The organism is Acinetobacter sp. YH12136, assembly GCF_013418545.1.
Classification (GTDB): domain Bacteria; phylum Pseudomonadota; class Gammaproteobacteria; order Pseudomonadales; family Moraxellaceae; genus Acinetobacter; species Acinetobacter towneri.
Genome location: NZ_VPBV01000013.1, coordinates 1 through 57,671, shown reverse-complemented (window position 1 = coordinate 57,671; position 57,671 = coordinate 1). Strand labels below are relative to the sequence as shown.

At 42.5% G+C, this 57,671-nt stretch carries 51 protein-coding genes, 1 rRNA gene and 1 pseudogene (1 of these 53 running past the window's edge); 38 read left to right on the top strand and 15 right to left on the bottom strand.

Annotated elements, in window-relative coordinates:
- From rlmN to der, 8 genes are all read left to right on the top strand, one after another.
- Positions 1 to 1,179 carry the 3' portion of a 23S rRNA (adenine(2503)-C(2))-methyltransferase RlmN gene (rlmN, locus tag FTU71_RS07725; RefSeq protein ID WP_136144803.1) on the top strand. 54 nt of this gene lie to the left of the window's left edge, so 1,179 of the gene's 1,233 nt are visible here — the last part of the coding sequence; its start codon lies off the left edge, out of view; the stop codon is at positions 1,177 to 1,179.
- 75 nt (positions 1,180 to 1,254) lie between these two features.
- Positions 1,255 to 2,043, top strand: a complete 789-nt coding sequence (gene pilW / locus FTU71_RS07720) for a type IV pilus biogenesis/stability protein PilW (RefSeq protein WP_371971077.1) — start codon at positions 1,255 to 1,257, stop codon at positions 2,041 to 2,043.
- Positions 2,034 to 2,843, top strand: coding sequence for a RodZ domain-containing protein (locus tag FTU71_RS07715; protein WP_004975098.1), 810 nt, complete (start codon positions 2,034 to 2,036; stop codon positions 2,841 to 2,843). The genes pilW and FTU71_RS07715 overlap by 10 nt, the downstream gene beginning before the upstream one ends.
- Positions 2,844 to 2,865: 22 nt before the next feature.
- Positions 2,866 to 3,987, top strand: coding sequence for a flavodoxin-dependent (E)-4-hydroxy-3-methylbut-2-enyl-diphosphate synthase (gene ispG / locus FTU71_RS07710; protein ID WP_004975100.1), 1,122 nt, complete (start codon positions 2,866 to 2,868; stop codon positions 3,985 to 3,987).
- Positions 3,988 to 3,990: 3 nt separating this feature from the next.
- On the top strand, positions 3,991 to 5,286 hold the full coding sequence (gene hisS, locus FTU71_RS07705) for a histidine--tRNA ligase (RefSeq protein ID WP_004975101.1): 1,296 nt from the start codon (positions 3,991 to 3,993) through the stop codon (positions 5,284 to 5,286).
- 30 nt (positions 5,287 to 5,316) lie between these two features.
- Entirely contained in the window at positions 5,317 to 6,018 is a 702-nt protein-coding gene (locus FTU71_RS07700) for a tetratricopeptide repeat protein (protein WP_178318747.1), read from the top strand.
- Positions 6,018 to 7,166, top strand: coding sequence for an outer membrane protein assembly factor BamB (bamB, locus tag FTU71_RS07695; protein WP_096901518.1), 1,149 nt, complete (start codon positions 6,018 to 6,020; stop codon positions 7,164 to 7,166). The genes FTU71_RS07700 and bamB overlap by 1 nt, the downstream gene beginning before the upstream one ends.
- Positions 7,167 to 7,384: 218 nt before the next feature.
- The gene (der, locus tag FTU71_RS07690) at positions 7,385 to 8,797 is read left to right on the top strand and encodes a ribosome biogenesis GTPase Der (RefSeq protein WP_004975107.1); all 1,413 of its coding nucleotides are present in this window, start codon (positions 7,385 to 7,387) and stop codon (positions 8,795 to 8,797) included.
- A gap of 92 nt (positions 8,798 to 8,889) precedes the next feature.
- Here the strand turns inward: der and FTU71_RS07685 are convergent, their stop codons facing one another.
- Positions 8,890 to 9,663, bottom strand: a complete 774-nt coding sequence (locus FTU71_RS07685; protein WP_004975109.1) for an SDR family oxidoreductase — start codon at positions 9,661 to 9,663, stop codon at positions 8,890 to 8,892.
- A 107-nt stretch (positions 9,664 to 9,770) separates the two neighbouring features.
- On the opposite strand from FTU71_RS07685, the gene mazG reads away from it, so the two are divergent.
- The 9 genes from mazG to yjgA all read left to right on the top strand — a co-directional run bounded on the left by mazG (position 9,771) and on the right by yjgA (position 16,478).
- Complete coding sequence (gene mazG / locus FTU71_RS07680) at positions 9,771 to 10,532, top strand: nucleoside triphosphate pyrophosphohydrolase (RefSeq protein WP_179993927.1); 762 nt, start codon at positions 9,771 to 9,773, stop codon at positions 10,530 to 10,532.
- Positions 10,533 to 10,548: 16 nt separating this feature from the next.
- Positions 10,549 to 11,016: a ComEA family DNA-binding protein gene (locus FTU71_RS07675; protein ID WP_179993928.1), complete on the top strand. Its 468-nt coding sequence runs from the start codon at positions 10,549 to 10,551 to the stop codon at positions 11,014 to 11,016.
- Positions 11,017 to 11,145: 129 nt separating this feature from the next.
- Positions 11,146 to 12,609 (top strand): polynucleotide adenylyltransferase PcnB, encoded by a 1,464-nt coding sequence (gene pcnB, locus FTU71_RS07670; RefSeq protein ID WP_180037454.1) that lies wholly within the window; start codon positions 11,146 to 11,148, stop codon positions 12,607 to 12,609.
- A complete protein-coding gene (gene folK / locus FTU71_RS07665) occupies positions 12,606 to 13,094 on the top strand; it encodes a 2-amino-4-hydroxy-6-hydroxymethyldihydropteridine diphosphokinase (protein WP_180037456.1) in 489 nt (162 codons plus the stop codon). Before pcnB ends, folK begins: the two co-directional genes overlap by 4 nt.
- A 49-nt stretch (positions 13,095 to 13,143) precedes the next feature.
- The gene (gene panB / locus FTU71_RS07660) at positions 13,144 to 13,953 is read left to right on the top strand and encodes a 3-methyl-2-oxobutanoate hydroxymethyltransferase (RefSeq protein ID WP_019836307.1); all 810 of its coding nucleotides are present in this window, start codon (positions 13,144 to 13,146) and stop codon (positions 13,951 to 13,953) included.
- A 1-nt stretch (position 13,954) separates the two neighbouring features.
- Entirely contained in the window at positions 13,955 to 14,800 is an 846-nt protein-coding gene (gene panC / locus FTU71_RS07655; RefSeq protein ID WP_004975122.1) for a pantoate--beta-alanine ligase, read from the top strand.
- 24 nt (positions 14,801 to 14,824) lie between these two features.
- Complete coding sequence (gene rapZ / locus FTU71_RS07650) at positions 14,825 to 15,676, top strand: RNase adapter RapZ (protein ID WP_180111768.1); 852 nt, start codon at positions 14,825 to 14,827, stop codon at positions 15,674 to 15,676.
- Positions 15,673 to 15,942: an HPr family phosphocarrier protein gene (locus FTU71_RS07645; RefSeq protein WP_026438354.1), complete on the top strand. Its 270-nt coding sequence runs from the start codon at positions 15,673 to 15,675 to the stop codon at positions 15,940 to 15,942. Before rapZ ends, FTU71_RS07645 begins: the two co-directional genes overlap by 4 nt.
- Positions 15,943 to 15,944: 2 nt before the next feature.
- Positions 15,945 to 16,478, top strand: a complete 534-nt coding sequence (gene yjgA / locus FTU71_RS07640; RefSeq protein WP_004975130.1) for a ribosome biogenesis factor YjgA — start codon at positions 15,945 to 15,947, stop codon at positions 16,476 to 16,478.
- Positions 16,479 to 16,587: 109 nt separating this feature from the next.
- Here yjgA and FTU71_RS07635 read toward each other — a convergent pair whose 3' ends face one another.
- Together FTU71_RS07635 and FTU71_RS07630 are read right to left on the bottom strand one after the other, a co-directional pair.
- Positions 16,588 to 18,234 (bottom strand): acyl-CoA synthetase, encoded by a 1,647-nt coding sequence (locus tag FTU71_RS07635; protein WP_179993929.1) that lies wholly within the window; start codon positions 18,232 to 18,234, stop codon positions 16,588 to 16,590.
- 202 nt (positions 18,235 to 18,436) lie between these two features.
- Positions 18,437 to 19,465 carry an AraC family transcriptional regulator gene (locus FTU71_RS07630; RefSeq protein ID WP_180037461.1) on the bottom strand — a complete coding sequence of 343 codons (1,029 nt, stop codon included), beginning with the start codon at positions 19,463 to 19,465 and terminating at the stop codon, positions 18,437 to 18,439.
- Between the two features lie 121 nt (positions 19,466 to 19,586).
- On the opposite strand from FTU71_RS07630, the pseudogene FTU71_RS07625 reads away from it, so the two are divergent.
- From FTU71_RS07625 to FTU71_RS07590, 8 genes and pseudogenes are all read left to right on the top strand, one after another.
- A pseudogene (locus FTU71_RS07625) lies at positions 19,587 to 21,304 on the top strand (neutral/alkaline non-lysosomal ceramidase N-terminal domain-containing protein).
- A 191-nt stretch (positions 21,305 to 21,495) separates the two neighbouring features.
- The gene (locus FTU71_RS07620) at positions 21,496 to 22,779 is read left to right on the top strand and encodes a D-arabinono-1,4-lactone oxidase (protein ID WP_180111766.1); all 1,284 of its coding nucleotides are present in this window, start codon (positions 21,496 to 21,498) and stop codon (positions 22,777 to 22,779) included.
- Positions 22,780 to 22,837: 58 nt separating this feature from the next.
- Positions 22,838 to 24,007 (top strand): alanine racemase, encoded by a 1,170-nt coding sequence (locus tag FTU71_RS07615; RefSeq protein ID WP_180111764.1) that lies wholly within the window; start codon positions 22,838 to 22,840, stop codon positions 24,005 to 24,007.
- Between the two features lie 188 nt (positions 24,008 to 24,195).
- Complete coding sequence (thrS, locus tag FTU71_RS07610) at positions 24,196 to 26,118, top strand: threonine--tRNA ligase (protein ID WP_004975142.1); 1,923 nt, start codon at positions 24,196 to 24,198, stop codon at positions 26,116 to 26,118.
- Between the two features lie 5 nt (positions 26,119 to 26,123).
- Positions 26,124 to 26,672, top strand: a complete 549-nt coding sequence (infC, locus tag FTU71_RS07605; RefSeq protein ID WP_096902435.1) for a translation initiation factor IF-3 — start codon at positions 26,124 to 26,126, stop codon at positions 26,670 to 26,672.
- Positions 26,673 to 26,883: 211 nt separating this feature from the next.
- Positions 26,884 to 27,501 carry a glutathione S-transferase N-terminal domain-containing protein gene (locus FTU71_RS07600; protein WP_019836320.1) on the top strand — a complete coding sequence of 206 codons (618 nt, stop codon included), beginning with the start codon at positions 26,884 to 26,886 and terminating at the stop codon, positions 27,499 to 27,501.
- 72 nt (positions 27,502 to 27,573) lie between these two features.
- Positions 27,574 to 27,858, top strand: coding sequence for a hypothetical protein (locus tag FTU71_RS07595; protein ID WP_019836321.1), 285 nt, complete (start codon positions 27,574 to 27,576; stop codon positions 27,856 to 27,858).
- A gap of 8 nt (positions 27,859 to 27,866) precedes the next feature.
- Positions 27,867 to 28,295 (top strand): YqaA family protein, encoded by a 429-nt coding sequence (locus FTU71_RS07590; protein WP_004975149.1) that lies wholly within the window; start codon positions 27,867 to 27,869, stop codon positions 28,293 to 28,295.
- A gap of 32 nt (positions 28,296 to 28,327) precedes the next feature.
- Here the strand turns inward: FTU71_RS07590 and FTU71_RS07585 are convergent, their stop codons facing one another.
- Complete coding sequence (locus tag FTU71_RS07585; RefSeq protein WP_180111774.1) at positions 28,328 to 29,086, bottom strand: energy transducer TonB; 759 nt, start codon at positions 29,084 to 29,086, stop codon at positions 28,328 to 28,330.
- A gap of 340 nt (positions 29,087 to 29,426) precedes the next feature.
- On the opposite strand from FTU71_RS07585, the gene rpmI reads away from it, so the two are divergent.
- Positions 29,427 to 29,621 (top strand): 50S ribosomal protein L35, encoded by a 195-nt coding sequence (gene rpmI / locus FTU71_RS07580; protein WP_004975152.1) that lies wholly within the window; start codon positions 29,427 to 29,429, stop codon positions 29,619 to 29,621.
- Between the two features lie 11 nt (positions 29,622 to 29,632).
- Positions 29,633 to 29,992: a 50S ribosomal protein L20 gene (gene rplT / locus FTU71_RS07575; RefSeq protein WP_004975153.1), complete on the top strand. Its 360-nt coding sequence runs from the start codon at positions 29,633 to 29,635 to the stop codon at positions 29,990 to 29,992.
- A 292-nt stretch (positions 29,993 to 30,284) separates the two neighbouring features.
- On the opposite strand, the gene FTU71_RS07570 is transcribed toward rplT, so the two are convergent.
- The gene (locus FTU71_RS07570; protein ID WP_179993934.1) at positions 30,285 to 31,313 is read right to left on the bottom strand and encodes a hypothetical protein; all 1,029 of its coding nucleotides are present in this window, start codon (positions 31,311 to 31,313) and stop codon (positions 30,285 to 30,287) included.
- A gap of 159 nt (positions 31,314 to 31,472) precedes the next feature.
- Here FTU71_RS07570 and pheS point away from each other — a divergent pair, with 159 nt between their 5' ends.
- The 3 genes from pheS to FTU71_RS07555 all read left to right on the top strand — a co-directional run bounded on the left by pheS (position 31,473) and on the right by FTU71_RS07555 (position 35,302).
- On the top strand, positions 31,473 to 32,453 hold the full coding sequence (gene pheS / locus FTU71_RS07565; RefSeq protein ID WP_004975156.1) for a phenylalanine--tRNA ligase subunit alpha: 981 nt from the start codon (positions 31,473 to 31,475) through the stop codon (positions 32,451 to 32,453).
- 174 nt (positions 32,454 to 32,627) lie between these two features.
- Positions 32,628 to 35,009 (top strand): phenylalanine--tRNA ligase subunit beta, encoded by a 2,382-nt coding sequence (gene pheT, locus FTU71_RS07560; RefSeq protein ID WP_104852457.1) that lies wholly within the window; start codon positions 32,628 to 32,630, stop codon positions 35,007 to 35,009.
- Entirely contained in the window at positions 35,006 to 35,302 is a 297-nt protein-coding gene (locus tag FTU71_RS07555; protein WP_004649746.1) for an integration host factor subunit alpha, read from the top strand. The genes pheT and FTU71_RS07555 overlap by 4 nt, the downstream gene beginning before the upstream one ends.
- A gap of 370 nt (positions 35,303 to 35,672) precedes the next feature.
- On the opposite strand, the gene FTU71_RS07550 is transcribed toward FTU71_RS07555, so the two are convergent.
- The 3 genes from FTU71_RS07550 to trxA form a co-directional block, all read right to left on the bottom strand.
- The gene (locus tag FTU71_RS07550; protein WP_131260745.1) at positions 35,673 to 35,972 is read right to left on the bottom strand and encodes a hypothetical protein; all 300 of its coding nucleotides are present in this window, start codon (positions 35,970 to 35,972) and stop codon (positions 35,673 to 35,675) included.
- A gap of 421 nt (positions 35,973 to 36,393) precedes the next feature.
- Positions 36,394 to 37,662 (bottom strand): transcription termination factor Rho, encoded by a 1,269-nt coding sequence (rho, locus tag FTU71_RS07545; protein ID WP_004975162.1) that lies wholly within the window; start codon positions 37,660 to 37,662, stop codon positions 36,394 to 36,396.
- Positions 37,663 to 37,997: 335 nt separating this feature from the next.
- Positions 37,998 to 38,324, bottom strand: a complete 327-nt coding sequence (gene trxA, locus FTU71_RS07540; RefSeq protein WP_004975164.1) for a thioredoxin — start codon at positions 38,322 to 38,324, stop codon at positions 37,998 to 38,000.
- 271 nt (positions 38,325 to 38,595) lie between these two features.
- Between trxA and ppx the strand changes: the two genes are divergently transcribed.
- Genes ppx through FTU71_RS07515 form a run of 5 tightly spaced genes read left to right on the top strand, consistent with a single transcriptional unit; the run spans position 38,596 to position 43,723 of the window.
- A complete protein-coding gene (gene ppx, locus FTU71_RS07535; RefSeq protein ID WP_179993935.1) occupies positions 38,596 to 40,116 on the top strand; it encodes an exopolyphosphatase in 1,521 nt (506 codons plus the stop codon).
- Positions 40,117 to 40,148: 32 nt separating this feature from the next.
- A complete protein-coding gene (locus FTU71_RS07530; protein ID WP_180111763.1) occupies positions 40,149 to 40,970 on the top strand; it encodes an acetyl-CoA carboxylase carboxyltransferase subunit alpha in 822 nt (273 codons plus the stop codon).
- Entirely contained in the window at positions 40,907 to 42,253 is a 1,347-nt protein-coding gene (gene tilS, locus FTU71_RS07525) for a tRNA lysidine(34) synthetase TilS (protein ID WP_104852453.1), read from the top strand. The genes FTU71_RS07530 and tilS overlap by 64 nt, the downstream gene beginning before the upstream one ends.
- Before the next feature lie 30 nt (positions 42,254 to 42,283).
- Positions 42,284 to 43,111, top strand: coding sequence for a pyrroline-5-carboxylate reductase (gene proC, locus FTU71_RS07520; protein ID WP_096902428.1), 828 nt, complete (start codon positions 42,284 to 42,286; stop codon positions 43,109 to 43,111).
- A 42-nt stretch (positions 43,112 to 43,153) separates the two neighbouring features.
- Positions 43,154 to 43,723: a YggT family protein gene (locus FTU71_RS07515; RefSeq protein ID WP_004975174.1), complete on the top strand. Its 570-nt coding sequence runs from the start codon at positions 43,154 to 43,156 to the stop codon at positions 43,721 to 43,723.
- 162 nt (positions 43,724 to 43,885) lie between these two features.
- On the opposite strand, the gene polA is transcribed toward FTU71_RS07515, so the two are convergent.
- Positions 43,886 to 46,645: a DNA polymerase I gene (polA, locus tag FTU71_RS07510; RefSeq protein ID WP_180111761.1), complete on the bottom strand. Its 2,760-nt coding sequence runs from the start codon at positions 46,643 to 46,645 to the stop codon at positions 43,886 to 43,888.
- A 182-nt stretch (positions 46,646 to 46,827) separates the two neighbouring features.
- Here polA and FTU71_RS07505 point away from each other — a divergent pair, with 182 nt between their 5' ends.
- Positions 46,828 to 49,839, top strand: coding sequence for a DUF2339 domain-containing protein (locus tag FTU71_RS07505; protein ID WP_179993938.1), 3,012 nt, complete (start codon positions 46,828 to 46,830; stop codon positions 49,837 to 49,839).
- Positions 49,840 to 49,887: 48 nt separating this feature from the next.
- On the opposite strand, the gene FTU71_RS07500 is transcribed toward FTU71_RS07505, so the two are convergent.
- Positions 49,888 to 50,811, bottom strand: a complete 924-nt coding sequence (locus tag FTU71_RS07500; protein WP_096902425.1) for a mechanosensitive ion channel family protein — start codon at positions 50,809 to 50,811, stop codon at positions 49,888 to 49,890.
- A gap of 9 nt (positions 50,812 to 50,820) precedes the next feature.
- Entirely contained in the window at positions 50,821 to 51,642 is an 822-nt protein-coding gene (locus FTU71_RS07495; protein ID WP_004975182.1) for a hypothetical protein, read from the bottom strand.
- Positions 51,643 to 51,744: 102 nt separating this feature from the next.
- Here FTU71_RS07495 and gspE point away from each other — a divergent pair, with 102 nt between their 5' ends.
- The gene (gspE, locus tag FTU71_RS07490) at positions 51,745 to 53,232 is read left to right on the top strand and encodes a type II secretion system ATPase GspE (protein WP_004975184.1); all 1,488 of its coding nucleotides are present in this window, start codon (positions 51,745 to 51,747) and stop codon (positions 53,230 to 53,232) included.
- A gap of 80 nt (positions 53,233 to 53,312) precedes the next feature.
- On the opposite strand, the gene FTU71_RS07485 is transcribed toward gspE, so the two are convergent.
- From FTU71_RS07485 to FTU71_RS07470, 4 genes are all read right to left on the bottom strand, one after another.
- Positions 53,313 to 54,137, bottom strand: a complete 825-nt coding sequence (locus tag FTU71_RS07485; RefSeq protein WP_004975186.1) for a carbon-nitrogen hydrolase family protein — start codon at positions 54,135 to 54,137, stop codon at positions 53,313 to 53,315.
- Positions 54,138 to 54,158: 21 nt separating this feature from the next.
- The gene (gene gigB / locus FTU71_RS07480; protein WP_004975187.1) at positions 54,159 to 54,686 is read right to left on the bottom strand and encodes an anti-anti-sigma factor GigB; all 528 of its coding nucleotides are present in this window, start codon (positions 54,684 to 54,686) and stop codon (positions 54,159 to 54,161) included.
- A 113-nt stretch (positions 54,687 to 54,799) separates the two neighbouring features.
- Positions 54,800 to 55,768 carry an RsbU family protein phosphatase GigA gene (gene gigA / locus FTU71_RS07475; RefSeq protein WP_096902424.1) on the bottom strand — a complete coding sequence of 323 codons (969 nt, stop codon included), beginning with the start codon at positions 55,766 to 55,768 and terminating at the stop codon, positions 54,800 to 54,802.
- Between the two features lie 101 nt (positions 55,769 to 55,869).
- Positions 55,870 to 56,793 carry a VacJ family lipoprotein gene (locus tag FTU71_RS07470; protein ID WP_180111759.1) on the bottom strand — a complete coding sequence of 308 codons (924 nt, stop codon included), beginning with the start codon at positions 56,791 to 56,793 and terminating at the stop codon, positions 55,870 to 55,872.
- A gap of 546 nt (positions 56,794 to 57,339) precedes the next feature.
- Here FTU71_RS07470 and FTU71_RS07465 point away from each other — a divergent pair.
- A 16S ribosomal RNA gene (locus FTU71_RS07465) occupies positions 57,340 to 57,671 on the top strand; the annotation flags it as partial.

The following is a 57,671-nucleotide window of genomic DNA, read 5'->3' as shown; positions in this document are numbered from 1 at the left end:
TCCGCTCCTGCACAGTCTGCGCCTGCAGAGAAAGTGAATCTCCTTGGCATGTCACGTCCACAAATGGAAAAATTTTTTGAAGATTTAGGCGAGAAGAAATTCCGTGCAGGGCAGGTGATGAAATGGATTCACCAGTTTTTTGTCACAGATTTTGCCGAAATGACCAATATTTCAGGCAAGTTACGTGAAAAACTGGAAAAGATTTGTGAAATTAAAGCGCCTGAAGTGGTGCATAAAAATTATTCTAAAGACGGTACCCGTAAGTGGGTATTCCGTGTCGGTGATGGTGAAGGCTCATTGGTCGAAACCGTTCTGATTCCTGCCGAAGATAAAACTGGCTCACGTAAAACCCTGTGTATTTCATCGCAAGTAGGTTGTGCACTGGACTGTTCATTTTGTTCTACGGGTAAACAAGGTTTTCAGCGTGACCTAACCCAAGCCGAAATTATTGGTCAGTTGTGGATGGCAAACTATTCCTATATGGAAGATGTGCCTGTGATTGAACGTGAGCGTTCTGTGACCAACGTGGTGATGATGGGTATGGGCGAACCGTTGTTGAATTACGATGCCGTCTTGAACGCCATGCGCATTATGCTAGATGACTTTGCTTATGGCATGTCTAAGCGTCGTGTGACTTTATCGACTTCGGGTGTTGTACCTAAAATTGACCAATTGGCACAAGATATTGATGTGGCTTTGGCAATTTCTTTGCACGCCACCAATAACGAACTGCGTGATGAACTTGTTCCAATCAATAAAAAATATCCATTGGAACAATTAATCGCAGCTTGTCAGCGTTATATTGGCAAAGATGGCAACGAAAGTGCGCGTAAACACGTGACCATTGAATATGTCATGTTAGATGGTGTAAATGACCATCCTGAACATGCGCAGCAAATGATTAAGCTACTCAAGAACCTGCCAAGCAAGATTAATTTGATTCCATTTAACCCATTTCCGCACGCGCCGTATGGACGTTCAAGCCGAAATCGAATTATTTCTTTCCAAAAAACTTTGTCTGATGCAGGTTTTGTGTGTACGATTCGTCAGACACGTGGTGATGATATTGATGCTGCGTGTGGGCAATTGGTCGGACAAGTGGCAGACCGCACCCGCCGTGCCGAACAGTGGAAAAAGAAAGTTGCAGCGCAAAATGAAATCATACGCTCGCAAGGATAATGACTTGTATAGATAACTAACTTGCATCGAACGAAGACGCAAAGGGGATGTCCATTGAATAAGCCTGTATTTAAAATCGCACAAATTACAACTGTTTGTATTTCGGCAATTTTTGCTGCAGCTTGTCAAACCACAGCTCCAACCTTAGGGCAAAAAGACCCTGAAAAAGCGGTGCAAGTACGTACGCAGTTGGCAGCAGAATACTTAAAAAATGGCGATTTAGACTCAGCCAAACGCGCACTTGATCAAGCTTTGGAAAGCGATTCACGTGATTCCACCGCTAATATGATGATGGGCGTGTTGCTGCAACAAGAAGGCAGCAAGCTGAATTTAGAAAAAGCCGATGCGTATTTTAAGCGTGCCATTGCCGCTGACCCAAAAAATGCACAAGCGCGTAACAACTATGGTACGTATTTATATCAAGTAGAACGCTATAATGATGCGATTGAGCAGCTCAGTATTGCAGGTGCAACACTGGGTTATGATCAACGCTTTAGAGCATTGGAAAATGTAGGTCGTATTTACTTGAAATTAGGCGATATAGAGAATGCCGAAAAGTCATTCAAACAAGCCTTGCAAGCCAATCGCGATTCTTATGTTTCAATGTTAGAGTTGTCGGAAATTTTATATTTAAGACAACAATTTGCACCCGCGCGACAATTGTATGAACAATTTGTACGTGCTGTGGGGCAAAAAAATCAGGGTGCGCGTGCCTTATGGATTGGGATTCGTTTAGCACGTGCCAATGGCGATCAATTGGGAACTCAGGTTTTAGTGAACCAGCTGCGTGCATTATTTCCCAATAGCCAAGAATACCAACGTTATTTGCAATTACAGTACAGTACTGAGGCCGTATGGAAGTAAATCCTAATTCACCGCAACCCACACAGGGGACAACGCCTGTACCCCATGCATTAGGAAATGTTCAACGTCCAGGTGAGTACCTTCGTCAAATTCGCGTCAATCAAAAACGCGAACTGGATGATGTTTCAAAAGATTTGAAAATTCCATTAAAAACGCTGATGGCGCTAGAGCAAGACGAATATACCGCTTTGCCTGAAGCGACCTTTATTAAAGGTTATTATCGTACCTATGCCAAATATTTACAGGTCGATGCTTCAGCCATTATTCAGCGTTTTGATGAAATTTATGCCAACGATACAGGGTTGTTGCCAAATCACGCCTTGAACAATTCACCCATCAAAATTATGGGAAAACTGCCAGGCTCTAACCGCGATCGCAATAAAAAGTGGCTCACACGTATCGCTGTGATTGTGGCGGTATTGCTGTTGTTGTGGGCATTGGTCGCGCTAATTCAAAACTGGATGTCGTCTGGTCAAGAGGGTGCAGAACCTGAAATTGCAGTACTGCAATCCGATGTGCAAATCATTTCTGACAATGCGACAGGCAGCACGCCTGCACTTGCTTCGGGCGATCAGCTGAATTTGCAATTTGCTCGTCCAACTTCAGTGCATATTGTTGACTCTGCTGGCAATGTTTTAGCGACAGGACGTCAAGCCTCTACTTTAAATTTACAAGGCGAAGCCCCATTTCAAATTCGCTTAGATGATGCGACTGCTGTGTCATTAAGTTTGAACAATGAGTCGATTTCATTATCGCCATATACTGTGAACGGAAAAGCAGAATTCCGTTTATCTCGATAATGCAGCAAGGTAGAGCGATATCATGATTGTAAATCCAATTCAACGCCGTCCGACCCGTAAAATTCGTGTGGGTTCTGTCTATGTGGGTGGTGATGCGCCCATTAGCATCCAAAGTATGACCAATACGGAAACCTGCGATGTTGCTGCAACCGTGGCGCAAATTCAGCGTTGTGTAGATGCGGGCGTAGACATCATGCGTGTTTCTGTACCAACCATGGAAGCCGCAGCTGCATTTGGTGAAATTCGAAAGCAAGTATCTGTGCCGTTGGTGGCAGACATTCACTTTGACTATAAAATTGCGTTGGCAGTTGCTGATGCGGGTGCAGACTGTTTGCGGATTAACCCGGGTAATATTGGTTCGGAAGCTAAAATTCGTGAAGTGGTGGCTGCTGCCAAACATCATGATATTTCTATGCGGATTGGTGTGAATGCGGGATCGCTAGAAAAAGATATTCAGAAAAAATATGGCGAGCCGACAGGCGCAGCATTGCTAGAATCTGCCATGCGTCATATTGATATTTTAGACCGTCTAGATTTTCAGGAATTTAAAGTTTCAGTCAAAGCATCGAATGTGTTTTTAACCATGGATGCTTATCGTTTGTTATCACAACAAATTGATAATCCATTACATTTGGGCGTAACTGAAGCAGGTATTTACCGTACAGGTACCGTAAAATCTGCAATTGCTTTGGGCGGTCTGCTCATGGAAGGCATTGGCGATACCATGCGTATTTCACTTGCGGCAGAACCTGAAGATGAAGTTAAAATCGGTTTTGATATTCTAAAATCTTTAGGTTTACGCTCTAACGGGATTAACTTTATTGCCTGCCCAAGCTGTTCACGTCAGGAATTTAACGTCATTTCTGTAATGCAGGCATTGGAGGAGCGTTTGGAAGATATTCGTACTCCAATGGATGTATCGGTCATTGGTTGTAAAGTGAATGGCCCGGGCGAAGCTAAAGAAGCTGATATTGGTGTGGTGGGCGCAAGTCCGCGTTCATTGGTTTATCGTAATGGTGAAAAGAGCCATTTAATTGATACCAATCAACTCGTTGATGAAATCGAAAGCATGGTTCGTCAGCGTGTTACAGAGCTTGAACAAGCTAAATCTAAAGAGATTATTCGTACAAATTTTTCTGAGTAAGTCATGAGTTCAATTGTTGCAATTAAAGGTTTTAATGACATTCTTCCAACGCAAACACCTGCGTGGAGACGTCTAGAGCAACATTTAGCATCTTTAATGGATGCTTATGGTTATCAACAAATTCGTTTGCCAATGGTTGAGCAAACCAATTTGTTTAAGCGTTCAATTGGTGATGCGACCGATATTGTTGAAAAAGAAATGTACACATTCTTAGACAAGGGTAATCCGCCTGAGTCTTTGACTTTGCGTCCTGAAGGAACTGCGGGTTGTGTACGTGCCATGTTAGAGCACAATTTGCTACGTGGTGCGACACCGCGCGTGTGGTATATCGGCCCAATGTTTCGTTATGAAAAACCGCAAAAAGGTCGTTATCGTCAATTCCACCAATTTGGTGTAGAAACTTTTGGCGTTGCAACACCAGATATGGATGCCGAACTTATTTTAATGACTGCGCGTTTATGGAAACGTATGGGCGTTGCCGATAAAGTTCGCTTAGAGTTGAATACGCTGGGTGAGTCGGATGAGCGCGCAGCGTATCGTGCCGCTTTGGTTGAGTTTTTGGAAGCGCACAAAGCCGATTTAGACGAAGATTCACAGCGTCGTTTAAGTACTAACCCACTGCGTATTTTGGACTCGAAAGATGCTAAAACGCAAAGCATCCTAGAAAATGCTCCAAAATTGCATGATTTTATGGGTGAAGATACGCTGAATCACTTTGCCCAATTACAGCAGTATTTAACCGATGCAGGCATTGAGTTTGTGATTAATCAAAAACTGGTACGTGGTTTAGATTATTACAATAAAACCGTTTTTGAATGGACAACCACGCATTTAGGTTCGCAAGGCACAGTTTGTGCAGGCGGGCGCTATGATGGTTTGGTTGGGCAGTTGAAGGGTAAGGCAGATCAGTCCGTACCTGCCGTGGGCTTCGCCATGGGCATTGAGCGTTTATTGTTGTTGCTTGAGCAAGTCGAAGACAATACGCCTGTACGTGATTGTGAAGTATTCTTGTTGGCAGATCCAACAACTCAAGGCAAGGCGTTGGTTTTAGCTGAGCAAATTCGTGACCAATTCGAACAAGCGGGCAGCCAGATTCGCTTAAAAGTTGGTTCACAAGGCTCAATGAAAAGCCAAATGAAAAAAGCCGATCAATCAGGTGCAATCTATGCCTTGATTTTTGGTGAGCGCGAAGCGGAAGCACAGCAATTGGCAGTGAAAACCTTGGCAACTGCTGAGCAAACGACTGTTGCAGTGACCAAAATTGTGCCTTTCATCATTGAAAAATTTTCTTCACAATAAGCCAAATAACATAAGGAAAAGGGTAATCCAATGAGCGCATTGAGTGATGACGAACAACTTGATAGTTTAAAATCGTTTGCGAAAAAATATGGTTCAGCCATGATTAGCGGGATTTTAATTGCGTTGATTGCCTTTTTCGGATGGCAATATTGGCAGAAAAAAACCTTGGCAGAGCAGCAAATGAATACTGCTAAAGTGCAACAATTGATGGATGATGCACGTACAGCAGAAGGCAATCCAGATGCCTTCAGTCAATTGTCTGCCACTGCTGATAAAATTGTGAAAGAAGCCCCTGATTCTGCGCAAGCTATTCAAACTCAATTCTTAATGGCTAAACTCGCTTACGATCAGCAAGATTTTGCTGCCGCAGAAAAAGCCTTAAAGAAAGTTGAAAACTCTAAAGTAAAAGACCAAGGCTTAGTGCAATTGGTTAAGTTGCGTTTGGCTTATGCACAGTTGGCGCAAAAGAAATACGATGAAGCTATTCAAAGTTTGGCCGCGGTGACTGATCCTGCATTTAAAGCGACTGCAGATGAAGCGCGTGGCGATGTTTATGTCGCGAAAAATGACCGTGAAAATGCCAAAAAAGCCTATCAAAGTGCATGGGATACTTTGGTGGAACGTAAACAAGAACGTCAAATTTTACAAATAAAACTCGAAAGTGTTGGTGTTTTGGTGGATGATCCTGAAATTGAACGCCCAGTATTAGACACACAAGTGGATGAGAGCTAATGAATAGAAAGTATAAAATACCGTTTGCACTGACCGTTTTAACCCTCGCTTTAGTGGGGTGTTCTACCAATAAAATTAAAGTTGCAGAAGTTAAGCCAAATCCACTGCCAAAACTTGAGCAAGCACAAAGTCTAGTTCCTGTATTTTCACAAAGCGTTGCATCGACTACATCAGCCGATCCACTACGCCTGCAATTAGATGCCGAAAACGGGGTAATTTATACTGTTGATCCTAAAGGTGAGATGGCAGCCTATCAAGGCAAGCAACGTCTTTGGCAAAAACAAGTGTCTAAGCAAGGCTTAACTGCAGGTGTCAATGCTGCTGATGGCATTGTGGTTGCAGGAAACAGTAAAGGACAATTGTTTGCTTTAGATCAGCAAACAGGTGAGCAAAAGTGGGTGGCACAGTTAACAGGTGCAATTCTTGCGCCATCGTTAATTCAGGCGGGTCGTGTGGTGACTGTAAGTAATGACGGCACGGTATATGCACACAATGCCGAAACAGGTCAGTTGGTGTGGACTTACAACTTGCCAAACGTGCAATTTAGTTTGCGTGGTATGGCTGCACCTGTGGCGCTCGATTCACGTACTGTACTGATTGCTTCTGCAAATGCCTATGTCTATGCACTGGATATTGTTACAGGCGTACCACGTATGCAGCGCCGCGTTGCCATTAGTGAAGGCCGTTCAGACATTCAACGCTTAAATGACATTGATGGCGACCCAGTGGTTGCTGGTCAATTCTTGGTGACCACAAGCTACCAAGGTCAGGTCACCGTATTGGACTTGGCTTCACAACAAGTGATTTGGAGTGAAGATGCAAGCAGTACCAAACGTCCAGAAGTTGCGGGGAATGGTGTATTTGTCAGCACTGCAGATGGTAAAATTGCAGCTTACGAAATCACATCAGGACAAGCACTTTGGGAAAATGACAGTTTGCTCAACCGTCGTTTATCTAATCCTGTGTTGTTTGGACAATATTTAGTGGTTGGTGATTTAGATGGTGTTTTACACCTCATTGATCCAAGCTCAGGGCAACTGGTTGGACGTTCAAAAACCAATGGCGAAGTCCGTTCATTGCGTGTAATTGACAATCAACTCTATGTCGCAACGCAAAAGGGCGCATTAAGCGTTTGGCAGAACCGCTAATTTTGTTCTGACTTTTATGCTAAAATAGTTGTCCGTATTTTTACGCGGGGTAATTGAATCATCAATGCCCCGTGTTTTTATTTAATAGAGTGGTCGATGTTCTCTCTGTCGTTTGCATGGTCGCAACGCTGAACCCAACATCCATACTCTGTTCTTTCTTCCACAGTTTCGGATGTACAGACCATTGAAACTGACTGATCTTGAATAAAGGTTAATCTATGAAACCCGTAATTGCGCTCATTGGTCGTCCGAACGTCGGAAAATCAACGCTGTTTAACCAGATTACCAAGAGCCGTGATGCACTTGTTGCTGACTTTGCAGGTCTGACACGTGACCGCAAATATGGTGATGCAACCTATCAAAATAAATCTTTCATTGTGGTCGATACTGGCGGTATTGGCGAAAGTGAAGGTGGCATCGACTCTTACATGGCTGAACAATCTAAAACAGCCATCCATGAAGCCGATATGATCATTTTTGTGGTCGATGCACGTGCAGGCTTGTTGGCATCGGATGAGCAAATTGCGCGTGAATTGCGTACTTTGGGCAAAAAAGTATTCTTGGTGGCGAACAAAGTAGATGGCGTACATGCCGAAGCCGCTTTGGTTGAGTTCTTTAAACTGGGTATGGGCGAGCCATTGCAAGTGGCTGCCAGCCATGGTCGAGGCGTTCAGCAAATGCTGGAAGACGTTTTGGCAGATGTTCCTGAAGATGAAAACCCAGATGCACATGATCAAGACACAGGTTTGCGTTTAGCCATTATTGGACGTCCAAACGTGGGTAAATCGACACTGGTTAACCGTTTATTGGGTGAAGAACGTGTAGTGGCATACGATCAGCCAGGTACGACACGTGACTCAGTCTATATTCCGTTTGAGCGCAACGAACGTAAATACACCTTGATTGATACTGCAGGTGTGCGTCGTAAAGGTAAGGTCGATGAAATGATCGAGAAATTCTCGATTGTGAAAACCTTGCAAGCCATGAAAGATGCACACGTGGTGGTGATTGTGGTTGATGCACGTGATGGTATTGTCGAGCAAGATTTGCACTTAATTGGTTACGCACTTGAAGCAGGGCGTGCCATGGTGATTGCGATTAACAAATGGGACAATATGTCCGAATATGATCGCAAACAATGTAAGTTAGATGTTGAGCGTCGTTTTGACTTTATTCCATGGGCAAAAATCCACCTGATTTCTGCCTTGCATGGTACAGGCGTGGGTGACTTATATCCATCTATCCACCGTGCGTATGAGTCATCGCACTTAAAAGTGTCACCTGCCAAATTGACGCAAATTTTGAATGACGCAACAGATGCACACCATCCACCTAAAGTGCAAGGTCGCGCTATTAAAATGCGTTATGCACACATGGGTGGACAGAACCCGCCAACCATCGTGATTCATGGTAATAAGGTCGATAAAACTCCTGCAGATTACCGTCGTTATTTAGAAAACGTGTTCCGTAAAGTCTATAAGCTAGAAGGTACACCTGTAAAAATTGAATTTAAAACCTCTGAAAACCCATTTGAAGGGCGTAAGTCACAAGTGGATGAGCGTACTGCGGCACGTCGTCGTCGTTATGTGCAGAAGTTTAAGAAAGCCGAGAAGAAGTTTAAGCGAGGCTAAGGCTTAAATTTTGACGCGTTTGATTAAAAAATCCCGAATGTGAATTCGGGATTTTTTTTGAGCAACTTAATTTAAAATAGATAGATGTAGAATTAATGACGCTTCGCCAACAAGCTATTCGACAGACGATTTAACCATTGTGGGCTAATACTCGAAAGTTGCATTAGGGTTTTGGCTTTTAAACCGACCGCACGATGCGTATTGGTCAGAATCGAATCTTTAACCGTCGCTTGTTGATACACCACCTGGGCGACATCTTCTGTCGATAAATGCACGCCCATGTTTTGAATGGTGGCTGCATCCATATCTTTCACCATTGCAGTTTGTACAAATAGCGGCATGACATCTAAGACCCGAGTGCCGTATTTTTGCCACTCTATATCTAAACCTTCCGTAATGCCACGTACTGCAAATTTGGAAGCAGAATAAGAAATTAAATCGGCTTGTCCATAAATCGCAGATGCCGAAGACAGGTTAATCACCCGTGCAAAACTTGCTTGTTTTAAATAAGGCAAAGCCGCATGACAACCGTTTAATACACCATTCACATTCACTGCCATAGTCCGATGATGCGCTTCTATGGGTGTGTCTTCAAATGCGCCTGAGTAGAGAATTCCTGCATTATTCACCAAAATATTCAATTCACCTGCCCATTGGCAAAAATCGGATAATGCAGCTTGCCAACTGGCATAGTCTGCTACATCAAGCAAACCTGCATGCGCACGCTCACCCAATTGTTCTGCCAATTGCTGTGCTTGTGTGAGATGAATATCATAAATACCGACACGGTAACCTTGCCGATAAAACAATTGTGCGATTGCCGCACCAATGCCTTGTGCAGCGCCACTAATCAAGATACTGTGCATTTGAACTTGCTCCCTGATGTTATTTTTGTTGTGCATATCGTCCTTGCCGTCTGAGCATAACAAAAAAATGGTGCATTCGTGCAATAAATTGAAATAAGGAACAACCCATGCAGCAATTGCTTTCAATCATGCAACAGTTACGTCAACAATGCCCGTGGGATCAAAAACAAACCCCAGAAAGTTTGACTCAATACGCAATTGAAGAAGCTTATGAAGTTGAAGCAGCAGTGCGTTCAGGCAAGGTGGATGATGTACGTGATGAACTGGGTGATTTGTTGTTGCAAGTGGTGTTTCAGGCACAAATGTATAGCGAACAAGGCGCATTTGATTTTCAGGATGTGGTGCAAGCCATTTGCGATAAATTGATTCGTCGGCATCCACATGTTTTTCAGGCAGAACAGTTTGCGCAGCTCAGCGCAGAAGATGTCGCTGCTTTATGGAAAACCATCAAACAACAAGAAAAACAGGGTAAAGCAAAGTCACGTTTAGATGAGGTGAAACATGCACCCGCCTTGGTGCAAGCACAACAAATTCAACAACATGCGGCACAATTGGGCTTTGACTTTCATACCGTGCAAGATGCGTATGGCAAGTTAGAAGAAGAATTGCAAGAATTACAACAGGCGATTCAACAGCAACAATCCGACGAAATACGGGATGAATTTGGTGATTGTTTGTTTTCTTTAATCAATGTTGGACGTAAACTTGGCTTATCCAGTGAGATGGCATTATTGGGTACGATTCATAAATTTAGAACACGCTTTGCTTTCATTGAAGATCAGGCCAAATTACAACAAAAAACAATAGAAGATATGACTTTAGAAGAAATGGATCAACTTTGGGAGCAGGCAAAACAACAATTAGAATGACAGGTTTTGCGGCAACATGAATATATCGCAGCAGTTAAAAGCTTCTTTTCGCTTTTTTTCTTTCGGATGGCAGTACTTGCTTGCATTGCTGTTATGTAGTATCAGCATGTGGAGTACAGCACAAAATGTGCAGTCCAGGCCTGCGCAGGTCAGTGGGCATAGCTATGATCAAAACTATTTAAAATGGAAAGCACAGCAAGCCGCGCAAGATCAGCGTTTAAGTGTGACTCAAACCGCATCATCAAGCGAAGCACATTATTTAGCGCGTCCTACTCAGCAAAGTGCGCATTCAAATCAGGTGCGTTTAAATAGTGCTTCACTAGAACAATTGCAGCAATTGTCTGGGGTGGGTATGAAAAAAGCACAAGCGATTGTGGAATACCGAAAACAAAATGGAAAATTCCAAAGTATTGAAGAACTTCAGCAAGTCAAAGGGATTGGACCTGCCTTATTTGCCAAGAATAAACATAAGTTGGCATTGTAGCTGCAAGCAGAATTTTAGCACTGCACATTGCAAAATTAGCGTGTGAATCAAATTGCCCTTTGATTGTGTTAGGGATATGATTAGCGACATCTTATCTGTTTTACGTTCAGACGTAGGAGACAGCGTCTTTTGCAAACTTTGCGCGCGTCAAAATGTGGTTTATCTACCGCTCAATTACCTTCTTCCATTTTAGATGTTCTAGATGCTTTAACCAAAGCAGGCTATGAAGCCTATATCGTCGGTGGTGGAGTTCGTGACTTAATGTTAGGGCTAAATCCGAAGGATTTTGATGCCGTAACGAATGCTACACCCTCACAAGTGAAAGAAGTTTTCGGACGACGTTGCCGAATTATAGGACGACGTTTTGAGCTGGCGCATGTCTATGCAGGGCGTGAACTAATTGAAGTGGCCACTTTCCGTGCGCCACCGAAAAAAGCTGTGACGTCTGCGGCGGGGATGATTCTGCGCGATAATAACTGGGGCACAATCGAGCAAGATTCTGCCCGTCGTGACTTTTCAATAAATGCGTTGTATTACCAGCCACGTAAAGGCATCGTGCTCGATTTTTGCAATGCTGTAGATGATATTAAGCACAGAAACTTGCGCTTATTGGGCGATCCAACCTTACGTTTTGAAGAAGACCCAGTGCGTATGCTGCGTACTTTGCGTTTTGCTGCTAAATTAAATTTCAATATTGATCCAAAAATTCTTAAAATTTTTACGCCTGAAATGACGCAGTTATTGCGTGATGTTTCGCCACACCGTTTATATGATGAGTCTCAAAAACTCTTTACGATGGGACATTTAAACAAAGTCCTGCCGATGTTGATTGAGTTTGGTATTTGGCGTCAGTTATTTGCTGATATCAAACCAGACATCAACTCATTTATTGAACGTGCAGCAAAAAATACCGATCAACGGATTGCGATTGGTAAAACCATCAACCCTGCATTTTTCTATGCGGTGCTGTTGTGGCAACCATTTTTAGAGCGTTGTGACTTTTATCTGTCTAAAGGTGTAGTGGCCGCCGAAGCGCGAGCACAAGCTGGTTTAGATGTACTAAAACGTCAGGCGACACGTACCATTATTCCGCGCTTTGCTGAAACTTTTATTCGTGAAGTTTGGGAAATGCAAACCCGTTTATTGCAACCGAAACCACAGCAAATTGAAGCATTGTCTGGGCATGCACGTTTCCGTGCAGGATTTGACTTTTTATTACTGCGTGAAAAAGCAGGTGATAGCTCGACTTTAGGGATGGGACAGTGGTGGGATGCCTACCAACTCATGAGCACCGATGAAAAAGAACGTGCGATTGCTCAATACAATCGACTACGAGCCAAGAGCCGCCGTAAAACAGCGCAAGAGCCTGTTGATGTGACACCAGCAACACATGCCACTGATTTAATTGAACCTTTGGTGAATGAGCCTGAGCCTCGTAGTCGTCGGGCCCGTAAAGCCAAACAGTATGAAGAAAATCGAGCACAATTGACTGCTACAGCAAGCAGTTCAGGTATTGGTGCAGATCATCCAATTTTAAAACGTAAACGTGTGCAACGTGATTTAAGCCAAGTGATTTTTGGGCCAACACAATGAGCAACATCACCTATATTGGTTTAGGCAGTAATTTGGGCGATTCGCGTCAAATTTTGACTGAAGCGGTGCAAAAACTGACAACATTGGGGCAAGTGCAGACATCTAAACTGTATCAAAGCCCACCCATGGGACCACAAGATCAGCCTAATTATTTGAATGCTGTGGTACGTTTAGATACCGAACTTGAAGCGTTGGCATTGTTAGATGAATTACAGCGTTTTGAACAAGAGTCAGGTCGGGTACGTTTACGCCATTGGGGTGAGCGTACGCTAGATTTAGACTTGTTGATTTATGCTGATGCCAATATTCAAAATGAACGTCTGACTGTACCGCATGTAGGGGTATTAGAACGTGATTTTGTCGTCATCCCGCTGTTAGATTTAGATGCTAACTTAAGTGTCAAAGGACAATTATTAAAACACTCACCATTGCTTGAACATCCGAGCTTAATTGTTGTGGATGCAGGCAATTGGGCAGGGCTATAAAGTTTTAAATTAAGCATGCGTGATGCTTTTTCCATAGAGGAATATTTTCATGATTAGTTTAAGTGACCTCAGAAAATTTAAAGCGGAAGGTCGAAAATTCTCCTGCTTAACTTGCTATGATGCAAGCATGGCGAAAGCAATGGAAATTGCTGAAATTGATACGATTTTAATTGGTGATTCTTTGGGTATGTCTATTCAGGGACGTGACTCAACCTTGCCTGTCAGCGTGGCGGATATGGCTTATCACACTGCGGCGGTGCGTCGTGGTAATCAACACGCTTTTATTTTGACTGACTTACCATTTATGAGTTATGCCACCTTAAATGATGCATTGCAAAGCTCCAAAGAAGTGATGCAAGCGGGTGCGCAAATGGTCAAAATGGAAGGTGGTGCATGGCTCAGTGAAACCGTTGCAACACTGACTCGTAATGGTATTCCTGTCTGTGTGCACTTAGGTTTAACACCACAATCGGTGCATGTATTTGGGGGTTATAAATTACAGGCACGTACTCGTGAAGCTGCAGACAAACTAATTGCTGATTGTAAAGCTGTTGTAGAAGCTGGTGCGGCGATTCTATTATTAGAATGTGTGCCAGCTCAGCTAGGTCAAGAAATTTCTGCCTTGTTCCCTGAAATTCCAGTAATTGGAATTGGCGCGGGCGCAGACACTGATGGTCAGGTATTGGTGGTGCAAGACATGCTGGGGCTGACTTTTGGTCGTGTCGCAAAATTCGTGCGTAACTTCATGAAAGAACAAGCGGGTGAAAATGCGATTTTAGATGCGTTTAAAGCCTATCATGCTGCAGTTCAAGATGGTTCTTTCCCAGCACGTGAACAAACTTTCCAAGTCGAGTTGTAATATGAAAACTGAAACCACAATTCAAGGCTTAGCGGCTTCATTACAGCCTGCACGCGCTGCACGAAAAACCATTGGTTTTGTTCCGACCATGGGAAATTTGCACGAAGGGCATTTAACCTTAGTGCGCGAAGCGAAAAAAATATGTGATGTGGTGGTGGTCAGTATTTTTGTGAATCCAATTCAATTTGGCCCTAATGAAGACTTTGACAGTTATCCGCGAACTTTAGACCAAGACAGTCAATTGTTGGCAGAAGTCGGTTGTGACATTATTTTTGCGCCTTCAGTTGAGCAAATGTATGGCAGCAAACCACGTTTGACCAATATTTCAGTGAGCGAGATTACGGCAGACTTATGTGGCTTGCAGCGTCCTGGACACTTTGATGGTGTTGCGGTGGTCGTGACCAAGTTATTCAATATGGTACAGCCAAACTATGCTTTCTTTGGTGAAAAAGACTATCAACAATTGGCAGTCATTCGCCAGTTTGTACGCGACTTGAATATTCCGCTAGAGGTGATTGGTGTGCCAATTGTTCGTGCGGCAGATGGTTTGGCACTCAGTTCACGCAATGGTTATTTGAGCGCAGAACAGCGTCAAATTGCACCGACAATCTATCAAAGTTTAAAGGCTGCTGCACAAGCATTACAACAAGGTGAAACTTTGTCACAAGTGTTAGCGAATATTAAAGCAACATTGACAGCGGCAGGCTTTGTTGTGGACTATGTAGAGGCGCGTACAACAGAACTGCAGAAAATTGAAGCATTTAGTGAAGATCTGGTGTTGTTCGTTGCGGCAAAATTGGGCAATACACGTTTAATTGATAATTTGCAGGTCAAACATTCTGCATAGCTGGCAATAGAAGGGTTGCATGCCATGAAACGTATTTTGATCGTAACAGGTCAATCGGGTTCAGGAAAATCTTCGGCATTACAAGTGTTGGAAGATTTGGGTTATTACTGTATTGACAATTTACCTTTGGCATTGCTCCCCGAAATAGTGGATAAACTGGATCAGGAAAATAACTTAGAACAGTTGGCATTGGGGGTGGATGTACGTAGTACCCGTGCCGACTTGCAAGAGTTTGATTTGGTATTTGAACAACTGCAAAAGCATGGTTCAGTCGATATTATTTTTCTGACCACGCAAGATCAGGAATTGATTGCACGTTTTAGTGCATCACGCCGTCCGCATCCACTCTCTAATCGTTTTAAAAGCTTAAATGAATGTATTCAAGAAGAAAAAAACTTGTTGATGCCCATTCAGTTTCGCTCTACGGTACATATTGATACTACTGACAAAAGTGTGCATGATCTAAAACACGTATTGTTGTCTAAGCTTGGACAAACCGACAATCTTATTGTAATTTTACAATCCTTTGGCTATAAGCACGGAATTCCTTTAGATGCCGATTATGTGTTTGATGTGCGCCATTTGCCCAATCCACATTGGGATTTGGAGCTCAGGAAATATTCAGGCTTAGATGCCCCTGTGCAGGAATTTTTGCAACAAAGTTCACAAACGCATGAAATGTTTCACGACATTCAGCAGTTTTTAGAAAAATGGTTGCCAGCCTTTGCCGAAGGGCATCGACACTACATTACCATTTCAATTGGCTGTACGGGTGGGCAACACCGTTCTGTTTATATCGTTGATAGACTAAAAAAAGCACTTGAGGCAAAATGGTCTATTCAAGTCTTACACCGAGAAATGAAGCACTGGTCATGATTGACACAACTGTTGACGTAATTAATAAACTAGGTTTACATGCACGGGCATCTGGGAAACTGATTGAAGTGACCACCAAATTCCGTTCGTCAATCCAAATTGGTAAAGGCGACAAATTGGTTGATGCCAAAAATATTATGTCCTTGCTCATGTTAGGTGCAGGCAAGGGAACTACTTTACGCTTGGTGATTGATGGTGCAGATGAAGAAAAAGCTTTATCTGATATTCAAGCACTGTTTGCAGCAAAATTTTACGAGGCAGATTAATCGTGGCACGTCGACCGCAACGTTTTACCGAAGATGACTTTGAATCTTTAGAAGGGCGTGCAAGTAAAACCGAACAGAAAAAAGCCGTACAACGTATGGCTGCACTGGGCGAACAATTGGCGCAGTTAAGCGCCAAACAAATTCAGAAACTTCCAGTAGAAGAGCGTTTAATTGATGCTTTACTGGAATTGCAAAGCATTACTTCACATGAAGCACGTCGTCGTCAGTGTCAGCGTATTGGTAAATTGTTGCGTAATGAAGATGAAAGCGTAATTTTGTCTTATTTGACACCGCAACAAGGTGCGAAAAAAACCGCACAGTTACAGCGTTGGGTGGAACGAATTATTAAAGACGGCGACCCTGTGATTAATGATTTTAGTAAAACCTATAAAGCGGCTGAACGTCATACACTGCGTCAGCATGTGTTGCGTATCCACCGTGATATGAAACAGGAAGTGTCTGCGGAAGAACTTGAAGCATCTAAGCTCAAGTTGTTTAACTATGTGCAGCAAGTGGCTTTATTGTCAGAAAGCTAGATTAGCGTACCTTATCTAAGAAGATAGATAGCGTGAGCTGATGATTGCACAAAAAAACGACTCATGACGAGTCGTTTTTATTTGGTCTTAATATAGAGATTTTCAAATTTTAGCCAAACTCACCGACTGAACGCTCTTTGGCCCATTCACGCAGTACAAATTTTTGTAATTTACCTGTCGATGTTTTTGGAATTTCAGTAATCACCACATCCTTTGGTACTTTAAAACGCGCCAAATGTTGACTGCAATAGGCAATAATTTCTTCAGGGCTGACCTGCTTGCCTTCTTTCAGTTCAATAAAGGCACACGGGACTTCCTGCCAACGTGGATCTGGTTTTGCCACCACTGCAGCAGTCAAAATTGCAGGATGTTGATACAACACCTCTTCCACTTCGAGTGAAGAAATATTTTCACCACCTGAAATAATCACATCTTTAGAGCGGTCAGTAATTTTGGCGTAGCCATCGGGTTGGCAGACAGCTAAATCGCCCGTATGGAACCAGCCACCTGCAAATGCTTCTGCGGTGGCTTCTGGGTTTTTCAAATAACCTTTCATCACGATATTGCCACGGAACATAATTTCGCCCATGGTTTTGCCGTCTTTTGGTACAGGTTGCATGGTTTCTGGGTCTAAAACTTTCATGCCATCTTGCAGCGGATAAGGCACGCCTTGACGCGAATGTAATTGTGCTTGTTCTTGAATGGATAGGTCGCTCCAGCCTGCTTGAGAAGCACACAGCGCAGATGGGCCATAGGTTTCAGTTAAGCCATAAACGTGAGTTACGTTAATGCCAATATTGCGCATACCTTCAATAATTGCTGCTGGCGGTGCAGCACCCGCAACCATCACTTCAACACGGTGATCAAACTGGGTCTTTTTCTCCTCAGGGGTGTTGATGAGCATCGACAAGACAATTGGCGCACCGCAGAAATAATCGACTTTGTGCTCTGCAATTAATTTAAAAATCAGTTCAGGGTCGACTTTACGTAAGCAGATATTTGTGCCACCGTTGGCTGCCATCGTCCATGCAAAGCACCAGCCATTACAGTGGAATAGGGGCAGTGTCCATAGGTAGGTTGCACGTGGGGTCATCCCGCAGGCAATAATATTACTGGCTGCATTAATGTAGGCACCGCGATGATGATAGACCACGCCTTTCGGGTTGCCTGTCGTGCCAGACGTATAGTTCAGGCTAATTGCATCCCATTCATCTTGTGGCAAATGCCATTCAAAATTTGGGTCACCTGCAGCCAGCCAAGTTTCGTATTCAATCTGTCCGATGCTAAGGGCATTGGCAGCATGCTCATATTCTGCATCGTTGACATCAATCACGTAAATTTCATGATTGACCATCGCTAAGGCTTCTTGTGCCAAAGCCTCAAATTCAGGGTCAACCAAAAGCACTTTGGATTCTGCATGATCGAGCATAAACGCCAGTGTTTTGGCATCTAAACGAGTGTTTAGTGTGTTCAGCACTGCACCCGCCATTGGCACAGCAAAGTGTGCTTCTAGCATGGCAGGAACATTCGGAAGCAGCACCGAAACAGTGTCATTTTTGCTGATGCCTAAATTTTGAAGTTGATGTGCAAATTGGCAGCAGCGCAAATAAGTTTCGCGCCAGGTAATTTGACGTGAACCGTGAATAATCGCGTTTTGGTGCGGGTAAATATAAGCTGCCCGTTCTAAGTAACGTAACGGGGACAAGGCGACAAAGTTCGCAGGGGTACGCGGTAATTCATCGTATGCGCTGACCATTGTTATTCTCCATAATATGTGTCGTTATTTTATCCAACTTAAAAAGATAGGGATTTTATGGCAGCTTTGCAGTTATGCTTTAGTCGAAAATCTGTTGTTTTTATTTTGAATCGCTTGTAAGTACATTTAAAAAATAGTTTAAGTAAAATTTAGCAGCTATTTTTTATTCAATAAAAATAGTAGCTTATTGGAAAATATTAACTTATTCTGTCATTTGGCTTTTATAGAGTGATGGGCTGAGACCTGTCCAACGCTTAAATGCACGTCGAAATTCGCGTAATTCACTAAAGCCAAGTTGTTGGCTAATTTCAGTCATGCTCAAAGGCTGTTGTAGCAGTTGTTTGGCTTTATTTTCCAAAACGTGTTGGCGCAGGTTTTGGAAGTTGCAGCCTTCGGCAAGTAATTGTCTGCGTAAATGTCTTTCGCTCATTTGAAAATGTTGTGCCGCTTGGTGCATATCAAAGTGCTGAGGTAAATGCTGTTCGATTAGATAACTCAACACGTGTGCATATTGCTGTTGATTAATCGCCTGCATATCCTGATACGCTTGTTGGCAGACACGCAGGGCGGTGCTGTAATTGGCGGCACTAGAGGTTTTAATTTGGCGTCCTAAAATCTCTGGTCGGAACACCAAAGCATTCATGTATGATGAAAAGTGCAGAGGACATTGATAATGCACCTGATAAGCCTCTAAATAGTCGGGTTGGGCAAAACTAAAATGCACTTCGACCAAATCTTGATGATTGCCAAGCATGACGTCTAAGCAGCTAACAATACTGGAGAGGACTTCATCGCAAAAAAAGCGCAGTAAGTTCCCCGTGGGATAACGCTCTTTCATCACCAGTGTAGGAGAGGTCGAGGAAAAATCGTACTCCAAATCCATCACACTGCCTGAAATGGGATGGTACTGCAGTCCTGTCTGTAAGGCTTCTACAACATTTTGACTGGACACCATGGCAAAACCGAGCATGCCTATGGAAATCAGCCCCTTGTCACGTCCAATTTCTAAGCCTAAATGTGCACATTGAGTGTCTTGCAGGGCGCGTGTCACCACTTTGCAAATATCTTGAAATGAAACAAAACCATTGCCTTGGACGATTTGATCAAGATCTTGAGAAATTCCCTGAAACCATGGTTGATAGGGGATCTGTTGTTCTTTGGCGTAATGAATCAGACCTGACAATAAGGCAGGCGGCACGTGCTGCAGCAAGTAGTTTGAAGTTGCTGACATAAGTCCGATTATCCCCCCATGCCATTGTCGCTTTGACCCTTATTTGCCGTGATGCAATTTTGTTTAATGGCGTTGATCAGCGTCATGACTGATTGTATAGATGAAAAGGAATACGATTGCAATGTATTTGGTGGGTTGGGATAAACAGGAAATTCATATTCAGCCAAAAGGGCTTGCCATGTTTGGTTATGGCAACTGGAAACATCGTGCCTATGAACAACGAACAGCTTTATTTGCCCGCAGTATTTGTATTCAAACCTTAGACAATGACTTATTAATTTTTTGCTGTCTGGATATGGGGTGTGTGACCTATGCCATGCGTCATTTAGCGATACAGCGTTTACAGCGTAAACTGGGGGAGCGTTTTCAGCCGCAGCGTTTGGTATTGATGGCAACGCATACTCATTCTGCACCTGGCGGTTGTGCACATGAAGCGTTGTACAATATGCCCACACCTGGTTTTGTGCCTGAACATTTAAATGCAGTGGTCGATGCGATTGTGGGCAGTGTGCTCAAAGCTTTGGCGACCCAGCAAAAACCGATATTTATATGAGCAATGGTCGTTTTGCAGAAGAAACGCCAGTGGCATGGAATCGCTCTTTAACAGCGTATAACCGTAATCCTGATGTATCTCGTAGAACGCTGGAACAGGCACATTTGGCCTTAGATCGTGATATGCAATTGCTTGGTTTTTATCGCGAAGGTAATTTACAGGCAGTTTTTTCTTTATTTGGGGTGCATGCTACCTGTTTAAGCAGTCGTTTAAGCGCTCATGATGGTGATAACAAAGGTTATGCCGCACTTTGTACCGAGCGTGCACTGCAACAACGTGGGGTCAAAAATCCTGTGGCAATTTTTGCCCAAGCCGCAGCGGGTGATGTTTCTCCACATTATCATGGCCCTGAGCAGTCACAGGTACGTGCTGCAATGCGCGATGAAAAAGAATACGAATATACACAGCAAAATGGTCGCTATCAAAGTGAATTGGCACTGAAAGCTTTGGCACATAGAGGTACGCCGTTAATGGGAGCTTTAGATGCTGTGTGCCATTATGTCGATTTAAGCAATATTGAAATTCCAGTTGAATTTGCGATGGGGCAAACAGATGCAAAAACCAGTGCAGCCTGTCATGGTGCAGCATTTTTTGCAGGAACACCTGTAGATGGTGCAGGTGTGGCACAACCGATTTTTAAAGGTATGCAATGGTTAGCGCAGCGAGTGAAAAAGAAAAAGTTGAGTAATCCTCAAGCCGCAGATTATACCTATTATCAACAGCTATATGCCTCACAAGGCCCCAAAGATATTGTGCTGGAATGTGGTTCTAAAACCATTTTTGGCAAGCCACTGAATCATTATCCTAAATTTTTAGACAAACTGATTGCAGAAATGAACAAGCAGGCCAGTGTAGGCACAATTGATCATAGCTTGTTGGTACCGAATGTAGTGCCATTACAATTAATTAAAATTGGCGACTTAACCTTGCTGTGCTGTCCTGGGGAAATTACTACTGTTGCAGCTAAGCGGCTCAAAGTAACCGTACAACAAGAATTGGAATCGACTCAAAAAGTATGGTTGGCTTCATATTGCAATGATTATATGGGCTATGTGACCACCTTCGAGGAATATCAACAACAAGCCTATGAAGGTGGTCACACTTTATATGGACAGTGGACTTTGGCAGCGTTGCAAACTAAATTTCAATATTTCGCAGAGCAATTGAATTTGCCTATTCCACAACGCGATACAGCATCGTTATTACCGCCCGCTGTACCTTTGGATGAATTAGAAAAAAGAACATATCGTGACAGTTTGAAAGCTAATGCGCTAAATGAATTGTAGTTTTTTTATACATTGTTCCATGTGAAACATATTCTAAATCATGTACTAGTCAGGAGGTTAATCTAAATCAATATGGATAGAGAGGTCATTTATCTCATCCATGTGTCTCTATTTTTTTAATGCGGTACTTTAAAAAGTAACGCAAAACAAACTGCAATAAAAATAAATGCCACGCAGAAAAAGGAAGGATTATGAAACAGCGTTGGAGTAACTGGTCTGGAAAGCAAACAGCCTATCCAGACTTTTTACAGCCGAAAAATGTAGATGAACTGAAAAAAATTGTGCGAAAGCACGACAAAATTAGAATGGTCGGAGCAGGGCATTCCTTTAGCCCCTTAGCCACAACCGATGATGTGATGGTGAATTTAGATCATATTCAGGGGGTGCATCAATTTAATGCACAAAAGCAGCAATGCACCTTACATGCAGGGACTCGGCTGTACAAACTGGGTGAATGTCTAGCTCCGATTCATCAGGCGCTGCAAAATCAGGGCGATATTGATCATCAGAGTTTGGCAGGTGTGGTTGCAACAGGAACACATGGCACAGGTGTGGATTTACCTTGTCTATCGGCTTTGGTGACTGATTTTGAACTGCTCACAGCAGAGGGTGAGGTGTTGCAATGTTCACCTGAACACAATGCTGAAATTTTTCAGGCAGGTCGGGTCGCGCTGGGCAGTTTTGGGGTGATGACCAAAATCACTTTACAAAACCGTTCGCGCTATAAACTCAAAGAGCAGCTACGTTTATGTGCCTTGAGTGATATTTATCAATATATAGACCGTTGGAAGCATCAACATCGGCATATTGAGTTTTGGGCATTTTTACACAGTGATCAGGTGATTTTAAAAACCTTAGATGAGAGCCGAGGATTGACGGATCCTCGTCCGCAACATTGGTTATCAGAAGACCGTTTATTAAATTTTTGTTCGGAAATAACCCGTGTTTTTCCACAGTTAAATCCGTATTTACAATCTTTGTTGGGCGTGTTTATCAAACCGAGTACTCATGTCGATTGGTCGAGTCAAATTTTCCCAACGCCACGCAATACCAAATTTAACGAAATGGAATACCAATTGCCTGCCGAGCAAGGTTTGGCGTGTTTAGAAGAATTATTGGCGGTTTTGAAACAACAGCGTGTCGCCATGTTTTTCCCAATCGAGTTTCGCTATGTCAAAGGCGATGATATTTGGCTGAGTCCTTTTTATGGACGGGATTCGGTGTCTATTTCAATCCACCAATTTTATAAACAAGATTGCCAACATATTTTTAAATGGGTCGAACCGATTTTACAAAAATATCAGGGACGTCCACATTGGGGCAAATTGCACAGTATGCAAGCGGATCAATTACGTGACTTATATCCAAAATGGGATGATTTTATGCAACTTCGTGAGCAGCTTGATCCACAGCAAAAATGGATTAATCCATATTTAAGACAAATTTTCACGATTCCAAGTTTGAGTGCAGCGTGATGTTCAATAAACAACTCAAGCAATCGCAAAATAAGAGCATTCAATTAGGGAGCGTGACATGCAAAGTGATTATTTTCAGCAACTCACCCACAGTTTGCAGCAACAGGGTACAGGAACACCGCAACTGATTGTGGATATGGCACGTTTTCAGCATAACTTGGATTATGTTGCAGACCATTTGCCTGCACGGTTGCAACCACGACTGGTGGTGAAATCGCTAGCGTGTTTGGAGATATTGCAACACGCAAGCCAAAGTCTGAATACGCAGCGTTTTATGTTGTTTCATCTGCCACATTTGTATGAAGTGATGCAGCACTTTCCACAAGCAGATGTACTGTTTGGCAAGCCAATGCCAATACGTGCGGTAGATGCTTTTTATCAGCAGGTGATGGCGTCTGCTGAGAATATCCAATTGCATTTACAATGGTTGGTTGATCAACCTGCACGTTTACAACAGTATTTACATTTGGCACAACAACGCCAGCTTTGTTTGAATATTAATCTTGAAATTGATATCGGTTTGCATCGTGGTGGGGCGCAAGATCATGCTGGATTTATGCAAATGCTGGAATTGATTCAGCAGCATCCACAACATTTAAAACTGTCAGGTTTGATGGGGTACGATGCGCATGTGGTGAAATTACCAAATGTATTTCATGCACAAGCCAAAGCCTATCAACACTCACAGCAGCAATATAGAAATTATAAACAACTGATTCAGCATCATTTTCCAAAGTTGTGGCAGGATGACTTGTGTTTTAACGGTGGTGGTAGCCTGACATTTATGCAGCATTGTCAGCACAGTGAATGTAATGATCTGGCTTTTGGTTCGATGTTGCTTAAACCCAGTGATTTTGATTTAAAAATCTTGTCAGATTTGCAATCGGCTTTGTGGATTGCAACACCTGTTTTAAAGGTATTGGCTGCGGTACTAGTGCCAGGCTTAGATCGTTTGCAGTCCTATTTGCCACAATCCAATCAAGCCGTTTTTGTTTATGGTGGCTATTGGATGGCAGATTATGTTTATCCTGAGAGCAGTCATCCACATGCTTTATACGGACGCAGTAGCAATCAAGAGTTGATTCAAGTACCCAAACAGCATCGCATCCAAATAGATGATTATGTATTTTTACGCCCGCAACAGAGTGAGGCGGTGTTGCCACAGTTTGAAGCGGTGTATGCCTATCAACATGGACAATTCACGCCGTGGGCAACCTTTAGGGAATAAAAACAGCTGAAATGCCGATTCTTTGGCTTTTTTAGTACACAAAGGTTTAAACCTGTACGCAAGCCGTGTAAAATTTAAGGCGCTTTTTATTTATACACCGTTTTTATCTTTTGAGGGTCTCCCTTAATCATAATCTCGCGGTGATATGCTCCATGGTACGGGGCATCACTCCTTAAGGATTTTTATCTATGCCTATTATCACTTTGCCAAATGGCGATCAAAAACAGTTTGATCAAGCCGTATCTGTGATGGAAGTTGCTCAAAGCATCGGTCCGGGTCTTGCCAAAAATACAGTTGCTGGACGTGTGAATGATCGTTTGGTCGATGCCTGCGATTTAATTACCGAAGACGCAACCCTACAAATTATTACGCCTAAAGATGAAGAAGGCGTAGAGATTATCCGTCACTCATGTGCGCACTTGGTGGGGCATGCGGTAAAACAGCTTTTTCCTGAAGCGAAAATGGTGATTGGCCCTGTCATTGAAGAAGGTTTCTACTATGACATCTGGATGCCTCGTCCATTTACGTTAGATGATTTGGCAGCAATCGAAGAGCGTATGAAAAAGCTCATCGACCAAGATTATGATGTTGTGAAAAAAATGACCCCGCGTGATGAAGTAATTGCAGAATTTACAGCGCGTGGCGAAGAATATAAATTACGTTTGATTGCAGACATGCCAAACGAAACCCAAATGGGCTTGTACTATCATCAAGACTATTTGGATATGTGTCGAGGTCCACACGTTCCAAACACTAAATTCTTAAAGTCGTTCAAACTCACCAAAATTTCAGGCGCTTATTGGCGCGGTGATGCGAAAAACGAACAGTTACAACGTATTTATGGTACGGCTTGGGCGGACAAAAAACAGCTCGCAGCGTATATCAAACGTATTGAAGAAGCAGAAAAGCGTGACCACCGTAAAATTGGTAAAGCTTTGGACTTGTTCCATATGCAAGAAGAAGCACCAGGCATGGTGTTCTGGCATCCAAATGGCTGGACGATTTACCAAGTACTTGAGCAGTACATGCGTAAAGTACAACAAGACAACGGTTACCTAGAAATTCGTACCCCGCAAGTGGTCGATTTCACGCTATGGGAAAAATCAGGACATGCTGCCAACTACGCAGACAATATGTTCACTACCCATTCTGAAAACCGTAACTATGCAGTAAAACCAATGAACTGCCCATGTCACGTACAAGTCTTTAACCAAGGGCTAAAGTCGTATCGTGATTTGCCAATTCGTCTGGCAGAATTTGGTTCATGTCACCGTAACGAGCCATCAGGTTCACTGCACGGCATTATGCGCGTACGTGGCTTTACTCAAGACGATGCCCACATTTTCTGTACCAAAGAACAAATTGGGCCAGAAGTTGCAGACTTCATCAAACTGACTTTAGATGTTTATAAAGATTTCGGTTTTGAAGAGGTGCAAATGAAACTGTCTACACGTCCTGAAAAACGTGTGGGAGATGATGCACTTTGGGATATGGCAGAAAAATCTTTGGCAGATGCTTTGGATGCTGCAGGTCTGGAATGGGAGTTACAACCGGGTGAAGGTGCGTTCTACGGTCCGAAAATTGAATTCTCACTGAAAGACTGCTTAGGTCGTGTGTGGCAATGTGGTACAATTCAGTGTGACTTTAACTTGCCTGAGCGTTTAGAGGCATCTTATGTCACTGAAGACAATGATCGTGATCAGCCTGTAATGTTGCACCGCGCAATTCTTGGCAGCTTTGAACGATTTATTGGTATACTTATTGAGCACTATGCAGGCTTTATGCCACCATGGTTAGCGCCAGTGCAAGCTTGTGTCATGAATATTACCGATTCACAAGCTGCTGCAAGTGAACAGGTCGTCGCAAAACTTAAAGAAAACGGTATTCGTGCTATTTCTGACTTGAGAAATGAGAAAATCGGCTTTAAGATTCGTGAGCGTACATTAGAGCGTATTCCATACTTACTGGTACTTGGGGACCGTGAAGTGGAAGAAGGAACGGTAAACGTCCGTACTCGCTCAGGAACAAATTTGGGTACTATGTCAATTGATGCTTTCATTGACCTAGTGAAAACAGCCGTCGCAGAACGCGGCCGGTATATTGTGGAGTAACAGCGATTAAACAGCCTGACCGTAATCAACAGGGCGGAAAATCTAACCGTCCTGCTTTGAATGATGAAATTCGTGCAAAAGAAGTCCGTCTTGTAGACGAAAATGGTGAGCAAAAAGGTATTGTAAGCTTGGCTGATGCATTACGCGCAGCAGAAAGCGTTGACCTTGACTTGGTGGAAATTGTGGCAAATGCCGAACCACCGGTGTGCAAAATCATGGACTTTAACAAGCATTTGTTTGATCTAAAGCAAAAGCAGAAAGAAGCGAAGAAAAAACAGCATCAAGTACAGGTGAAAGAAATCAAGCTCCGCCCTGCGACTGATGTTGGTGATTACAACGTAAAATTACGTGCAATTATCAAATTCCTTGAAGAAGGGAACAAGGTAAAAATCACTTTACGCTTCCGTGGTCGTGAAATGGCTCACCAACAGTTAGGTTTGGCTCAATTGCAAAAAGTTGAAGCAGATGTAATTGAATATGGTGTAGTTGAACAAGCACCAAAAATGGAAGGTCGTCAAATGGGTATGTTGCTTGGTCCTAAAAAGAAAAAGTAATCCCATCTTGAACAAAAGAAGCACTGCACCTTGGCGGTGCTTTTTTTTGCGTGATGAAAGTGAGCATCTATGTTTCATGTTTATGAGATATGCCATTCGATAAAAAAACTCTACGCAGCGACACGCAACAAACGCTTAAAAACATGCTATAACTAAAACCGCAGTAGAAGAATGCTGGTCAAAAAGCAAAAAAAGTAATGAAGGATAAAACATGATTGATTTATATTATTGGGGTACGCCCAACGGTCATAAAATTACAATTGCATTAGAAGAAATGGGCTTGGAATATCAAATTTTCCCCATCAATATTTCAGAAGATGATCAATTTCAGCCAGATTTTTTAAAAATTTCGCCCAATAATAAAATTCCTGCAATTGTCGATCAGAACGGCCCACGTGGTGAGCCAATCTCTGTGTTTGAGTCGGGTGCAATTTTGCAATATCTTGGGCGAAAAACAGGCATGTTCTACCCTAACGATGAGCAAGAACGTGTGGAAGTTGAGCAGTGGCTCATGTGGCAAATGGGTGGTTTTGGTCCAATGTTAGGACAGAATCATCATTTTAGCCGTTATGCACCAGAGAAAATTCCTTATGCGATTGAACGCTATATCAATGAATCCAAGCGTTTGTATGGTGTGTTAAATAAGCAGTTGATGGGGCAAAAATACGTGGCAGGTGAGTATTCAATTGCTGATATGGCTATTTTGCCGTGGGCGTTACGTCATGACTGGCAAAATATTTCGTTGGAAGATTATCCTTATGTACAAGACTATATTACACGTCTGACTGCGCGCCCTGCGGTGCAGAAAGCACTCGCGATTCAAGTTTAAATCTACTTTTATGCTAAGATGCCAGCCACCTGATACCTCACTTTTTCAGGTGGTTTTTTTATTGGATGGGTTATGCAAGAATTTTTTTTAAACTTTACCAAGATTGTTGAAAAAAATGCCAAAGTGTATTGGAGCATTATTTTAGGCATTGTGTCTTGCTTGATCTTATTTGTGGTTGAAGCATTTCATGTGCAGAATATGATCGCGGCTTTAAATAGCACAGATCAGCAGGTTTTACGTGCTGCCATTGAGCCTATTACCCAGCGTTATACATGGGCACGTGCGGCACTTATTTTACTCAGTATTGTTTGGGCGAACTGGGAATATCGTAAAACCAAACGGGCTTTAGGGCTTTAAAATAGTCTATGCTTTGGACGCTATTTGGTTTATTTTTATCTGCATTTGGTGCGGCCACTTTATTGCCTTTACAGTCCGAAGCCGTGTTGTTGGGGCTGTTATATGAAGGCAGTTATGCCCCCATTTGGCTGATTAGCATTGCCAGTCTAGGTAATATTTTAGGTTCTTGTGTGAACTGGTATTTGGGACTCAAGATCGAACATTATAAAGATAAAAAGTGGTTTCCTGTTTCGGCTACACAATTAGAAAAAGCACAGCACACCTACGCCAAATATGGGTTTTGGTCTTTACTGCTCAGTTGGGTGCCGATTATTGGTGATCCAATTACGCTGATTGCAGGTTTAATGAAAGAACATTTTGCCCGTTTTGTGTTGATGGTGAGTCTAGCCAAAATCGGGCGTTATCTGTTTATTTATTTTGTTTATACATGGGTTTAAGCCAACCACCGCTTTACTGTCCCCATGTACACTTATGACTGTTCTTGTGTACCACACGTGTTTAAATCAAAATAAATTTCATCTTTTAATTTTGACTTTTTATACAGCCAAAATTGACGCGGTACATCTACTTGAGCAGCTTTCACTGCAGCTAAAACTTGTTGATCAAGCGCGTATTGTCCCGAACCTTGTGTCAATTTCACACGTTTCACTTCGCCATGCTTATTCACTTTGAGTTGAAACTTTAACTTGCGTGAGTGATTTTTTAAATCTTCCGCACTTAGGTTTAATTGTGGTTGATGACGATACTTAAATTGAACTTTTTGCTGTTGTTGCTGTGCTAACCATTGTTTAGATTGAAAATCAAACTGGCAATCTTCGTGCTGGTTATCCTGAAATCTTAAATTAAAGCTTTGAAAACCAATGGTCGGTACGGCAGTATCTTCTACATAGGTCGGTTGAATTTCAGCAGTGCGAACCGCTTGTAATAAGGCATCATCTAATTTTTTCAGCCCTGTACTTTCTTGAATAGTGGCTTGACTGATTTTGCCGGTTTCATCTGCATAAATACGCACAATTGCAGCTCGGTTTTGTTGATTTAAATCTTCATTTTTATATTTGGGTTGTGGAAACTTGCGCCATGCTAAGCGTGTGGTGAGATGAGCAGGCAAGGCAGCACTTTTTTGTACTTCGAGTGTGGCTTTTGGTGTCGATTTCTGCTGCGGTGGTTTTGCAAAAAGATGCGTCGCACTGAGTCCAAGCAATAGAGTTATATATAAAGATGTTTTCATCATATTACGGTCTTTTTTATCTCACACAAGACGAGGCGAAGTATTGATGGAATTGTGAATAATCGCAAGGGTAATCCGCAACTTATTGCAAGTTTTTAGGGTGTTGATCTGCACAATTTTTGACAGAGCTTTAGCTTTATTTTGAATTGTAGTGGGTGTTCACAATTCCAGTATTTTTTCCTGAGTTGAATTACGGCAAATGAGTGAGGTAATGATCATTTTTTATTTAGCCAATATGCTTTTGTTTTAAGCAAAGATGCTTTAGAATACTCGCTCCCTTACCTGCAGGTCGTTTTTGCAATGGTGCAGACGTGCCGAACAGGTGTTTAAAGAGGTTGTTATGGCTAAGTTAAAAACTCGCCGTGGTGCAGCTAAACGTTTCAAAGCGACTGCTAACGGTTTCAAGCGTAAACAAGCGTTCAAACGCCACATTTTGACCAAAAAATCTGCTAAACGTATCCGTCAATTGCGCGGCTGTGTAATGGTTCACGTGAGTGACGTTGCTGCTGTTCGTGCTATGTGCCCATACATCTAAGGAGATTATAAATGGCTCGTGTAAAACGTGGTGTACAGGCTCATCGCCGTCATAAAAAAATTCTTGCTCGTGCTAAAGGTTACTATGGTGCTCGTTCACGCGTATATCGCGTAGCGTTCCAAGCGGTAATCAAAGCAGGTCAATACGCTTACCGTGACCGTCGTCAAAAGAAACGTCAATTCCGTGCTTTATGGATTGCGCGTATCAATGCGGGCGCTCGTCAAAATGGTTTATCGTACAGCCGTATGATCGCTGGCTTGAAAAAAGCACAAGTGATTATCGACCGTCGCGTACTTGCTGACATCGCTATGCATGACGCAGTTGCATTTGCTGCTTTAGCTACAAAAGCTAAAGATGCATTAGCTGCATAAGTCTTTATGACTTAAAAGAAAGACCGCATTTGCGGTCTTTTTTTATGCCTGAAATTTAGGGTCTCTGCCAAGTTTCATAACTCAATCTGAGAAATTTTTAGCCACAGCCTGAGCAAAAACAAGCACTGCTTTGTTTGCAGCGGAAGGCGCAGCGAAGGACAAGCATATTTTTTGCTGTTATTGCGTTATGTGCCGGTCATTTAGAATGACTAAATTTCCTGTCCCATGCCTTATATCAGCTAAAAAATATGCGTTGTCGCAAACATAGACGAATTGTCAACAGCCCCTAAGCTTATAAACCAAAATAATAGGCAGCTGCACAAATAACCACAGTCATTAAAATCAGTTTAATCACGGCAGATGTACCCACTTTATGCGTAGCTGCAGGTGTTGGTATTTGTGGTGAAGCGATGTTTTGTACTTGGCTAGGCGTTGATTCAAAAGGATCAGGTGTTTGCACTGGCGTGAGCTGTGCGGTCTGATAATGGTTCGCAACCTTGGTGATAAATTTGGCGTGTAAATCTTCAAGTTTCTGAGAAAAATGACGTAAATTGAGTTGTTCGCTTGGTTCAAGTTCTGTGCCATCGGCATGATAATGATGCTGGATTTTATTCTGAATGTGTTGATCCAGTGCATCTAAACGATACAGCATCTGATGTGCATAGGCAGCAGGGTAGTCTGCGGGAATTAACGCCAAAGTTGGGTACATGCTTTCAGTTGCGTTTTGAGTAAGATCTACACCGAAATAAGGTTTAGCGCTTTGCTCTGGTTCAACAAACTCTGTAGCACAAGGATTTAAAAATAACTCGGAGCGAATAAAGCGATCAATTTCATCCCAGTTTGGAGAGGCAAAATCTGTATCGAGCTGTCTGGCAAGTTTGTGATTTAATTGATAACGCCACATGACTTCTTGACGTAGCTCGCTCTGTTGGGAAACAGGCGCCATATAATCTTGTTCTGCGGTATACCATTCTGCAAGCTCTTTTCCGAAAATCCAAGCAGATTTGTGCTGTGCCTCGTGACTCACAATAAAGTGTGCAAAAGGCAATAACTCTACATTTGGATTGGGGTTTTTTTCATCATTTAAAATACTTGCCTGATGTAGGCTTAAACGTCGCACACCTTGTTGTTTAAGATGCTCTAACCAGATTTGAAAGTGTTGTGCCAGTAAATGTTGTGACAATAAATCACGAAACTGAATTTGATGCTGGTTAAACACTTGATGCTTGAGCCAATGATTAAAACTTAAATCTTGAGCCAAATATTCATTGCCATAAGTCACAAGGGCAAGTTGCTGTTTCCAAATCTGATCGAGCGCCATAATGTTGAGATCTCGTGGTGATTGGCTTTATCTTATACTTTTTGTATTTCAAGATGCTAATCTAATTTTCATTACATCGAAGCTTCATCAAAGCGACTAAAAACTGTTAGAATACGGGGTTTTTAAATTATTTCTAAATTGTTGCTTTTGAGAGTTACTATGTCACTGGAAGCCCTGACCAATGAAGCGCTCGCTGCAATTGCAGCAGCAGAGGACCTTGCTACACTCGACCAGGTGCGAGTGCAATTTACGGGGAAAAAAAGCCAGCTTGCGGAACAATCCAAAGCACTGGGTAAAATGGACCCTGAACAGCGTAAAGAATTTGGTGCACAAATTCATGCTGTGCGTGAAGCAATCAATGCGGCATTAACTGCGCGTCAAACTGAATTACAACAAGCGGCTTTGGCACAAAAACTGGCGAATGAAACCGTTGATATTACTTTGCCAGGTCGTGGTCAAAGCATCGGCAGTATTCACCCAGTTACGCAGGTACAGGAACGTATTTGCCAATTCTTTACCAAAGCAGGTTTTACCGTGGCAACGGGCCCAGAAGTTGAAGATGACTATCACAACTTTGAAGCGTTGAATATTCCAGGACATCACCCTGCGCGTGCCATGCACGATACTTTCTATTTTGATGTGAATCATTTATTGCGTACCCACACGTCGGGCGTACAAATTCGCACCATGGAAAATCAACAGCCGCCTATTCGTATTGTTTGTCCAGGTCGTGTGTATCGCTGTGACTCAGACCAAACACACTCACCGATGTTCCATCAAATTGAAGGCTTATACGTCGCAGAAAATACCAGTTTTGCAGAACTCAAAGGTTTGTTGATTAACTTATTAAATGAATTCTTTGAAAAAGACTTAAAAGTACGTTTCCGCCCATCTTATTTCCCATTCACAGAGCCAAGTGCTGAAGTGGATATTATGGATGAACGTGGTCGCTGGTTGGAAGTTTTGGGCTGCGGCATGGTGCATCCAAACGTGTTACGCGCTTCAGGCATCGACCCAGAAAAATATAAAGGTTTTGCCTTCGGTTTAGGGGTAGAGCGTTTTGCGATGTTGCGTTATGGCATCAATGACTTGCGTATGTTCTACCAAAATGATGTGCGTTTCTTGCGCCAGTTTGCTTAAAACTTTTTAAACAACCTTTCCTAAAATTAGGAGAGGGAAAAGAGATTATTTTTAAATTTTAAAAATCCCCCTAAATCCCCCTTTGTAAAAGGGGGACTTACGCGAAATAAATAGAAGTGTGGGAATTCCCCTCTTTGTTAAAGAGGGGTTAGGGGAGATTCAGGAAATGAATGTATGAAAATTAGCGAAAATTGGCTACGCACGTGGGTTAACCCAGCCATTGACAGCGATACTTTATCGAATCAACTCACGATGCTGGGTCTAGAAGTTGATGATATGTCACCAGCAGCAAAGCCATTTACAGGCGTTGTGGTGGGTGAAGTCTTAACGGTTGAACAGCATCCAGATGCAGATCGTTTACGTGTGACTACGGTAAATATTGGTTCAGGTGAGCCGTTGCAGATTGTGTGTGGTGCGCCAAACGTGCGTGTAGGTATGAAAGCACCTGTGGCAACCATTGGTGCGGTATTGCCAGGCGACTTTAAAATCAAAAAAGGCAAACTGCGTGGTGTGGAATCACAAGGGATGCTCTGCGGCGCATCAGAAATTGACCTTGAAGATAAACTTGATGGTTTATTGGAACTGCCTGCAGATGCACCTGTAGGTGTGAATGTACGTGAATATCTTGATCTAGATGACCATGTCATTGATATCAGTATTACTCCAAACCGTGGTGATTGTTTCAGTATTCGTGGTATTGCCCGTGAAATTGGGGTGATTAACCAATTGCCAGTGAATACACCTGACATTCAGGCAGTAGCGGCAACTATTCAGGATGAAAAAACTGTACAAAGTTTGACGGAAGGCTGCCCACGTTATTTAGGTCGTGTGATTAAAAATGTAAATACCAAAGCCGCTACACCTGAGTGGATGGAGCGCGCGTTGGCACGTTCAGGTATCCGTCAGCACAGTATTTTGGTTGATATTACCAACTATGTCTTGATTGAATTGGGTCAGCCAATGCACGCTTTTGATGGTGCTAAAATTCAAGGTGGCATTCAAGTTCGTCAAGCGACTGCAGCAGAAAAATTGGTGCTGTTAAACGAGCAAGAAGTTGAGCTGCAAGATGATGTGATGGTGATTGCCGATGACGCAAAAGTATTGGCGATGGCGGGCATCATGGGTGGTTTATCTTCTGCGGTAAGTGATGAAACCACAGAAATTTTCCTTGAATCCGCTTTCTTTGCACCATTGCATATCGCAGGTCGTGCACGTCGTTATGGTTTGCATACCGATGCCTCACAGCGTTATGAACGTGGTGTCGATTTTGAATTGCCATTATTGGCGATGAACCGTGCATCACAACTGATTGCAGAATTTGCTGGCGGCGAATTTGGTCCAATTACAGTGGCAGAACAAGCAGCACAATTGCCAACACGTGAAGCAATTGCGTTAAATCAAGCGCAAGTCGATCAGCTCTTGGGTTATCACGTTGATGCTACATTTATTGCCGATGCTTTAACTCGTTTAGGCTGCGAAGTTACTGTTCAAGCTGAAGGTCAGTGGAGCGTTGTACCACCATCACATCGTTTTGATATGGCAATTTACCAAGACTTAATTGAAGAAGTTGCTCGTATTCACGGTTATGACAACATTCAAATCAGTTTGCCTGTGATTGATGTGCAATTAGCAAAATACCAAGATCAGTTTGAAGTTGCGCAATTACGTCAAACCGCAGTGACTTTAGGTTATCAAGAAGCAATTAGTTTTAGCTTTGCCGATGCAAAATTGGAAAAACAATTAAACCCTGCAGTGAATCCGTTGGCATTGGCGAATCCAATTTCAAGCGATTTGGCAGTAATGCGCTCAACGTTGTTATCCAGCTTAATTCCATGCGTTCAGTACAACGTGAATCGTCAACAAAACCGTGTGCGTTTCTTTGAGTTGGGTTTACGTTTTGATTATCAACATGCAGCAAGCATTCATGACTTGAAGCAAATTCCAACTTTGGCATTGATTGCGGTGGGTGCTAAACATGCAGAATCTTGGCATGCTAAAGCTCAGCCTATGGATTTCTTCGATTTTAAAGGCGATATTGAAGAAATTTTAGCTGCAGGTCGTGTGCAGGTAGAGTATGTTCGTTCAGAGCGTACTTGGTTGCATCCTGGACAATCTGCTGAAATTTTGGTAGATGGTCAGTCTATTGGTTACTTTGGTCGTTTACATCCATCTTTAGAAGATGAGCTGGATTTAGGCACGGCTTGGGTAGCAGAACTCGATCAAACAGCAGTTTTGCAAACTTATGTATCTAATTTTACAGAATTATCACGTTTTCCATCGGTTAGACGTGATATTGCGCTTTTAATTAGTGATAAGATAAATGTAAGCGAAATTCAGCAACTTATTGAAAAAACGGGTGGAGCGCTGTTAGACTCAACTTGGTTATTCGATGTGTATACTGGACAAGGTGTTGAACAAGGCAAGCGTTCTTTGGCTTTTGCTCTGTTATGGCAACATCCAACACGTACACTTGAAGATGCTGAAATTAAATCTGGTATGGATAACATTCTGCAAGTGTTGGAAAACACTTACCAAGCGACATTGAGGGCTTCATGACAGCATTAACAAAAGCAGAAATGGCTGATCATTTAAGTGAGCTCACGAGTTTAAACCGCCGTGAAGCGAAACAAATGGTCGAGTTATTTTTTGATGAGATCAGCCAAGCACTGATCTCTGGCGAGCAAGTTAAACTTTCAGGGTTTGGGAACTTCGAGTTACGTGATAAACGTCAACGACCTGGTCGTAACCCGAAAACAGGCGAAGAAATTCCAATTTCAGCCCGCCGTGTAGTCACATTCCGCGCAGGGCAGAAATTCCGCCAGCGTGTGGGAAATGAGCAGATCGATTGATCTGCTTTTTTTTATGCTTTTTAAAAGAGATTTTAGAAAGACGCTGTGATTTAGCAAGACATAGTGATTGATCTTGCAATTGAGAGACTTGAATCAAACTATGGATATGAATGAAAACACTGTAGAGCTGAACAAGACGCTACCTAAGAATTGAGCGTGGAGATGAGAAACCAAAAGGTTATATCGAAATAAATGCCGAATGGGGTTAAGTGTTTTGGTTAAATGCTTTTATATGCTGAATCATCTACTTGAAAAAGATGGATTGAGCGATTTGGAGATATTGTGCTGAGTAAAATAAATTTTAGACAAAATATTCAGAAATAAAAAAGAGAGCCATCGGCTCTCTTTTTGTACTGCATAATCGTATCGATTATTGAGCAGCAGCTTCAGAAGCAGCAGCAGCAGCGTCTACAGCAGCATCAGCAGCGTCAGTTGCAGCAGCAGCAGCAGTGTCAGCAGCATCAGTAGCAGCGTCTACAGCAGCTTCAGCGCCAGAAGCAACTTCTACAGCAGCAGCGTCAGCAGCAGCTTCAGCTTCAGATGCAGCTACAACAGCTTCAGATGCAGCAGCGTTAGCGTCAGCAGCAGCTTCTTCAGTTTTTTTAGCACAACCAACGAAAGCTAAAGTAGTAGCAACTGCAGCAGCAATAGCGATTTTTTTGAATAACATGGCATCACTCTCTAAAATATGAGATTAAAAAAAACCGACGTTAGTCTGTTGTATGCTTTTATTATTCCTAAATTTTGTTAGGCACTAACAACGCAGGCGCAGTCTAACTGGTCTGCGAATATGCTATCACTGCGCTTTTTGAATTGCTACTAGGTTGATTGAAAAAAAGGCAAAAAAACGCGAAAAATACGTGCTTTTTTAACAGAAAATAACAATTAATTTGGCATTTTAGATTGGAGAGTTGCACGGTAACTGGCTAAAAACTAAAAGGTTTTTACTAAATATTTTTTTATAATCATTTACTTAAAAATAAGTTTACATATACCGCGTGCAATTGTGTCTTTATGTAAATTTTGTCAACCAAATAAAAAAGCCATCGTTTTAAGATGACTTTTTTAGGTGTTCTAATATTTATAGCCGTTTAATTGGCTGCTTTACGTTTCATTTGATCAAAGAAGTCGTCATTAGTTTTGGTTTCTTTCATGCGATCAAGCAAGAATTCCATTGCTGCCAATTCATCTTGAGTGTGTAACAATTTACGCAAAATCCAAACTTTACGCAAATTATCTTCACTCATTAAGCGCTCTTCACGACGTGTACCTGATTTTTTGATGTTCATGGCAGGGAAAACACGTTTTTCTGCAATACGACGGTCTAAGGTAATCTCTTGGTTGCCTGTACCTTTAAACTCTTCGTAAATCACTTCATCCATTTTACTGCCAGTTTCAATCAGTGCAGTCGAAATAATGGTGAGTGAACCACCTTCTTCAATATTACGTGCAGCACCAAAGAAGCGTTTTGGACGTTCTAAAGCGTGCGCATCAACACCACCTGTTAAAACCTTGCCTGAAGAAGGTACGACAGTGTTGTAGGCGCGTGCCAAACGGGTAATCGAATCCAGTAAAATCACCACGTCTTTTTTATGTTCAACTAAACGCTTGGCTTTTTCAATGACCATTTCTGCAACTTGAACGTGACGAGCAGGTGACTCATCAAATGTTGATGCAATCACTTCACCGCGCACGGTGCGTTCCATTTCAGTCACTTCTTCAGGGCGTTCATCAATGAGAAGTACAATCAAGAACACTTCTGGGTTGTTACGAACAATCGACTGAGCGATGTTTTGTAGCAACATGGTTTTACCCGCTTTAGGCGGAGCCACAATAATTGAACGCTGACCTTTACCAATTGGCGCAACCAAATCTACCACACGTGCAGTTAAGTCTTCAGTTGTTCCATTACCTAACTCCATCACCAACTGTTCTGTTGGGAAAAGCGGGGTTAAGTTTTCAAATAAGATTTTATTACGTGAATTTTCAGGGGTGTCATAGTTAATTTGATTGACTTTGAGCAAAGCAAAATAACGTTCGCCTTCTTTTGGTGGACGAATCGTACCTGTAATGGTGTCACCCGTGCGCAGGTTAAAGCGACGAATTTGCGAAGGGCTGACATAAATATCATCTGGGCCAGCAAGGTATGAACCTGCAGCTGAGCGTAAGAAACCAAAACCATCAGAGAGAATTTCTAGAACGCCATCACCAAAAATCTCTTCACCATTCATGGCATGGCGCTTTAAGATGGCAAAAATAATGTCTTGCTTGCGGTTACGCGCCATTCCTTCAAGGCCCATAAACTCGGCAATCTTGATGAGTTCGCCAATCGGTTTTTTCTTGAGTTCGGTTAAATTCATAGAGGTTCTGATAGAATTAAAATTCTGGGGTACAGGTTAGAGAGGGAGCAACATTTAGCCGCATTCATACAATAAAATGAAAGCAATTGTATTTGCACAATAACGATTCAGAGCACTGATTCATTGTTTGATTGAAAAATGTGAAAAACAATTTCTGTTGCCGAGCGGCATTTTTGTGTTGTGTCTTTTCAGAAAGAGGATGAAAGATCCTGCGTTTCCTGAGCATGCAATATAAGAGAGAAACGTCTACTTGTCAATTTGTAGGCAAAAAAAATACGCCAATGCGTGGCGTATTTTTTTCATCATCTCTATAAATAGACGATGGATCCATCGACTTAGATATTTTCGTCAATAAATGCAGTCAATTTAGATTTAGGTGCTGCACCGACTTGCTGTGCAACCACTTCACCATTTTTGAACATCAATAATGCTGGAATATTGCGGATGTTGTAGTTCACTGCAGTTTGTTCGCAAGAAGTTACATCAACTTTTACAATTTTAACTTTGCCTTGGTATTCGTCTGCAAGTACTTCAAGTACAGGTGCAATTGCTTTACATGGCGCACACCAGCCAGCCCAGAAGTCAACCAATACAGGAGTATCTGATTGAAGAACATCTGCTTCGAAGTTTGCATCAGTGGTGTTTACGATGTTGCCAGACATGGATTACGCTCCAAATAATTTTTAAGATAGCTTTAGTTAGTATTACATAGCCATCTTGAACAAAGTAGGGGAATCTGTGGATTTTCCATTCAAAATACAAATTTGTCTAATTGATCGTGACGATAACGCTAAACGAAAATGCTAATTCTGTAACACAATTGTCATATATGCAGAAAATTTAAATAGTCGTCAAATTGTGCTGATAAATGGCTTTTAAATTAGGTGTATGTGAATTACTCTAGGCACAATTCTATCTAGGTTTGTTTGAAGAATGTCTGATTTTTTAATTGATGAAGAGTTACTCGCAGCCATCGATATGGGGTCGAATAGTTTTCACTTGGCAATTGCACGGGTGGATCATGGTGAAGTAAAAAAAGTGGCATCAATGTCAGAAAAAGTACAGTTGGCCGCAGGTTTAGATGAAAATAAGAATTTGACCGAAGCTGCTCAACAACGTGGTTTGGCATGTTTGGCGCGTTTTGTAGGACGTTTAACTGCGGTGCAGTCAAATCGTTTGCGTATTGTGGCAACCAACGCATTGCGTCAGGCCAAAAATGGACATGAATTTATTCAAAAAGCCGCAGAAATTTTGCCTAAACCTATTGAAATTATTGCAGGGCGTGAAGAAGCCCGTTTAATTTATTTAGGCGTATCGCACACGATGGCAAATAGTGGTCGTCGTTTGGTAATTGACATTGGCGGTGGTTCGACAGAGTTGATTATTGGCGAAGAATTTGAGCCAATTCATACCGAATCTTTACAAATGGGCTGTGTGGCCTATACCAAAGCCTATTTTGCCGATGGTGAAATTAGCAAGAGCAGTTTTGAAAAAGCAGTGGTTGCAGCGCGTAAAGAACTGTATTCGATTGCCAATACTTATAAAGAAGCAGGTTGGGATACCGTTGCAGGTTCGAGCGGTACCATTAAAGCCTGTCGTCAAATTACGGTAAATATGGGCTGGAGCAATGAGCAGGAAAATCTGACTCGTGAAGGTTTAGAAAAACTCAAAGACCGTTTGCTCAAGTTTAAACACGTATCAGAAATGGAATTTGATGGTCTAAAAGAAGACCGTCGAGCAGTTTTGCCAGCAGGTTTGGCAATTTTATATGCGGTATTTGATGTATTAGATATCGATAAACTGGTGTATTCCGATGGGGCTTTGCGTGAAGGCGTAATGTATGACTTGTTGGGACGTTTCCAGCATGAAGACATTCGTGATCGCAGTGTACAGGCCTTGATGGGGCGTTATAATTCAGACCCTAAACAAGCGGGTCGGGTAGTAAAAACTGCACAGCATTTGTTTGATAGTGTTGCTGAAGCTTTAAAATTAAATAATGAAGATAGTGATTTATTGCGTCGTGCGGCATACTTGCATGAAATTGGTTTAGCCATCAGTCATAGCAGTTACCATCGTCATGGTGCATATTTATTGCAACATTCGGACATTCCGGGTTTCTCGCAAATTGACCAAAACTACCTCTCACATTTGGTTTCCAACCATCGCAGAAAATTGCGTCAAGACGCGAAAACAGAAGCGCTGAAAGCCGGCGGCAATAAAATTGTCTATTTAAGTTTGCTGCTGCGCCTTGCAGTTTTGGTCAACGCAAGTCGTAGCGATGCGATGCTTCCTGCCATTGAATTAAGCATCCGCAATGCGCAACAATGGCAGCTCAGCGTGTCGGGTGATGCCAAACAATGGCCATTGCTTGTCGCTGAATTGCACGATGAACAAGTGCAATTCAAGAATTGGGACATTGAATTGAATATTCAGTCGGAACAATTTGTCGATTAAGATTTGGTTAATTTAGGGATAACAGTCGACTTATGAAAAAAGCTGCTCAATCTAAAGCATGGAAAACCGTGCAAATTGCACGTCATCCTGAACGTCCGCAATTTCTAGACTATGTGGGTGAAATTTTCACTGAATTTGATGCCTTACATGGCGATCGTTTATTTGGTGATGATGGTGCAATGATCGGTGGATTGGCACGCTTTGATGGTCAGCCTGTCATGGTGATAGGTCAACATCGTGGTCGCAGTACCCGCGAAAAATTACAACACAACTTCGGGATGTGTAATCCAGAAGGCTACCGTAAGGCACAGCGTCTTATGGATATGGCAGAGCGTTTTAATCTGCCAGTTTTCACTTTTGTTGATACCATGGGTGCATACCCAGGTGTAGGTGCAGAGGAACGTGGTCAGGCAGAAGCGATTGCGACCAGCTTGGCACAACTGTCGAACTTAAAAGTACCTGTAATTGCTACAGTATTGGGCGAAGGTGGTTCAGGCGGTGCGTTGGGTATTGGTGTGGCTGACCGTGTGGTGATGTTGTCACACAGTATTTACTCTGTTATTTCGCCAGAAGGCTGTGCGTCTATTCTGTGGAAAACTGCAGAAAAAGCCGAAAAAGCCAGTGAAGCATTGGCATTGACTGCAGAAAAACTGCAAAAGATTGGTATTGTAGAATACGTGGTTGATGAAGGTGAGGGTGCGCATTTAAACCCTGAACAAGTCATGCACAGTCTGAAAAATGTGTTAAAAGAAGCTTTGGATGAATTGCAAGCGATGGATGCAACACAACGATGCGAAGAACGTTACCAGCGTTTAATGAAGTTTGGCAGCGACAATTTAGGTCTAGCGTCTTAAGCCAATTACAGGCTTTTTCTGCACAGACAAAATTTTTAATCGGATGTAGTGGCGGCATGGATTCCATGCTGCTACTGCATCTTTTGTCGTTTTTGTGCCCTGAAAAAGTACGCGCGATTTATATTGATCACCAATTGCAAAGTCCAAGCGCAGCGTGGGGCACATTGGTGCAAGCCACCTGCCAAAATTTAAATGTGCCGTGTGTGCTGCAAAAAGTCAGTGTGTCTGAGGGTAATTTAGAAAATCAGGCACGTCAGGCGCGTTATCAGGCCTATATGCAGCACTTAGATAGCAACGAAGTTCTAGTATTGGCGCATCATCAGCAAGATCAGGCAGAAACCGTATTGCTGCGTTTGTTTTCAGGCGCAGGTGTGCAAGGACTTGCTGCCATGCAAGCTGTCGATGTGCGTGATGACATCAGTATTTGGCGTCCGTTATTGGATATTTCGCGTGAGCAGATTTGCCAATGGAGTGCTGAATTAAAGCTCGATTATGTGCAAGACCCAAGCAATCAGGATGTGCATTATGACCGAGCTTGGGCAAGAGAAATATTGTGGCCTGTCGTGCAACAGCGTTTTCCTAAAATGCAGCAAGCTGTGACGCGTACTGCAAACTTGATGCAAGATACTGAAAACATTTTGGCAGAAGTTTTGGCGCAGGATTTAGCTGCATGTGGCACAGACTCGCAGTTGAATTTAATTCAGTTACAACAATTGTCTTTGTCACGGCAACGTCAGCTATTATCGGCATGGATGAAAGGACAAGCGCAATATCGTCCAAGTTTTGATATGGTCGAGCGTTTGCAGCGAGAAGTGATTCAGGCCAAAGCTGATGCGCAAGCGGCGTTACATTGTCAGGATTATTATTATCTGCGTTATCAGCAACAATTATTTCGTTTGCCGAAAGCGGAGTATTTAGCTGCAGAACATTTTGAGGCAGAAGAACAAGTGTTATGTTTGCAGGCAGATCAGACTTTTCAAGTGTGGTCTGGCTGTTATCAACTGCAACAAGCCAAAGTCGGTTTATCTGCAACTTTGCTGAATCGTCCGTTAACTTTACGGCCACGTTTGGGTGGTGAAAAAATTCATTTGTATGGTCGGGTGGGCACATGGCCACTGAAAAAAGCCATTCAGGAAGCACAAATTTTTCCGTGGACGCGTCATACAATTCAAATATTAAGCCTAGATAATGTTATGCTAGGCGTTTTTAGCCCCAAAGGCTTTTGGCTTGCACAGTCGGACTATTGTGTCGCAGATGGATGGCAACCGAATTTAGTCTCTTAACGACAAAGAACTCAACGAAGAGCGTGAATCATGAGTGCAGTATTGAATTGTAATATTAGTTTCATTGGCGGTGGCAACATGGCGCAAGCCTTGATTGGTGGTTTGATTGCCAGAGGTTTGCCGCCAACCCGTATTACAGTTTCAGACCCTGTAGAACAAGTGCGTGAATTATTAAAAGAAAAAGATGTGCATGTCACTGAGGATAATTTGGCCGCGATTGCAGATGCAGATATTGTGGTATTTGCAGTCAAACCACAGGTTTTGGCACAAGTATTGCGTCCATTGCACGGTCAGTTTGAAGATAAACTGGTGATTTCGATTGTTGCGGGCGCAGAAATTGCCACGATTTCTGAGTTATTACGTACAGAACGTGTAGTGCGGGTAATGCCAAATACGCCTGCTTTGGTGCAAACAGGTGCACATGGTTTGTATGCAACCGAACAGGTCAATAGCACTGACCGTGAATTGGCAAGTCAGGTTTTGGCAGCGACAGGTTTAACTATTTGGGTAAACTCTGAGGCGCAAATTGATGCTGTGACTGCAGTATCTGGTTCAGGGCCAGCATATTTCTTCTATTTGATGGAAAGTATGATTCGTGCAGGCAAGAACTTAGGTTTAGATGAAAAAGTGGCGACAGCACTGACGTTACAAACTGCTTTGGGTGCAGCACAAATGGCAATTACCAGCTCGAATACACCTGCAGAATTACGCAAAAATGTAACTTCACCAAATGGCACGACCCAAGCGGCAATTGAAGTGTTTGATCATGCGCAAATTTCACAAAATATTCAGGCGGCATTGGCTGCTGCTAAAACGCGTAGTCAAGAATTAGCGCAAGAGTTGAGTGATAGTATTTAATTATTGAAAAACAATGAATTTAAATTTTAGGAAAGTTTAAGTATGGGTGCAAATTCTGCGCTAATTTTTGGCATTATCATTAACGTAGCGATTTTGCTCGTATTCTTCCGTTTCTTAATGCAATTGGCAGCGGTGAGTCCTTATAACCCTGTGGTGCTTTCAACCATTAAAGCCACCAAAATTGTAGATGTATTTGGACGTATTTTTCCAACGGTTGGCAAAGGTCGAGTTAACTCTGCAGCCTTGGCTTTGTTGGTGGTGTTGTATCTACTCAAAATTTTTGGTGTTATGTATCTCAATGGTGCGATGCCGAATAGTCCAATTCACTTACTGATTCTGACTTTTGTGACCATGATTCAGGATTTAATCCGTTTCTGTCGTTATTTGATTTTTGCCACCATTATTTTGAGTTGGGTGGTGATGTTTACTCAATCTCGTGGCCCTTATATTGAGGTGATTCAAGAGTTGGCAGAGCCGTTATTAGCACCATTTCGTCGTTTATTGCCGAACATGGGCATGATTGATTTGTCGCCAATTATTGCATTTTTGGCTTTATATATCGCTGAAATTATTATGAATCAGGTAGCGATTGTATTGCTGACTGGCTTATAAGTCGCATTATCCTAAAACATTAAAAAGGACTCAAATCGAGTCCTTTTTTTGTAGTTTAAGTTTGGGCTGACGACCTTAATGAGTCTTCAGAAATACAAATAACCTGCATCTTGACCTCCTTCTAGGCGAAGGAAGGTGCTGAAAAAAGAGAGCGCAACGACTTTAGTGCGCTTCATCCCAGTTATTGCCTTTTCCGACTTCCACCACCAATGGTACAGAAATTTCCACCACAGATTGCATGACTTCTGCCAACTTCTGCGCGAGTTCATCTGCCGCATCTGCATCGACTTCAAATACCAATTCATCGTGTACTTGCAGCAACATTTTGGCTTGCGCTTGCGGTAACATTTTGTCGACTTCAATCATCGCCATTTTAATAATATCAGCTGCAGAGCCTTGTAATGGCGCGTTAATTGCCGCACGTTCTGCCGCTTTACGTACCATCATATTACGTGCAGCAATATCTGGCGTATAGAGGCGACGACCTAAAATAGTTTCTACAAAACCTTGTTCTAGCGCGACTTGGCGGGTACGTTGCATATATTCATAAATGCCCGGATAACGCTGGAAGTATTGCTTGATGTAGTTTTGTGATTCTTCACGGGTAAACCCAAGCTGACGAATTAAGCCAAATTCCGACATGCCGTAGAGCAGACCGAAGTTTACAGCTTTGGCCTGACGACGCTGATCTGAGGTTACGTCTTCTAAGGCAATACCCAAGACTTCTGCCGCAGTACGGCGGTGCACGTCTTGTCCATGGTTAAAGGCATCGAGTAGGGCATCATCTTGTGAAAAATGTGCCATTAAACGCAATTCGATTTGCGAGTAGTCGGCTGCCAACAACACGCGACCTTCAGGTGCGACAAAGGCTTTACGAATTTGACGACCAATTTCGGTACGAATTGGAATGTTTTGTAAGTTTGGATCAGTAGAAGATAAACGCCCTGTTGCAGTCAAAGCTTGGTGATAACTGGTATGCACTCGATGCGTATCGTTGTTGGCTTGTTTCAGTAAGCCATCGGTATAGGTGCTTTTGAGTTTAGATAAACCACGGTAGTCTAAAATTAAACTACTGATCGGATGCTCAATTTTTTCCAAAACACTTTCACTGGTACTGTATTGACCTGTTGCGGTTTTCTTGCCGCCTTTGAGTCCGAGTTTATCAAACAGGATTTCGCCCACTTGTTTCGGTGAGCTGACATTAAAGTTTTCACCTGCCAATTCTACAATTTGGTTTTCCAAATCTTGCATGGTTTGGGAAAAATCGACACCCAATTGATCTAAAAATTTCAGATCAAGCTGAATGCCATTTTCTTCCATACTGGTCAGCACACGCGCCACAGGCATTTCGATGTTGTGCAAAATATTGACCAATTCAGGATGCTTTTGTAGCTTCGCAGACAGCACTTCATATAAACGATACGTAACATGCGCATCTTCTGCAGCGTAGTGCGCAGCCGTTTCAATTTCAATTTGATTGAAAGTTTTTTGCTTGACGCCTTTGCCTGCAATTTGCTCATAAGATGTGGTCAGGTGGCTTAAATATAAGCGTGCCACATCATCCATGCCGTGACGGGTTGCGACAGAGTTAAGCACATAAGATGCCAACATGGTATCGAAATACCAACCTTGTAAATGAATACCGTGATTTTCAAGCACATGCGCATCATATTTTAAATGATGCCCAATTTTATCCACCGCATTATTTTCTAAAATAGGTTTGATTTGTGCCAAAACCTGATCACGGTTGAGCTGCTGTGGTGCGCCCTCATAATCATGCGCCAAAGGTACGTAATAGGCATCTTTGGCATCGAACGCGATAGAAAAACCAACAATTTCTGCAACGCGATAATCCAGACTGGTGGTTTCTGTATCAAAGGCAAAACGCTGTGCAGTTTGCAAGCGTTGCAGCAAAGCATCCCAATGCGCCTGATCTAAAATGGTGTGGTATGTTGCTGCACCGAGTTGATCATCAACACTGCTTTGCGTGGCTTGATCTTCAGTTTCAATTTCATTGGCTGTCGGTGCGGCGACTGTTTTTGCAGCTTGTTTATAATTGCTGTTATTTGGATTATTTGGATGATCGAGCGATTGTAATTGATTACGGAATTCTAGCTCGGTATATAAATTGCGTAAGGCTTCAACATTAGGGTCTTGTAGTTTTAGATCGGCATAACCAAAGTTCAGATCAAGGTCACAAACAATGCTGGCGAGTTGATGATCTAGCGCGATGCCATCGGCATTGTCTTTAATATTTTGTCCGACTTTGCCTTTAATATGATCGACATTTTCTAAAATCGCACCAATCGAGCCATATTCGGTCAGTAGTTTTGCAGCAGTTTTGGCGCCAATGCCGGGCACGCCCATAATACCATCGGAAGCATCACCCATGAGGGTCAGATAATCAATAATTTGATGCGGCCATACGCCAAACTTGTCAAATACAGCCTGAATATCCATTGGCTTTTCTTTGAAGCTGTCTTCAAGGGTAACTTTTTCAGTCACCAACTGCGCCATGTCTTTATCGCCCGTAGAAATCAGTACTTGCTGTCCTTCGGCTTCGGCACGTTTGGCTAAAGTTCCAATAATATCATCGGCTTCTGCGCCTGGTAGCATGTAAAGTGGAATACCCAAAGCACGAATTAAAGCATGTAAGTATGGAATTTGCTGAGAAAGTTCCTCAGGCATACTTGGGCGGTCACCTTTATAAATTGGCGATAGTTCGTGACGGAAAGTCGGCTCAGGCGTATCAAAAATTACCGCCATGTGAGTAGGCTGAGTACGACGCATCAACTTTTGAATCGCAGAGATCGCGCCACGAATAGCATTGGTATGTAAACCAGTTGACGTGGTTAATGGTGGTAGTGCGTGAAAGGCACGAAATAGAAAATATGAGCCATCGACCAAGACAAATGGTGGCATGGATTGATTCCTTCTGCAAATAAGCAGTTTATTGTACGTGATTTTTGCAGTTGTCGCAGAAACTGATTTTTAAGGCAAGTGTTGCAGACGCACAGTTACCGAATTGCTGATGAATCCTGATTCAGAATCGTGCTGTCTGTTGTATGATCGGAGCCATGACAATATCAATAAAATGAAGAGCAATGCAGACAGGGCAGAATGAAATTCGAATCATTTGGTTCATGCTATTAATCATAATTTCAATTGGCGCATGGTGGCTCGGTGTGCCGATGCTGAGTTATATCTGTGCAGTTGCTGCGGTGGTCAGCGTGATGTTTTTTGTGGGACGAGTGCAGAACTCACTGGAACAGGTTGTGGATGCACAGTCACAAGTACAACGCCAAAGCTCTAAAACTCCTTTATATATCGCCGCTTTTATTGCTTTTTTAGGAATATTGCTGGATTGGTATTTACTGACATCTATTGCTTTAAGTGCATGGATTTTTATGTTGTTGCGATGGTTGCAGCGTTTGGAGCAAGGACTGTATCAATTACAGCAATTACAAAGTGCCGCTAAGCTTCAGGCGCATGCTCAAAAGAGCTATCCTCAAAAGACCAATGCTCAAGAGAAAAAGGTTCAAACGCAATTCGCAGAGCATATTTTAGCCAATACATCTGAAGTTGATGCAAGTCTTTCATCAGTTAAGGCAAATGTGGATGATGGTGTTATATCAACCGCTTCTCAACCTGAAACCATCGCTATTCAATCTGATTCCACATTATCGAGCGAGCCGAATTCTGTTCGGGAACAAGCAGCTCAAGTTTCTTATCCATATCAAGACCAAGAGTATCTACATCAAGAATATTCAGCTCCAGATTTAGCCAAATCCTCAAGGTCTGTTGCACCTTTTGCAACTCAGTCGCGCTCATCAAGTAACAGTTTATTGCAACAAGCTCAATCATGGCTGATACATGGTAATCCTGTATTAAAAGCAGCAATTGTAGTGTTACTCATAGGCGTGGTGTTACTGCTACGTTTTGCTACTGAACATTGGCAATTTAGTTTGGCAGTGAAACTTTTGTTCGTTGCTGGCGTGAGTGCAGCAGTGACAGTATTCGGTTATCTGTTACGCAACAAAAATCGCAGCTTTGCTTTGGGTGTGCAAGGTTTGGGGTTGGCTGGGCTGTGTCTGACCTTATTTTTTGCCTATTACAATTTGGTCATTCCAAATTTAGCTATCGCCAGTCTGTGTTTTATTGTGGTGATGTTGCTCACGCTCTGGCTGAGTTTAAAACAACAATCAGTCGAACTTGCCCTCATGGCAATGCTGATTGCGTATTTCGCACCGTTTACTTTACCTGTTCGTAATGCAACAGCCATTGAATTTATTGCCTATTATTTGCTGATTAATATTTCGGTTGCCATTTTAAGTAGTTTACGTCCGTGGAAATATTTAAATCAAATTGCGTTTTTAATGACGGTTGTGGTGGGTGGCAGCTATGCCTTTTATCATGGTTATATCTTTGAACGGCAGGTGCTAACGCTTTTAGTTTTGGCGCATGCGGCTATTTTTATTTGGTTGGGTTTTCGCTTTAGTCAGCTTTTGGCACAGGAAGATGTCGCCACGTTTCAGCTGAAACCTATTTTAGACCTTGCCTTGATTTTTGGCGCACCCATTGTCGGTTATGCCTGTTTATATCTGATGTATTTTGAAGAAACAGCAGAGCAGGCAGCCTTTAGTTTGTTATTTGCGGTGGTTTTTGCAGGTTTGTATTGGCTGACCAAACAGCATCGGCAGACACAATTTATTGCACAAAGTTATTTCAGTTTGATGCTGATTTTTAGTGTGTTGATTCCACCTATTTTACTGCCTGAACAATGGAGTGTCATTGGTTGGGCATTACAAGGCGTGGCTGTGTTTATTTTTGCCTTTATTCAATATTCTAAAATTAGCCGTTATTTGGCACTAGGTTTGTTTGCCGTAGCGGGCTTATCTGGGCTGTATTATTTAGTAGAGTTGCCTTATTTCGAGCGCAGTATTTATTGGGTACTGAGCCTAAGTTATGCCACGGTTGTGGTGTTTTCCAACAGCCGTGCAGCTTTCAGACAACAACTGAGCACAGCAACCACGAGCGTACTGTGTTTAATGATGTTGTCTGCAACCAGTTTATGGCTATGGTTAGGTTTAGATTACTTTGATGGAGAACTTGCAACCGTACAGACGCTTTTGGCGGTGGTGGTCATTTATTTACTTATCAACGAAGTACTACTTTCTCGTCAAGCGACATGGTCATGGCTATTGCCCAAATGGTTAGGTCTAACGCCAGTTTCGCTCACTGCAGCAGGTTTATTATTCAGCCGTAGCTATGATGGAGCGGTGCATTGGGTTTCGGGTACTGAACGTCTGCTATTTGCCTTGTTTGCAGGCGTGCTCAGTGTGTTGTGGTTGCGTCCTTTATGGACTGTCCGCAGCGACAAAGAATGGCTGAGTTTAGGACTGTTACCCATTTTGGCGATGGCGAGTTTAACGCTGTTACCACAGCATCCGTATAGCAGCGTGGTGATTTTACCATTGCTCTTTGCGGCGTGGTGTTGGTGGCAACAACCGGATTCAGATTGGCGCAAATTTTGGTATGCGCGTAGCAATTTAATCTTCATGTTGATGTGGATGCTATGTTCACAACTGTTGACTGAACACGCATTTTACGGCTATGTACTGCCTATTTTGAATCCATTTGATTTGGTCAGTATAGCCATGTTGGTGGCTATTTTGTGGATGTTGAATCTGCAACGCAAAACCCATTTAGACCAAGGCTTGGCAGCGGTAATTATGGTCTTGAGTTTACTGTGGCTAAGTAGTTATGTGCTATTACGTGCCTTACATCTGTATTTGGGAACGCCAATCAACCAAATTGCTGTTTGGCAAGATGCCACTGTGCAGCTCAGTTTGACCTTGCTTTGGGTGAGTTTGGCTTGTATCGCCATGTGGATTGCCAGTCTGAAACAATTACGTGCCTTGTGGATTTTAGGCAGCAGTATTTTGGTGATTGTGATCTTAAAATTGGTGCTTTTAGATTTATCTAATATTGGAACTTTAATGCGCGTGCTGTCATTCTTTGCTGCAGGTTTAGGTATGCTACTGATTGCATATATTGCCCCAATTCCCGAGCCAGATCTCGTAAAAAACAACACTTCGCCGTCTTCCAAAGCTTGAGCAGATCCTCAAGTTTAGTTAGAGGCAAAGTGTCGAAGACTGAAACGATTACTTTAAGTCAGGTTCTCGTTTCAGTGCTTGGGCATTGGCATATTGATCAAGTTCTTCATTATTTAAAGGGCGCGATAAAGGATGATCAACAAAACCCATTTTGGGTACAGGAATTTCGATTTGGTTGTCTAGGAAACCATTACGGATACGTTCCTGCATTTCATCACGTACCTTTAAAAAGTTTTCTTGCTGACACCACACCGCAAACAACAATTCAATTGAAGATTCACGGAAAGCTGTAACTGTCACCGCGGGTTTAGGGTCAGACAGCACGAGCGGATATTGATTGGCGACACTGAGCAACACTTCACGCACTTTAATAATATCTTCGTGAAAATTAATCGCGAGGGTAATGGGCACACGTCGGATTGGAAACTTGGACAAGTTATGCACGGGTGCACGAATCAATTGTTCATTGGGTAAACGCACATAAATATTGTCTTGGGTCAGCAATTTAACTGAAAGTAAGTCAATTGAGATCACTTCACCTTCAATGGTGTGTCCGCGAATCAGGGTGATTTGAATGGTATCGCCCACTTCAAAAGAACCTTCGCCAATCAGGAACATACCACTAATTAAATTGGATGCCGAGGTTTGTGAGGCAAAACCCAAAGCCACGGTTAAAATACCCGCTGCACCTAAAAACACGCTGAGTTTAAAGCCTGCTTCTTTCAGGCTCGCCATCACAAACAGCAGGAAAATAAAGTAAAAAATCCCGCGTCGCCAAACTAAGCGTTGATGCGCATTAAAACGTGCGCCAATAGTGCGTACAAAAGTATTGGAAACAAAACGTGCAATTAAGAAACCAATCAAAGACAATACAATTGCGACCAAAATTTCGGTCAGACGATCTGTATTGATACTGGTAAAAATTCCTTTGAGGCTGTTGGTGATTTCTTTGGAAATATTGGAATCTGCCATAACATCCTCTTAGAAAAATGAATCAAACATATTAAATAAAGCACCTGCCGTTTCACGCGGTGGTTGCAAATAGGTCACTTCACCTGCATGTGGCGGGGTGCGATTTTCAATCCGAATTCGTGGCGGGCGGTCTAAACCTTCATGCATCACTTTAATTTGTGAAGTCCATAAACGACCTGTACTTTCGCTGAAAAATAAAGGCAGTGCAGGCACAGGCACATTCATTCGGTCAAAACGCAATTGTTGATTGCTGGTGTTGTGAAATTCAATCGGCGTGACGGCACGAAATGCACGTGGTTTTAATTGATGTAATTCGGTACGGCCATCGACTGCTGTGGCATAGCAAATTTCACCTGTACGATGATTGGGGCCAAACCAAGTATCTTTCGGGCGAATAATCGGCAAATCAAAAATGGGTTCACGTTGACCATCGACAAAGGCAGACATCCACAACGGTGTGCTGATATACAAGGTGCCGCGTTGCCCCGCAGGAATATAAATTGGATCGACAGGTTTAATCACCACTGAACGGTCTGCCAAACGAGGCATGAGCTGTAATTTACTTTGTGTAGATTTGAACATATAGCGTTCAATTTTCACAGGTTGTGGAAAGGCAAATTCAGGATCATCAATGTTATGCCATTGCTGTTCATAATCGTATTGAACCTGCGGGCGATAATATTCCAAACGCCATTCTTGCATACCACGGGTCAAACGTACTAAGAGTGAGCCAAATTGCCACGTTTTAGGACGATTGAGCTCAAACTCATAGTCACCCCACCATTTTAATTTAGCCGAATCAGTTTCTGAAATCTCATGATTTTGTGACAATGGCCTATCCCTTTCTTGATAAATCAGCGAAAACAGACTTCACGCTGTCATACGCTTAGAGTACACTCAAATTAAATTTTTTCATCATTATTATAATCGCTGATGCAAGTACTGAAACAATTACAAATACCGTATAGCTTTGCCAAACGCCATGGGGTGTTAATTCGTTATGAGGGCGATCATGCCTTTATTGTACGTCGTGAAAATACGCCGATGCTTGCCATTCAGGAGGCGCGTCGTTTTTTGGGGCATCCTGCACAGCATCAACTTTGTAGCGATCAGGAATTTCACCAATTATTAAGCAGCAGTTTTGCAGGTGATACAGGCGAGTCGCAGCAAGTCGCTGCGGGATTGGAAGATCACCCTGACTTGCTTAGTTTGGCAGATTCAGTTCCTGAAGCAGAAGACCTGATGGATCAGGAAGATGATGCACCGATTGTACGTTTAATCAATGCTTTACTGTCTGAAGCGATTCGGGTTGGCGCATCGGATATTCATATCGAATCTTTTGAGAAAAAACTGTCAGTCCGTTTGCGGGTCGATGGTCAGTTGCGTGAAATCGTGCAACCGCGCCGTGAACTTGCGCCTTTATTGGTGTCACGTATTAAAGTCATGGCAAAACTGGATATTGCCGAAAAACGTATCCCTCAAGATGGTCGTATTTCGCTCAGACTAGCAGGTCGTGAGGTCGATGTACGTGTGTCAACGCTGCCATCTTCGCATGGTGAGCGGGTGGTAATGCGTTTGCTGGATAAGCAAGCAGGTCGTTTAAACATGACGCACTTGGGGCTGATGCAAAATGATTATGAGCGCTTAAAGCAACTGGTACATCGACCACACGGGATTATTTTGGTTACAGGGCCGACAGGTTCGGGTAAAACTACGACCTTATATGCAGCTTTGTCAGACCTGAATGACGGTTCTAAAAATATTTTGACTGCAGAAGACCCGATTGAATATCAACTTGAAGGGATTGGGCAAACACAGGTCAATACCAAAGTGGATATGACCTTCGCTCGTGCTTTAAAAGCCATGCTGCGCCAAGACCCAGATGTGGTGATGGTGGGGGAGATTCGTGACTTAGAAACCGCCGAAATTGCAGTGCAGGCTTCCTTAACTGGTCACTTGGTACTGTCTACCCTACATACCAATACGGCCATTGGTGCAGTCACCCGTTTAAAAGATATGGGAATCGAGCCGTTCTTGCTGTCAAGTTCATTAATTGGGGTGATCGCACAGCGTTTAGTGCGCACCTTATGTTCGCACTGCGCCACATGGCATGCTGCAGATGACTTTGAACAAGAACTCTTTAAAAGTGTGACCGATGCAAGCGATTTAAAACTTCCGCAACCGAAAGGCTGTGAACATTGCTCACATACAGGTTTTACTGGGCGGACTGCAATTTATGAAATTGTCCCTGTGGATGAAGCAATGCGCCGTTTGATTCATGGCAATGCCGCGGAATATGAACTGGAAGATTATGCACGACAGCAATCAGGTTCGATTCGTGAAGATGGATTGCGTAAGGTATTGGCAGGTAAAACCACTTTGGAAGAAGTGCTGCGCGTGACCAATGAAGCGGCTGAATAGCTAAAAAGTAAGGTTAAGATAAGAAATACAAAGAGTTGATCACTATATTGTTGATCAACCCTTTTTATTGAAATTCAATTTTAAAATTGCAATAAACGACGATGCTGCATTAACGGCATCGACTCTCGAATTTTGCTTTGTTCATCTAAATCAAAGGGCACTGTAATCAGTTGCGTACCTTCGTCTTGCACCATTGACAATAACTGTCCGCGTGAATTGGCAGCGCCTGAATGTCCCCAAGTCTGACGTTTTTCACCATGCCAACCTTGTTGGGCTGCACCTAAAACCTGACATTGACTGTCCATGCCACGCGCCTGCAAGAGCAATTGCCAATGCATTTGACCTGTGGTGTAAGTAAAAGCCGATGGCGCAGTTAAAATATTGGCGCCTTGCGCACGTAAAGTTAAGGCCAATTCAGGAAAGCGCAAGTCATAACACACCATTAAGCCAATGTTGCCAAACGGTGTTTTCGCCACAACGACTTCAGAGCCGGGTTCAAAAAACTTAGATTCCTGATAACCACCAACAGAGTCACCAACTTGCACATCAAACAAATGAATTTTGTCATAACGTGCTTCAGTTTTTTCTGGGCTAATACATAAACTGACCGTACGCACACGACCATCTGCAATTGTTGAACCATCAGGGCGATATGGGCAGGGCAATGTACCCGCCACAATCCAGATTTGATATTGATGTGCAAGCTGTTCCAAACGCTGTTGAATACTTTCAAACTGTGCCGCGGTTTCGCATTGTTTGCCTGCTGCAAAGCAAACAAAGTTTTCTGGAAAAACGATCAGTTCTGCACCATCGGCTTTACTTTGTTGAATCAATGTTTCAATGATTTTGAAGTTTTCCTCAATATCATTTTGTGAGTTCATTTGAGCAACAGAAAGTAAAGTCATCAAAGCATTCCTGAGTGAAGATCAAGCGTTCTGCTGATTTTGCTCAGCACATTGATCGAGATTATCTTGTTCTTTTTGTAGCTGTTTCACCAAAGGTTCGAACATATTTTGGTTGTTTTCATTCAGCTTCATGAGGGTTTTATGGGCATCTAATACCGTAGTGAGCATATTGCTATGCGTGACGTGTTCTTCTACCAGCTCACGCGTGCAGACAGTTGGGTCACCACAGTAATTTAAAATCACAAACACCTGTCCTAAGCCCATGCTATTGGCGAGCGTAGTAATGTCTGGATTAGTAGATAGCATAACTGCTTGAATGTTATGGATTTGTTTCAGTTTTAAGCCTAGCTTGGCCAATACACCTAAAACTGTACTGTCAATAAATGTAGTTTGGGTTAAATCTACAATTGCACCCACCACATTAGATTGCTGTTCAATTTTACTGAGTAGTTTGTCTAGACTAATACAAGATTGGGCACGCACTTCGCCAAAAAGCTTAAAGATATGCGTTCCATTCAAACTTGCATATTCAACATGACCTGTTGACATATAAATGCCATTTGCAGAGAAGGATTAGATAATTATCCCATAGCGACTATATAGACTCAAGTGGCTTACAGTCGTATATCTTGGGTTGAGAAGTTAACTGGCTGATTTATTGGTTATTTTGTTCGACACAAACTCAAGATCGCAATATCATCTGCTACATGATCGGGGGCTTGGAATGATTGATTTTGCAAGTGAAAGACCAATTGTTCAAACTGTTCATTCAAACCACCACTATAAGGTTCTAACGCACCATCGGAGCAGATAATAAACCGCGCCTGTTTATTTAATACGCACTCAAATTCCTCAACTTCTAAATCTTCAGTCAGTCCCAAAGGAAAACTACTGGTATTTAAAATTTTAGGTGCTTGATTGGGTTCGATAATAATGGCAGGTGGATAATGCCCCGCACTCGACCAACGCAGTTCGTGGGTTTCAATATTTAAAATCCCACTAATCATGGTGATATGCTTTTCAATATTTTCTTGAACCAACATGCCATTCAGCTTCTTAATCAGTTCGCGTGGTGTTTTGGAGCGACCATGAAATGCAGCCATCCAAGACGTTAGTAAACTACTAGTTACACCATGCCCAGAGACATCGGCTAAATAGAACATGATTTCTTTATCACTGATTTTCCAGTAATCAAACCAATCGCCTGACAAATAAGCCGAAGGCTTAAATAACGTATCTACACGGTAGTTGCACAGTTCGATAGGATTGGGCAGTAATTTTTTTTGTAGTTCAGCAGCTGAAGGTAAGTCGCGGCTGTCTTGATTGCGTTTATATTGTGCGTCTATTTTGCGTAAGGCTTGTGGTGGATTTTCTGGTAAACGACTCCACAACCAACCTGCTAAAGCGCCTTGTTCCCATGCTTGCACCAATGCTGTGCCTTCATCTTCAAAGGCCAATACAATCGTGGGTAAATTCCATTGATGTGTTAAATAATCTTGCACATCGGCAATTGCAATAATGGTTGGGTCATACAAGCTGATGTCATCTATGTGAATCATTTGCACACTAGGAAGTGTGTCGAGCACCTGTTCTAGATATGGAATATCACGTGTGGGTTGAATGAAATACATAGAGTTTTGTGTTGACCCTGAACCTAAACAAAGCGTTACTATAACAATGCCTGAATACTCAAGGAAAGTAAAAACTCACCTTGAGTAAAATGTTTTACAAATTATTCTTTGCTTTCTTCAGGCAGGTTTATTTCTTCTTGATCATCAAAAAGTTCTTCGGTTTCATCATCTACAAACGAAATACTGTCGGCATCGAGTCCTTTCTTTTCCGCAATTTCAAAGTTTTTACGTTGCAAGTAAATATCCCGAATCGCGGCATATTTATCGCCCTGTAATACTTGTTCTACATCCAAGAGTTGCGAGCGCGTATCTAGGCCGCGCATAACTTGCTCCGACCAATATAAACGGTCATTGCCATCTAAAATGTATTTTTGTGGACGTGCCTGACCATCTACAAGTGTGCCGAAACCATCACGGAAAGTACTTGGGCCGTAAATTGGTAGCATGACATAAGGCCCTGAAGGGACACCGTAGTAGCCCAAGGTTGTACCAAAATTTTCTTCTTCCGTGTCTAAACCTAAACGACGTGCAGGGTCAGCCATGCCTAAAGTAGTAATCGTATTTAAACTAAAACGACCTAAAGTTTTTGCGGCACGTAAAGGGCGGCCTTGAATCAATTGGTTAACCGCATTCCAAGGTTCGCCCAAGTTTTTTCGGAATTGACGATATGACCCGCGCACTTCACCAGGGACTTTCTTTGTATATTGAACCGCAAGTGGACGCGCGATATTACGATCTAACATATCGTTGAATGCATAAATCTGACGGTTCAATGGTTGCAGTGGGTCTTTGACTTCATCGGGTTGTGCAGCATTTGCATTCACTTTTAAATCTTTGGCTTTTACATTTTTTAATTCTTTAAGCGCATTCAAACGACTACTTTTAGTTTCAGAAGATGAATCTGCCGCAATAACTTCAGTAGTTTCTTCTTGAGCAACTTCTTCAGTAGAAGGCATTGTCGCATGTGTTGAGGTAATGAATCCTAAAGAAACAAGGCACACCCAAAGATATTTTTGTTGATACATAAAGAATCCTAGCGCTTAAATCTGAGTAAGCAAAAGCTGTTAAATCGCCGATGGGTATATAGTAACAGTTAATTGAAACGATGTATTAAAGCAAATTTGCTCAAAATGTGTGTAGAAAAAGCAAAAATGAACAAAAAATAAACACCCGATATATTTCTTTTGAAAAAAGTCTTGCAAGGTAAAATATTTGCCCTATAATGCACATCCATCGGCGGTGATGAGGATTAAAACTTCTGATAAAACAATAACTTGGTTAAGAGTGATTGAGTTGGGTTTTAGAAAGAAAGTTTAAAATAATTTAAATTACCAGTTGACACTTTAGAAATAAAGCGTAATATAGCCGACCTAGCTTGATGCTGACGAAGCATCGAGAAGATCATTAAGAGATTATGAAGAACAACTTGTGTGGATTTTTACTGATTGATTGATCGAAAATATTTCATTGATTGATTGGTTTAAATTACTCGAAGTTTATTTGAGCGAAATTTAAGTCAGAAAATTGATGAGCCAGATTTGGAAGTTTAGATTAAAACTTCAAAATGATTTTAACTGAAGAGTTTGATCATGGCTCAGATTGAACGCTGGCGGCAGGCTTAACACATGCAAGTCGAGCGGGCGAGGTTGCTTCGGTAACTGAGCTAGCGGCGGACGGGTGAGTAATGCTTAGGAATCTGCCTATTAGTGGGGGACAACATTCCGAAAGGGATGCTAATACCGCATACGTCCTACGGGAGAAAGCAGGGGCTCTTTATGACCTTGCGCTAATAGATGAGCCTAAGTCGGATTAGCTAGTTGGTGGGGTAAAGGCCTACCAAGGCGACGATCTGTAGCGGGTCTGAGAGGATGATCCGCCACACTGGGACTGAGACACGGCCCAG

Coding starts and splice junctions, on each gene's coding strand:
- FTU71_RS07715 (WP_004975098.1), top strand. CDS start 2,034: ATGGAAGTAAATCCTAATTCACCGCAACCCACACAGGGGACAACGCCT.
- ispG (WP_004975100.1), top strand. CDS start 2,866: ATGATTGTAAATCCAATTCAACGCCGTCCGACCCGTAAAATTCGTGTG.
- hisS (WP_004975101.1), top strand. CDS start 3,991: ATGAGTTCAATTGTTGCAATTAAAGGTTTTAATGACATTCTTCCAACG.
- FTU71_RS07700 (WP_178318747.1), top strand. CDS start 5,317: ATGAGCGCATTGAGTGATGACGAACAACTTGATAGTTTAAAATCGTTT.
- bamB (WP_096901518.1), top strand. CDS start 6,018: ATGAATAGAAAGTATAAAATACCGTTTGCACTGACCGTTTTAACCCTC.
- der (WP_004975107.1), top strand. CDS start 7,385: ATGAAACCCGTAATTGCGCTCATTGGTCGTCCGAACGTCGGAAAATCA.
- FTU71_RS07685 (WP_004975109.1), bottom strand. CDS start 9,663: ATGCACAGTATCTTGATTAGTGGCGCTGCACAAGGCATTGGTGCGGCA.
- mazG (WP_179993927.1), top strand. CDS start 9,771: ATGCAGCAATTGCTTTCAATCATGCAACAGTTACGTCAACAATGCCCG.
- FTU71_RS07675 (WP_179993928.1), top strand. CDS start 10,549: ATGAATATATCGCAGCAGTTAAAAGCTTCTTTTCGCTTTTTTTCTTTC.
- folK (WP_180037456.1), top strand. CDS start 12,606: ATGAGCAACATCACCTATATTGGTTTAGGCAGTAATTTGGGCGATTCG.
- panB (WP_019836307.1), top strand. CDS start 13,144: ATGATTAGTTTAAGTGACCTCAGAAAATTTAAAGCGGAAGGTCGAAAA.
- panC (WP_004975122.1), top strand. CDS start 13,955: ATGAAAACTGAAACCACAATTCAAGGCTTAGCGGCTTCATTACAGCCT.
- rapZ (WP_180111768.1), top strand. CDS start 14,825: ATGAAACGTATTTTGATCGTAACAGGTCAATCGGGTTCAGGAAAATCT.
- FTU71_RS07645 (WP_026438354.1), top strand. CDS start 15,673: ATGATTGACACAACTGTTGACGTAATTAATAAACTAGGTTTACATGCA.
- FTU71_RS07635 (WP_179993929.1), bottom strand. CDS start 18,234: ATGGTCAGCGCATACGATGAATTACCGCGTACCCCTGCGAACTTTGTC.
- FTU71_RS07630 (WP_180037461.1), bottom strand. CDS start 19,465: ATGTCAGCAACTTCAAACTACTTGCTGCAGCACGTGCCGCCTGCCTTA.
- FTU71_RS07620 (WP_180111766.1), top strand. CDS start 21,496: ATGAAACAGCGTTGGAGTAACTGGTCTGGAAAGCAAACAGCCTATCCA.
- FTU71_RS07615 (WP_180111764.1), top strand. CDS start 22,838: ATGCAAAGTGATTATTTTCAGCAACTCACCCACAGTTTGCAGCAACAG.
- thrS (WP_004975142.1), top strand. CDS start 24,196: ATGCCTATTATCACTTTGCCAAATGGCGATCAAAAACAGTTTGATCAA.
- FTU71_RS07600 (WP_019836320.1), top strand. CDS start 26,884: ATGATTGATTTATATTATTGGGGTACGCCCAACGGTCATAAAATTACA.
- FTU71_RS07595 (WP_019836321.1), top strand. CDS start 27,574: ATGCAAGAATTTTTTTTAAACTTTACCAAGATTGTTGAAAAAAATGCC.
- FTU71_RS07590 (WP_004975149.1), top strand. CDS start 27,867: ATGCTTTGGACGCTATTTGGTTTATTTTTATCTGCATTTGGTGCGGCC.
- FTU71_RS07585 (WP_180111774.1), bottom strand. CDS start 29,086: ATGAAAACATCTTTATATATAACTCTATTGCTTGGACTCAGTGCGACG.
- rpmI (WP_004975152.1), top strand. CDS start 29,427: ATGGCTAAGTTAAAAACTCGCCGTGGTGCAGCTAAACGTTTCAAAGCG.
- rplT (WP_004975153.1), top strand. CDS start 29,633: ATGGCTCGTGTAAAACGTGGTGTACAGGCTCATCGCCGTCATAAAAAA.
- FTU71_RS07570 (WP_179993934.1), bottom strand. CDS start 31,313: ATGGCGCTCGATCAGATTTGGAAACAGCAACTTGCCCTTGTGACTTAT.
- pheS (WP_004975156.1), top strand. CDS start 31,473: ATGTCACTGGAAGCCCTGACCAATGAAGCGCTCGCTGCAATTGCAGCA.
- pheT (WP_104852457.1), top strand. CDS start 32,628: ATGAAAATTAGCGAAAATTGGCTACGCACGTGGGTTAACCCAGCCATT.
- FTU71_RS07555 (WP_004649746.1), top strand. CDS start 35,006: ATGACAGCATTAACAAAAGCAGAAATGGCTGATCATTTAAGTGAGCTC.
- FTU71_RS07550 (WP_131260745.1), bottom strand. CDS start 35,972: ATGTTATTCAAAAAAATCGCTATTGCTGCTGCAGTTGCTACTACTTTA.
- rho (WP_004975162.1), bottom strand. CDS start 37,662: ATGAATTTAACCGAACTCAAGAAAAAACCGATTGGCGAACTCATCAAG.
- trxA (WP_004975164.1), bottom strand. CDS start 38,324: ATGTCTGGCAACATCGTAAACACCACTGATGCAAACTTCGAAGCAGAT.
- ppx (WP_179993935.1), top strand. CDS start 38,596: ATGTCTGATTTTTTAATTGATGAAGAGTTACTCGCAGCCATCGATATG.
- FTU71_RS07530 (WP_180111763.1), top strand. CDS start 40,149: ATGAAAAAAGCTGCTCAATCTAAAGCATGGAAAACCGTGCAAATTGCA.
- tilS (WP_104852453.1), top strand. CDS start 40,907: ATGCGAAGAACGTTACCAGCGTTTAATGAAGTTTGGCAGCGACAATTT.
- proC (WP_096902428.1), top strand. CDS start 42,284: ATGAGTGCAGTATTGAATTGTAATATTAGTTTCATTGGCGGTGGCAAC.
- FTU71_RS07515 (WP_004975174.1), top strand. CDS start 43,154: ATGGGTGCAAATTCTGCGCTAATTTTTGGCATTATCATTAACGTAGCG.
- polA (WP_180111761.1), bottom strand. CDS start 46,645: ATGCCACCATTTGTCTTGGTCGATGGCTCATATTTTCTATTTCGTGCC.
- FTU71_RS07505 (WP_179993938.1), top strand. CDS start 46,828: ATGCAGACAGGGCAGAATGAAATTCGAATCATTTGGTTCATGCTATTA.
- FTU71_RS07500 (WP_096902425.1), bottom strand. CDS start 50,811: ATGGCAGATTCCAATATTTCCAAAGAAATCACCAACAGCCTCAAAGGA.
- gspE (WP_004975184.1), top strand. CDS start 51,745: ATGCAAGTACTGAAACAATTACAAATACCGTATAGCTTTGCCAAACGC.
- FTU71_RS07485 (WP_004975186.1), bottom strand. CDS start 54,137: ATGACTTTACTTTCTGTTGCTCAAATGAACTCACAAAATGATATTGAG.
- gigB (WP_004975187.1), bottom strand. CDS start 54,686: ATGTCAACAGGTCATGTTGAATATGCAAGTTTGAATGGAACGCATATC.
- gigA (WP_096902424.1), bottom strand. CDS start 55,768: ATGTATTTCATTCAACCCACACGTGATATTCCATATCTAGAACAGGTG.
- FTU71_RS07470 (WP_180111759.1), bottom strand. CDS start 56,793: ATGTATCAACAAAAATATCTTTGGGTGTGCCTTGTTTCTTTAGGATTC.